Source organism: Capnocytophaga sp. oral taxon 412 str. F0487, assembly GCF_000271925.1.
GTDB lineage: Bacteria > Bacteroidota > Bacteroidia > Flavobacteriales > Flavobacteriaceae > Capnocytophaga > Capnocytophaga ochracea.
In genome coordinates this window covers 1-44,183 of record NZ_AJZR01000028.1, presented here as the reverse complement: position 1 = coordinate 44,183, position 44,183 = coordinate 1, and the positions used below count along the sequence as shown (strand labels likewise).

Annotated in this window: 36 protein-coding genes and 1 tRNA gene; 20 read left to right on the top strand and 17 right to left on the bottom strand. The window is 40.5% G+C overall.

The window, feature by feature from the left end; translation table 11 throughout:
* The first annotated feature begins 772 nt into the window (after positions 1-772).
* From HMPREF1321_RS04720 to HMPREF1321_RS04700, 6 genes are all read left to right on the top strand, one after another.
* Entirely contained in the window at positions 773-4,117 is a 3,345-nt protein-coding gene (locus tag HMPREF1321_RS04720) for a SusC/RagA family TonB-linked outer membrane protein (protein ID WP_034575717.1), read from the top strand.
* A gap of 14 nt (positions 4,118-4,131) precedes the next feature.
* The gene (locus HMPREF1321_RS04715; protein ID WP_009421594.1) at positions 4,132-5,613 is read left to right on the top strand and encodes a RagB/SusD family nutrient uptake outer membrane protein; all 1,482 of its coding nucleotides are present in this window, start codon (positions 4,132-4,134) and stop codon (positions 5,611-5,613) included.
* 42 nt (positions 5,614-5,655) lie between these two features.
* Positions 5,656-6,495, top strand: a complete 840-nt coding sequence (locus HMPREF1321_RS04710) for a putative zinc-binding metallopeptidase (protein ID WP_009421606.1) — start codon at positions 5,656-5,658, stop codon at positions 6,493-6,495.
* A gap of 14 nt (positions 6,496-6,509) precedes the next feature.
* Positions 6,510-7,841, top strand: coding sequence for a DUF4302 domain-containing protein (locus HMPREF1321_RS04705; RefSeq protein ID WP_009421604.1), 1,332 nt, complete (start codon positions 6,510-6,512; stop codon positions 7,839-7,841).
* Between the two features lie 107 nt (positions 7,842-7,948).
* A complete protein-coding gene (locus HMPREF1321_RS11990) occupies positions 7,949-8,092 on the top strand; it encodes a hypothetical protein (RefSeq protein WP_009421596.1) in 144 nt (47 codons plus the stop codon).
* A gap of 7 nt (positions 8,093-8,099) precedes the next feature.
* On the top strand, positions 8,100-8,714 hold the full coding sequence (locus tag HMPREF1321_RS04700) for a hypothetical protein (protein WP_009421602.1): 615 nt from the start codon (positions 8,100-8,102) through the stop codon (positions 8,712-8,714).
* Between the two features lie 178 nt (positions 8,715-8,892).
* Here HMPREF1321_RS04700 and HMPREF1321_RS04695 read toward each other — a convergent pair whose 3' ends face one another.
* From HMPREF1321_RS04695 to HMPREF1321_RS04640, 12 genes are all read right to left on the bottom strand, one after another.
* Positions 8,893-9,324 carry a hypothetical protein gene (locus HMPREF1321_RS04695; RefSeq protein ID WP_009421573.1) on the bottom strand — a complete coding sequence of 144 codons (432 nt, stop codon included), beginning with the start codon at positions 9,322-9,324 and terminating at the stop codon, positions 8,893-8,895.
* A 56-nt stretch (positions 9,325-9,380) separates the two neighbouring features.
* Positions 9,381-10,844: a bifunctional ADP-dependent NAD(P)H-hydrate dehydratase/NAD(P)H-hydrate epimerase gene (locus tag HMPREF1321_RS04690; RefSeq protein ID WP_034575716.1), complete on the bottom strand. Its 1,464-nt coding sequence runs from the start codon at positions 10,842-10,844 to the stop codon at positions 9,381-9,383.
* A gap of 92 nt (positions 10,845-10,936) precedes the next feature.
* Complete coding sequence (locus HMPREF1321_RS04685; protein ID WP_009421607.1) at positions 10,937-11,929, bottom strand: gliding motility protein GldB; 993 nt, start codon at positions 11,927-11,929, stop codon at positions 10,937-10,939.
* Between the two features lie 263 nt (positions 11,930-12,192).
* Positions 12,193-13,659 carry a pyruvate kinase gene (pyk, locus tag HMPREF1321_RS04680; protein WP_009421609.1) on the bottom strand — a complete coding sequence of 489 codons (1,467 nt, stop codon included), beginning with the start codon at positions 13,657-13,659 and terminating at the stop codon, positions 12,193-12,195.
* A complete protein-coding gene (locus tag HMPREF1321_RS04675; RefSeq protein ID WP_009421586.1) occupies positions 13,653-14,120 on the bottom strand; it encodes an IPExxxVDY family protein in 468 nt (155 codons plus the stop codon). The genes pyk and HMPREF1321_RS04675 overlap by 7 nt, the downstream gene beginning before the upstream one ends.
* Before the next feature lie 88 nt (positions 14,121-14,208).
* Positions 14,209-14,862 carry a hypothetical protein gene (locus tag HMPREF1321_RS04670; RefSeq protein WP_009421578.1) on the bottom strand — a complete coding sequence of 218 codons (654 nt, stop codon included), beginning with the start codon at positions 14,860-14,862 and terminating at the stop codon, positions 14,209-14,211.
* Between the two features lie 17 nt (positions 14,863-14,879).
* The gene (locus HMPREF1321_RS04665) at positions 14,880-15,464 is read right to left on the bottom strand and encodes a hypothetical protein (RefSeq protein WP_009419064.1); all 585 of its coding nucleotides are present in this window, start codon (positions 15,462-15,464) and stop codon (positions 14,880-14,882) included.
* 12 nt (positions 15,465-15,476) lie between these two features.
* Positions 15,477-17,024 (bottom strand): hypothetical protein, encoded by a 1,548-nt coding sequence (locus tag HMPREF1321_RS04660; protein ID WP_009421600.1) that lies wholly within the window; start codon positions 17,022-17,024, stop codon positions 15,477-15,479.
* Between the two features lie 473 nt (positions 17,025-17,497).
* The gene (locus HMPREF1321_RS04655; protein WP_009410808.1) at positions 17,498-18,901 is read right to left on the bottom strand and encodes a peptide MFS transporter; all 1,404 of its coding nucleotides are present in this window, start codon (positions 18,899-18,901) and stop codon (positions 17,498-17,500) included.
* Between the two features lie 25 nt (positions 18,902-18,926).
* Positions 18,927-21,140, bottom strand: coding sequence for a S9 family peptidase (locus tag HMPREF1321_RS04650; RefSeq protein ID WP_009421584.1), 2,214 nt, complete (start codon positions 21,138-21,140; stop codon positions 18,927-18,929).
* A gap of 124 nt (positions 21,141-21,264) precedes the next feature.
* Positions 21,265-22,119, bottom strand: a complete 855-nt coding sequence (locus HMPREF1321_RS04645; RefSeq protein WP_009421603.1) for a prephenate dehydratase — start codon at positions 22,117-22,119, stop codon at positions 21,265-21,267.
* A 33-nt stretch (positions 22,120-22,152) separates the two neighbouring features.
* Complete coding sequence (locus HMPREF1321_RS04640; RefSeq protein ID WP_009421587.1) at positions 22,153-22,836, bottom strand: hypothetical protein; 684 nt, start codon at positions 22,834-22,836, stop codon at positions 22,153-22,155.
* 763 nt (positions 22,837-23,599) lie between these two features.
* Here HMPREF1321_RS04640 and HMPREF1321_RS12340 point away from each other — a divergent pair.
* The 5 genes from HMPREF1321_RS12340 to HMPREF1321_RS04610 all read left to right on the top strand — a co-directional run bounded on the left by HMPREF1321_RS12340 (position 23,600) and on the right by HMPREF1321_RS04610 (position 26,218).
* Entirely contained in the window at positions 23,600-23,725 is a 126-nt protein-coding gene (locus HMPREF1321_RS12340) for a hypothetical protein (RefSeq protein WP_009421598.1), read from the top strand.
* Positions 23,726-23,796: 71 nt separating this feature from the next.
* The gene (locus HMPREF1321_RS12335; protein WP_009421580.1) at positions 23,797-23,919 is read left to right on the top strand and encodes a hypothetical protein; all 123 of its coding nucleotides are present in this window, start codon (positions 23,797-23,799) and stop codon (positions 23,917-23,919) included.
* Positions 23,920-23,946: 27 nt separating this feature from the next.
* Positions 23,947-24,078 carry a hypothetical protein gene (locus HMPREF1321_RS04620; protein WP_009421581.1) on the top strand — a complete coding sequence of 44 codons (132 nt, stop codon included), beginning with the start codon at positions 23,947-23,949 and terminating at the stop codon, positions 24,076-24,078.
* Positions 24,079-24,223: 145 nt separating this feature from the next.
* Entirely contained in the window at positions 24,224-24,415 is a 192-nt protein-coding gene (locus HMPREF1321_RS04615) for a hypothetical protein (RefSeq protein WP_009419050.1), read from the top strand.
* A 255-nt stretch (positions 24,416-24,670) separates the two neighbouring features.
* Positions 24,671-26,218, top strand: coding sequence for a DUF4301 family protein (locus HMPREF1321_RS04610; RefSeq protein ID WP_009421608.1), 1,548 nt, complete (start codon positions 24,671-24,673; stop codon positions 26,216-26,218).
* Positions 26,219-26,510: 292 nt separating this feature from the next.
* Here the strand turns inward: HMPREF1321_RS04610 and fabG are convergent, their stop codons facing one another.
* The 3 genes from fabG to hutH all read right to left on the bottom strand — a co-directional run bounded on the left by fabG (position 26,511) and on the right by hutH (position 29,516).
* On the bottom strand, positions 26,511-27,245 hold the full coding sequence (gene fabG / locus HMPREF1321_RS04605) for a 3-oxoacyl-ACP reductase FabG (protein WP_009421585.1): 735 nt from the start codon (positions 27,243-27,245) through the stop codon (positions 26,511-26,513).
* A 172-nt stretch (positions 27,246-27,417) separates the two neighbouring features.
* Positions 27,418-27,777 (bottom strand): four helix bundle protein, encoded by a 360-nt coding sequence (locus tag HMPREF1321_RS04600; protein ID WP_002674823.1) that lies wholly within the window; start codon positions 27,775-27,777, stop codon positions 27,418-27,420.
* A 230-nt stretch (positions 27,778-28,007) separates the two neighbouring features.
* Positions 28,008-29,516: a histidine ammonia-lyase gene (gene hutH / locus HMPREF1321_RS04595; RefSeq protein WP_009421597.1), complete on the bottom strand. Its 1,509-nt coding sequence runs from the start codon at positions 29,514-29,516 to the stop codon at positions 28,008-28,010.
* Between the two features lie 1,004 nt (positions 29,517-30,520).
* Between hutH and HMPREF1321_RS04590 the strand changes: the two genes are divergently transcribed.
* From HMPREF1321_RS04590 to HMPREF1321_RS04555, 8 genes are all read left to right on the top strand, one after another.
* Positions 30,521-33,364 carry a triple tyrosine motif-containing protein gene (locus HMPREF1321_RS04590; RefSeq protein ID WP_009421601.1) on the top strand — a complete coding sequence of 948 codons (2,844 nt, stop codon included), beginning with the start codon at positions 30,521-30,523 and terminating at the stop codon, positions 33,362-33,364.
* A gap of 622 nt (positions 33,365-33,986) precedes the next feature.
* Positions 33,987-35,105 (top strand): peptide-methionine (R)-S-oxide reductase MsrB, encoded by a 1,119-nt coding sequence (gene msrB / locus HMPREF1321_RS04585; RefSeq protein WP_034575712.1) that lies wholly within the window; start codon positions 33,987-33,989, stop codon positions 35,103-35,105.
* A 320-nt stretch (positions 35,106-35,425) separates the two neighbouring features.
* Positions 35,426-36,547 carry an Mrp/NBP35 family ATP-binding protein gene (locus HMPREF1321_RS04580; protein WP_009421582.1) on the top strand — a complete coding sequence of 374 codons (1,122 nt, stop codon included), beginning with the start codon at positions 35,426-35,428 and terminating at the stop codon, positions 36,545-36,547.
* A gap of 60 nt (positions 36,548-36,607) precedes the next feature.
* Positions 36,608-36,847: a NifU family protein gene (locus HMPREF1321_RS04575; RefSeq protein WP_009421579.1), complete on the top strand. Its 240-nt coding sequence runs from the start codon at positions 36,608-36,610 to the stop codon at positions 36,845-36,847.
* 12 nt (positions 36,848-36,859) lie between these two features.
* A complete protein-coding gene (locus HMPREF1321_RS04570) occupies positions 36,860-37,360 on the top strand; it encodes a hypothetical protein (RefSeq protein ID WP_009421610.1) in 501 nt (166 codons plus the stop codon).
* Positions 37,361-37,372: 12 nt separating this feature from the next.
* Positions 37,373-38,089: a pyridoxine 5'-phosphate synthase gene (locus HMPREF1321_RS04565; RefSeq protein WP_009421583.1), complete on the top strand. Its 717-nt coding sequence runs from the start codon at positions 37,373-37,375 to the stop codon at positions 38,087-38,089.
* A 73-nt stretch (positions 38,090-38,162) separates the two neighbouring features.
* Positions 38,163-39,188 (top strand): class 1 fructose-bisphosphatase, encoded by a 1,026-nt coding sequence (gene fbp / locus HMPREF1321_RS04560; protein WP_009421611.1) that lies wholly within the window; start codon positions 38,163-38,165, stop codon positions 39,186-39,188.
* A gap of 97 nt (positions 39,189-39,285) precedes the next feature.
* Positions 39,286-39,358 (top strand) — tRNA-Phe (locus tag HMPREF1321_RS04555).
* A gap of 111 nt (positions 39,359-39,469) precedes the next feature.
* On the opposite strand, the gene HMPREF1321_RS04550 is transcribed toward HMPREF1321_RS04555, so the two are convergent.
* Positions 39,470-40,144: a porin family protein gene (locus tag HMPREF1321_RS04550; RefSeq protein WP_009419037.1), complete on the bottom strand. Its 675-nt coding sequence runs from the start codon at positions 40,142-40,144 to the stop codon at positions 39,470-39,472.
* Between the two features lie 131 nt (positions 40,145-40,275).
* Here HMPREF1321_RS04550 and HMPREF1321_RS04545 point away from each other — a divergent pair, with 131 nt between their 5' ends.
* Positions 40,276-41,577: a hydroxymethylglutaryl-CoA reductase, degradative gene (locus tag HMPREF1321_RS04545; protein WP_009421595.1), complete on the top strand. Its 1,302-nt coding sequence runs from the start codon at positions 40,276-40,278 to the stop codon at positions 41,575-41,577.
* A gap of 181 nt (positions 41,578-41,758) precedes the next feature.
* Here the strand turns inward: HMPREF1321_RS04545 and HMPREF1321_RS04540 are convergent, their stop codons facing one another.
* Positions 41,759-43,828 (bottom strand): GDSL-type esterase/lipase family protein, encoded by a 2,070-nt coding sequence (locus HMPREF1321_RS04540; RefSeq protein ID WP_009421599.1) that lies wholly within the window; start codon positions 43,826-43,828, stop codon positions 41,759-41,761.
* Positions 43,829-44,183 lie beyond the last annotated feature (355 nt).

Sequence of the window (44,183 nt, the reverse complement as noted above, 5' to 3'; positions counted from 1 at the left end):
TTGTTGTATTAAGCTATTAATCAATTATTTATACACCCTTTCTATACCAATCGTCCAAGATTCGTATAAGCTTCCTATAAGCTCTCTATAAGCTAACCCCACCCTCCTTACACCCTTTTTTCATCAAAACCCCTCTCAACTCTCTTCCGAACTTTTCCGTTTCCTTCCGAATGCCCCTAACAGCCCCAACGCATCGCTTTTTCATCTCAAACTTTGGCAAAGTTTAAAACTTTGCCAAAGTTGATGCTCCAAAAAATTGCCCGTGCGACTCGTACCTCTTTTCCTCATTTCCTAATTTTCTAATTCTCTTATTTCCTAATTTTCTTCCGCCCGTGCGGTTCACACCTAATTTACTAATTACTCAAATTCTCATTAGCCTAAAAACACTTCAATTTCAATAAAAGAACAATACTCTAAAATGTTAAAAAAAGTTAAATTTCACAGAAAGTTACAGTCTAATAAATAGCACTTAAAAGCGAATTATAAGCCTCTATATACTTGAAAATAAGTATTTTGCAAAATAATATGTAAAAAACTGAAAAAAACGCAATGTTTTTGGCGATTCTCTGAAAATATTGCAAAGAATTCAGCGAAATGATGAAAAAAAATAGGGTATTTTCAGAAAATGCACTTGTTTTATTCAAAAAATAGCATCAGGAAATTATACACATTTGGTTATTTAACATAGAAAAAAATTACCCATAAAATTTGCTTTTATAATTTTTTTTTCTGAACCTTTGCAAAATTAATTGAACGAAATAATATAATAGCGATGAAAGAAAAATTGATGTATGCACTGTTATGCACTGTGCTGTTCTTTGGTGTTGCCTTTGCCCAAGAACGCACCGTAACAGGGGTAGTAAAAGATGAAGCAGGCACTCCACTACCCGGTGCCTCAGTACAGGTAAAAGGTACTTCTCACGGGGTCGCCACCGATTTCGATGGCAAATACTCCATTAAAGTACCCAATGACAGCGCCGTATTAGTCTTTTCTCAGCTGGGGAGCGCCTTAGTAGAGAAAGTAGTAGGTACTGCCAAAGTGATTAACGTTGTCCTTAAAGAGAACGTAACTGAACTTAAAGGGGTAGTCGTTACTGGTTACCAAGAGTTCGACCGTTCTAAGTTTACGGGTAATGCTCAAACCCTCAAAGCCGACAATATCAAAATGGACGGCGTAGTCGATGTAGGTCGTATGATCGAAGGTCGTGCCGCAGGGGTAAACGTGCAGAACATCTCTGGTACTTTTGGTACTTCACCTAAAATTACCATTCGCGGGGGCTCATCTATCTTCGGCGATACCAAACCGCTATGGGTAGTAGATGGTGCTGTACAAGAAGAGGTAGTACCGCTAACCTTCGAACAGCTCGCCTCTGGTGATGCTTCTACTTTGGTGAGTTCGGCTATCTCTGGTATCAATGCGAACGATATTGAGAGTATCGAAATCCTCAAAGACGCCTCAGCTCTTTCTCTCTATGGAGCACGTGCTCTAAACGGTGCCGTGATTATCACTACCAAAAGTGGTAAGAAAAACGTAAAAACACAGATAAACTACCAATTAGAAGAGTCCGTACGTATGATTCCTAACTATAATCAGTACGACATTATGAACTCTCAAGAAACAATGGACGTATATCAAGAGTTGGAACGCAAAGGCTACTTCTCGCTTTCTTCTCATACCCAAGCGCGTTACGGTGGGGCTTACAATATAATGTATCGTGCTATCGATACCTTTAATCCCGCTACAGGCACTTTCTTACTCGAAAATACCGATGCAGCACGGGTTGCTTTCTTGCGCAAATATGAATACGCCAATACTGATTGGTTTAAAACGCTCTTCCGTCCGTCGCTCACTCAAAACCATACGGTGAGCCTTTCAGGTGGGGGTGAAAATGCAACGGTATATGGTTCAGTAGGTTTCTTTGTAGACCCCGGTTGGACAATTGCTGACCGTGTGCACCGTGTAACTGGTAACCTCAAAACCACCTATACGCTTTCACCCAGCGTAAAGATAGGGGTGCTTACACAAGGCTCTATCCGTACCCAAAAAGCTCCTGGTACCTATAGCCGTGCTACTAATGCCGTAACAGGAAGTTATGAACGTGATTTTGATATCAACCCTTTTAGCTATGCGCTTAACACCACTCGTGCTTTGCGACCTTATGGCGATGATGGTAAGTACGAGTTTTACCGTTATAACTATGCTCCTATGAATATCTTGCACGAGCTCGCCAATAACTATATGGATTTGAATGTGCTTGAGTATAAAATTCAAGGTGACTTAGAAGTAAAACTCGCCAAAGGATTGAAGTATAATTTCCTTGGCTCTGTACGCCACGTAAAGAGTTCAAACGAGCACTCTATGAGAGAAGATTCTAACGTAGCAGGGGCTTACCGCGCCAATCAGACTACTGTTGTAACCAAAGCCAATCCTTTCTTATTTACTGATCCTGCCGACCCTGATGCCCTTCCTCAAGTAGCATTGCCTAATGGAGGTATATACAAACGCACTGAAAACAACTTGCAAAGTTATTACTTCCGCAATGCCTTAGAGTACAAACGCTTGTTTAAAGACGTACACGACCTAAAAGTATTCTTAGGACAAGAGTATCGCCATACCGACCGCGACAACTCTTTCTTCAACGGATATGGCTATCAGTTTGCACGTGGAGGAACCGCCTTTACCGATTATCGCATTATTCAAAAAGCGATACAAGAAAATACTCCTTATTTTGGCAAATCATACACCAAAGAGCGTGGTATAGCTTTCTTCTTGCAAGGTACCTATACCTATGATAACCGCTATGTTTTTGCTGGTACACTGAACTATGAAGGTTCTAACCAATTAGGGCGTAGTCGCTCTGCTCGCTGGTTACCTACTTGGAATGCAAGTGCCCGTTGGAACGCTTCCAACGAGAAATTCCTCGAAGATAATAACACCATCTCAAACCTTGCTTTCCGCCTTAGCTACGGACTTATCGCTGGGTTAGGAGCTGCTAGCAACGCTTTGGCTATCTTCGAAAATAGTATTGCCAATCGTTATAACTCTGCCGATAGAGAAAGTATGATTGCTATTAAGTCCCTACAAAACAGTGAACTTACTTGGGAAAAAGTATACGAAACTAACGTAGGTATAGAACTCGGCTTGTTTAAAAACCGTATCAACTTGTCATTAGACCTTTATCAAAAGAACTCTAAAGACCTAATTGACTATGTTCGCACCTCAGGTATTGGTGGTGAAATTATCAAATTAGCCAACAATGCCACAATGGTAACAAAAGGTATTGAACTCGCTTTGGATACTAAAAACATTAAAACTGATGATTTTAGCTGGAATACAGGTATCAATTTCGCTTATTTCAACCAAGAAATTACAAGCCTTCTATACAAGCCTAATGTATTTAACTTAGTGCGCGAAGTAGGAGGAAATGTAGTAGGAGGTGCCCGCAACACTTTGTATTCTTATGATTTCAGAGGGTTAAATGATAAAGGTCTCCCTGTGTTTAACTTGCGCAATGGCAGTACCGATTATGCAGATATTGATTTCCAAAATCGTCAAGATATCCTTTCTTATCTCAAAAAAGAAGGAGCGGTAGAACCTAATCTCACCGCTGGGCTCTCCAATACTTTCAAATATAAAAATTGGGAATTCAGCTTTTTGATTACGGCTTCAGCTGGTAACAAAATACGCAAAGCAGACCAATATACTGTAGATTACAACGACCTCAGTGTATTCCCTAAGGAAATGAAAAACCGATGGGTAAGAACAGGTGACGAAAAAATAACTAATATACCTTCTATTCCTTCTAAATTCACTCTGAATGAGGTGGGAGAAGATACTTTGCGTCGCGTGTACAATGCCTACAACCATTCTACTGCCCGTGTAGTAGATGGCTCTTTCATTCGTATGAAAAGTATGAGTCTTTCTTATACTTTTGCCAAAGACGTATTAGATGCCTTGCACGTAAACAATCTTACCTTGCGCTTACAAGCCACCAATCCGTTCTTGATTTATGCCCATAAAGACCTCAACGGGCAAGACCCCGAGTTCTTCCGCACTGGTGGGGTTGCCTATCCTGTAAGTGCTCAATATACATTTACTATCAATTTAGGAATCTAAAAATGAATACACCGATGAAAAATATACTATATACCACCACAAGAATAGTAGCCATAGGATTACTATTCGCTTCTTGTGATAAATTCTTAGACGAAGTCCCTGATACTCGTACCGAAATCGATACTCCCGAAAAAGTACAAGAACTCTTGGTAAGTGCCTATCCTGATGCTTTGTATATGGATATTGCCGAAACAATGAGTGATAATGCAGGTGATAAAATAAGTCTTACCGAAACTTCTATCTTAAACACAGAACTCTACCAGTGGAAAGATAGCAAAGAAACCCGATGGGATGCTCCTACTTTCTATTGGAAGGCAGCTTGGGGTGCCATAGCCTCTGCTAACCACGCCTTAGAAGCCGTAGAAAAACTAGGTGGAGGTTCCTCTCTTAATTACCTCAAAGGAGAAGCACTCGTAGCACGCGCTTACGCCCATTTTATGTTGGGGCTGTTGTGGTGTAAGCCCTACAACCCTGCTACCGCCTCTTCCGATTTAGGATTACCTTATGTAACCGCTGCCGAGAAAGTAGTATTTGCTAAGTACACACGCTTGTCGGTAGAAGAATACTATAAGGCTATCGAAAAAGACCTCGAAGAGGGCTTACCTCTTATCGATAATACCTCGTATAGCAAGCCCAAATTCCACTTTACCAAAGAAGCTGCTCATATTTTTGCTACTCGTTTCTACTTAGTAAAAGGAGAATGGGCTAAAGTTATTGCACACGCCAATGAAGCTCTTGGTAGTAATCCTGCTGCCAAAGTACGCGATATAAACAAGATAAATACCCTTACCACTTTGCAACGTCAGGCGCAATACAGTAGTACCAGTGAGCCTTCCAACGCTTTGATTACAGGAGCCTCTTCCAAATATCAAAGAAACCTTAGTCGTAATAAATACGGGATGACGGCTACTTTATCTGTCTATTTGTCGCAAAGAAGCTTACACCCACTTAATATGCCTTGGGCATATGATTTCCAAGGAGGTAATGAGAATGTACAGAATATTCCTAAATATCAAGAATATTTTAAAGTAGACAACGTTTCAGCAGGTACAGGTTACCCCTACGGAATGGCTACTCTCTTGCTTTATGACGAAGCCCTGCTTAACCGTATGGAAGCCTATGTAATGACAGGGCAAACAGCTAAGTTTATCGAAGACCTAAAAGTGTATTTACCTTTTAAAACAGGGGAAACACTCGATGTAAGTAACATTACCGAAACAGCTCTTAATACCAAATACAACGGAAAAGGTACTGAGCTCTCTCCTGCTTATACACTTACCACTCCTCAGCGCCAAATGTTGCAATGTCTGCTCGATTTGCGCCGTATAGAATTTGTTTTCGAAGGATTGCGCTGGTTCGATATTAAACGTTTTGGTTTAAAAGTAATTCACCAAAAGGGGAACCAAACCTTAGAACTCAACAAAGGCGATTTGCGTCGTGAGTTGCAAATACCCGAAGACGCCTTGGCTGCAGGTATTACTCCTAATCCAAGATAAAAAAAACAAGTATCAATTAATAATTTAACAATTGACAATTGTATGAAAAAGATATACTTTATAGCAATGTTCACTCTCTTGTTAGTGGCTTGCAACAGAAAAGAGACACTTAGTGATAAAAGTGTGCTTAAAACCAAAGTAACAGCTCAAACTGAATTGGATACTTATATATACAACAATTTCCAAAAACCTTATAACATTATAGTTACTTACAACTGGAAAGATTCCGATTTCGAGTTTAACAAGTTTCTATATCCCCCTACCGAAAGCAAGATAAAACCTATGCTTGAAGTAGTTAAAAAGGTTTGGATAGATAGCTATTCCGAAATAGCAGGAGCTAACTTTATAAAAGAAGTGGCTCCAAGACAAATTTCATTGGTAGGAGGTTATAACGTTAATGAAAACGGTACAATTACTCTTGGTTTTGCCGATAGTGGTATGAAAATTACTCTTTTTAATGTCGACCAGCTCGACCTTACCAATCACGTTGGCACTCGCCGGTATTTTCATACCATTCAGCACGAGTATTGCCATATTATCAACCAGAAAAAACCCTATTCTACTGAGTTTGGCAAAATAACCCCCAACTATACCTCCGTTTGGGCAAACTATAGAAATGATGAAGCTAACGAGTTGGGCTTTATTACCAATTATGCTAGAGCCAATGATGTAGAAGACTTTGCCGAAATGACCTCTACAATGCTTGGGATGAGCAAAACTGCTTGGGATGCTAAAGTAGAGGCTATTACAGATACCAAGGCTAAAGAAGCTATTCGCAAGAAAGAAGAATTTGTAGTAGCCTATTTTAAAAGCGAATGGAATATAGACTTTTACGCACTACAAGCCAAAGTAGAAGAACAAATGCTTTCTGTATTACAATAAAAACCTGATGAACGATGAAAAAGATAATATTCACACTAATAGTATTGGCAACACTGGTTGCTTGCCAAAAGAACGAACCCGATAGCTTGTTCGACAAGAACCCTTCGGAACGTTTTGAAGAAAGTCAAGCCGAATTGCGTAAAGAACTTACTACTGCTCAGCAAGGCTGGAAACTTACCTATTTTACTAAAGAAGGCGTATTTGGTGGCTACCATTTTTTGATGAAGTTTACCCCCGAAGGTCTTGTAACAATGGTATCCGATTTCAATAGTAGTACAATCTCTCCTACCACCAGTAAATATGAAATACAAGAGGGACAAGGTACTATGCTTGCTTTCACCACTAAAAATTATATTCACGAATTAGCAGATGCAATGCAAGGAATACGAGGTAAAGGGTATGCAGGGGAATTCGAATTTATTTATTATGGTAAAGAGGGGAACAAACTTAAATTCAAAACCCAGCGCAAATCTACTGAGCAGTTTGTATATTTCGAACCCGCTACAGCACAAGATTGGACAGACATTACTACGCTTTCAAGTAATCTCAGTACCTTGGTTGAGAATATGTCTAATTATTATATGAAAGTAACTGCTAATGGCACTAGTACTGATTATGAAATTGGTATGCAAAACGGGCTTATAGGGGTAGCACCTCTCAACTCTAATACACCCTCATTAGCTTCGACAATGGCTACTAAAACAGGAGTAGCCTTTAAACCTGCCCTTACTATACAAGGCAAGAAGTTTACTGAACTAACCCGTGATGATAGTACCACCCCTCCTACCTATAAAGCCACCGTAGACGGGGTAACGGCAGAAGTATATTTTTCATTAACACCTCCTGATGTATTTGTTACAGATGATTATAAAGATGTTAATACAAAAATAGTAGCATTCATCTTACTTACAGATGAAATGAAAAAATATACAAATATTACAAGTACTCCTTTCTATGAAAATGTCTTAAAAGTAAATAGCACTACCGATTTCACAAGAACACAATTAGTTTTTCAAGGCACAAAATGTCTTGTAGCTTTAGGTTATAACTTTAGTGGAACAGAAGCGTATTACACAGCAACTTTTGATTATGAGTTAAGAAACAAACGTCTTTATCTCAAGAATAAAGCAGAAAATACTTTATCTGCTCAATGGCAGGCTCCTGCTAATAGTACAGTTTTACAAAGAGCACGGTCTGCTATGGATTATTTCGCAAATATAGCCTCTGATGGTTTTTATGTAACCAAACTTTCTAAAAGAATCGGACGTTATACCAATCCTGCTTATACCTTACAAAGTGCTAATACCCCAGAGAATAATATTCCTTATTATGCACAAATGAGATAAAAATAAATAAACTGTATAAAAAGTTTCAAGATTATTTTTGCATCACCACACTTTGCCAAAGTTTCACACTTTGGCAAAGTTATTTAACCTCTAAAACTCTAACCTAAATGTACAAATTTATCCTTATAGTAGCTGTACTCCTGCTCATTACCCATATTTTCTATGAGCCCTCAGTAATAGGCATTACTGCCCTATTACTGCTTATTGTACTATCTATTTGGAAAATAAAAACAGTACTAACACCTAAATAAAAAACAAATGAAAAAGTTATTATTATCCCTGTTATTATGCGCTACTGTTAGTGCTTTTAGCCAAGAAAAAGGAACCGCTAAAGATAGCATTCCGTATGCGAAATGGTCTTGTGAATTCGATGCAGGATTAGGGCTTGCTGAAATGGTGAGCAGTGATTTCCAAATGAGAGGTGATTTGCTACGCGGACAAATGCGAGTGCTCTACTCTCCTGAAAAAAACTTCCGCTTTGAAATGGGGTTTGGAGTCAGCGAGTTTTCACAAGGAAGTTTTCAGCAAAGTGAAAGTAACTACGCAATGCTCAGAGTCTCTACCCTTGATGTGCCCTTGAGATTAGCTGTGGTTACTCCTGTGAGCCCTAATATTGGTATTGTTACAGGTGCCGGACTTCATCTCAGCGCTCCTTTGTGGCGAGAATTTAAAACTCAGGATGTGAACAACAAAGGTTGGATAGGAGGTACTGCCAATCTCGGTTATCATCTTTTTGGAGGAATAGATTTATACGCTTCCGATCATAGCAAATTAGCAATTTTTGGCGAAATAGGAGGCTCTTTTTGGAACAAAGGTAACTACATTACTCGTTACCACGCTGTCATCAATTTTAGTTATATTTATACGCTTTAAAATAGCGTAAGTTCTCGCAGATGCAAGGGTCGTAAAGAGGGGAGTATAGCGATATAAAAGAGGAAATAGTATTTGGTTATATCCGACTGATATTAATCAAAAAGAGAGGGGAGACAGTTTATGTAAACTGTCTCCCCTATTGTTATATAAAATAATAGCGATGGGATTTTTCTATGGTTTAAAATACTTCTCTAAACTCTACTTCTTTATCAGTTTTGTTTACGATAAGTATTTCAGAAGACTGGGCTGTATAGCCTAAATCTTTACCTTCATCTATGGTATATTTTACCAAAATACCACCTGTAAGTGTGGTTTCTAAGGCTTTTACCACTATTTTTACTTCCTTATTGCTAGCTGGAGCCACAATAGCTAAAACGCTCTGTTTGCTGAAATCAATAGCGGTGGGGCGCGCCGTCATAGTAGTAGCACCTCCAAAGATACGGTCAAAATCAGCTTGTGAGTCGATTTTTAAAGTTTCTACTTTTGTATTCTGGAAAGTATTATTGACAAAATAGTTCTCAGCGGGAGTGTAACTCACAGCATTTTTGCTGTTGCCACAACTGGTGAGAAACGTTGCTATTACTGCCATACTTAGGATAAGTCTTTTCATTATTTGTGAGTTTTTAATGATAAACTGCTAACATATAGACAAAAACCGTGCCAAGACTATAAAAGGTCGCGTGCAATAAGGCGTTCCATACCCATTTTTTTTGCTGCACGGTCACCTTGTAAACCGTGCAAAAAAACACCTAAGCAAGCAGCTTCTACCGCACTATAACCCTGAGCTCGTAAGCCCGTAAGCATTCCGGTAAGCACATCGCCACTACCTGCCGTTGCCATTCCTGCATTTCCAGTGGAATTTATCCAATACTTTTCTCCATCGGTTATCATCGTGTAGGCTCCTTTGATGAGAAGTATTACTTTGTACTCTTTAGCAAAGGCTTTAGCTTTGGTGAGCTTGTGCAGGTCGTCGTCCCACTTACCTATAAGACGCTCTAATTCCTTGGGGTGTGGTGTGAGAATTGCATTTTTGGGAAGGTTTTTTAATTGTTCAGGATGTTGAGCGAGAATATTCAGCGCATCGGCGTCTATTACAAAAGGAATATCGGGGTACTGCTGAAAAAGACCAAAGAGTGCTGAGGCGGTTTCGGGATGCGTACCCCAACCGATACCCACACCTATGGCAGAGGGTGTAAAAGGAATCTCTGCTGTCTTATAGTGTTTTTCTTCCTCACAGGTGAGTACCATCGCCTCGGGCAGAGCAGTTTGCAGTATATTATAACCACATTGGGGAATTGCAACGGTAAGCAGACCTGCCCCTGCGCGCAATACGGCTGTTCCGCTAAGCACTACTGCCCCTATTTTACCATAACTTCCCCCGACAAGCAACGCGTGCCCATAAGTACCCTTGTGCGAAAATTTGGCTCGTCGTCGTTGTAATTGCTGTATATCGGATTCGAGATAGTAGAAATCTGGGTGAAGAGTCTTTAAAAAATGCTCGTCCAAACCTATGTTGAGTACTTCCCACTTACGGATATAGCAACCTGTGGAGGGAAAGAAGAAAGGCAATTTTGGGGCTTGAAAAGTGAGCACTTGGTGAGGGTGTACCCAAATCTCCTGGGGAGACAGAATGCGTTCGGTAGAAAGACCCGAGGGCATATCTACACTTAATATATAGCTGTTAGAGTCGTTTAAATTCCGAAATATTTGTTGTACCCATTTAGGAGCTGGACGGTTGAGTCCAATGCCAAAAACAGCATCTATCACTATCTTACCAAACGTAATATTATTTACTTGTTCGGCTCGTATTTTGGCAATCGCAATTCCTTGTGCTTTTAAGAGCTCTTTATTCTGCTGACAATCGGGCGATAGGTGTTCGCTGAAACAAAGTAGATAAATATTCACTTGCCAACCATCAGCTATGAGCATACGCGCCAAAGCGAGACCATCTCCTCCGTTGTTTCCCGTACCTGCCAATACAGTAACAGTTCGCTCTTTGGGGAGGTGTTCTTTTATCCACTCAAAGAGTTTGGTTGCGGCGCGCTCCATCAGTTGCCACGAGGTGATACCTTCAGCAGAGATAGTATGCGCATCAGCTTCGCGCATTTGTTGTGTGTTTAGAATTTTCATTTCTCCAAAGTAAAAAGATGTTAGCTAATCAAAACATTTGCTAATCTACTAATCTGCTAATTTCTAAATTAAATTGCGTGCGTAACTCGCTTTTAATTCTTATCAGGTTTATAGAGTGATTGCTTAAAGAGCTCATCGGGTTTCATTGCTAAGATTTTCAACATAGATTCCTCTTTGTGATTTTTAGCATAGGCTTGTACTATGCGTAACCCTATAAATCTACCTATTTGTCCTGGTGATTCGTTGTCTAATTCTAAGTAAAACTTATAGAAAGGCGCTGGATACAAAAAACGGGTGAGTAGTTTCTTATCTGTTTGATACAGCAATTCTTTTTCTATAAAATAACGCCATATCTCAGCTTCGTTTGCCTCAGCCCAAGCATACTTCTTCGCATCATACCGCAAAAGGTCAGCGGGTGTTTTTTTGGGTAATAACTCGCTTTCTAAATAGAGCTTCTTGCCCTCGTAAATCATATTGTCCAAGAAAGTGAGGTGTATCCCACGAGGTACGAGTTTATCGGCAAAAGCATCAGCTACATCTATCACAAGGTTTTTCTTGTCTAAATCAGCACTGATGTATTTATCCATATCTTGGTAGTATTTGTGTTGAGTTCCTAAGTAATTATCTGTACCGATAAGTAAGAGGCTATCGGCATAAATCACTCGGGTTTCATAAGCTACCCTACTGATGAGCATCACAACCTTAGGTGGCTCAAACTTGGGGAAATAGTACTTAATATGCTGAAACAAGTTCCTAATCTCTTTCTTCTCAGCAGAAAGTGTACCTACACTCTTTTCAATTTCTCCGTATAAATCGGCATAATGCAAATTCGCAAAAGCAGGAATATCAGGGAAGATAGAACCCTTTCGTATCTCACACCACTCTTCGGGAGTAACGCTCTGAGTAAAAAAATAAGGATACTGTGCACTTAACTCACCCATTTTTGCATCGGGAGTTTTCATAAAGAGCGAATCAAGGCGTATCCAACCAAAGTCCATCGGAATCGCTGCTATTTCTTTCTCTTTTTTGTCGCTACAAGCCATTGCTAATAGCAGACTTGTAAAAATAAATATTTTCTTTATCATAGTATTTGTTATTAGTCGTTAGTTTTAGCTCTTAGATTATTGTCCAAATCGGCTATTATCCCACACCAAAAAACTGCATATCTGTTCCTCTTTGGGTGCAAAGATAAAGCAAATTTATCAATTTAACAATTAGTTGTCTGCCTTCATCCTCGTATAACCAGTCCAGCTCACCCAAGTAATCGCCTGTCGTACTGCAACCAATAATAAGAAAAGTCGTTCAGCACCTTGCCAAACGACCTTTCTCAAATATTAACCCTCTAAAATTATTTCTTCTTTTTCTTCTCAAAATTCACCGCACACGAGTCGATTTCCGATACGCGCAAAGTGTTTACCATTCCCTTGCCTTGCATTGGCATCGACACGAGACTTATCATTATATCACCCATATCCACGTAGCCTTTTTCGTTGGCAATGTGGTTAATGTCTTCAATAAGCTCATCAGTAGAGACAAAGCGGTCGTAGTAGAAAGTAGTTACCCCCCACAAGAGGTTCAACTGGGTGAGGATACGCTTGTTGGCAGTAAAGATGAGAATGTGCGAATTAGGTCGGTACGACGAAATGCGGAAAGCAGCATACCCACTGTTTGTAAGCGAAGTAATCACTTTGGCATTGGTGTCGTTCGCCATCTTGGCTGCGTGAAAACAGATAGTGTTAGTTACATAGCGCAACGAACGGATAAAAGGTGTAACAAGTGGTACTTGTATCAAATTCGAATCCTCTACACTTTTGATAATGCGAGTCATTTGTTGGATTACCTGTACAGGGTATTTTCCTACCGAAGTTTCGCCTGAAAGCATCACCGCATCAGCACCGTCCATTACCGAGTTTCCTACGTCGTTTACCTCAGCACGGGTAGGTGTCAAACTCGAAATCATACTTTCCATCATTTGGGTAGCGATGATTACCGGAATGTGGTGTGATTTAGCCTTGCGCACCAATTCCTTTTGGATAAGAGGCACTTCTTCCGCTGGGATTTCTACCCCAAGGTCTCCACGAGCCACCATTATACCGTCGCAAGCCGCCATAATCTTATCGATATTCACCAAGGCTTCTGGCTTTTCTATCTTAGCGATGATAGGAATGCGGTGTCCAGCATTTTCTTCGATGAGGTCTTTTAAATCCTGAATGTCTTCGGGGTGACGCACAAACGAGAGCGCAAACCAGTCTACGTCTTGTGTGATAGCAAAAAGGGCATCACGCACGTCTTTTTCGGTAAGCGCAGGAAGCGAAACTTTGGTGTTAGGCAAGTTCACGCCCTTTTTAGATTTCAGCGGACCGCCTTGCACTACTACCGCTACTACCTCGTCTTCGCGGTTGGTGGATTCTACTTCAAAGATGAGTTTCCCATCGTCTAACAAGATGCGTTCTCCGGGGTTCACATCGGTAGGAAACTCTTTGTAGTTCATATACACACGCTCTTTGTTGCCTACGAAGGGCTCTCCGGTAACGAAAGTAACTCGGTCACCAGGGTATACCGTAGCGTCGTCTTCCATTACCCCCACTCGCAACTTAGGACCTTGTAAGTCAGCGAGGATAGCTGTATGAAAGCCGTTTTCTTCGTTGATTTGGCGAATCATTTGCACGCGGTTGCGCACATCGTCGTAATCGGCGTGCGAGAAGTTGATGCGGAATACATTTACCCCTGCAACCATCATATCTCTTATCACCTCAGGACTCTCGGTCGCTGGACCTAAGGTCGCTACAATCTTTGTTTTCTTTGTATTTAACATTCTTGAAAAATCAATTTATATTTTTTATCTAGGGTATCAATTGCTATTTCTCGTGCGGTAGTGGCAGGAACTTCACGAAGCCGATTTAAAATTTTCGGCATATCCACCCGCCCTTCAGTATCTATCTTCAAAAAGTAATCCACCTTCTTTTCGTTCTCAACCAAATATTGCACCTGTGGCAGTTCTTCAAAAAGGGTAACCACAGCGGTAGGAGCTTTTGTGTCTTGCAGTTTGTTAGCTATACAATGCCAAGTAATATCCGCAGAGGTGTCCTCCCAAGTATAATAAGAAAACTGTCCTCCCGAAGGCATCGTCAAACAAGCCTTCCCTTTTGTCTTAGCCAACTGCAAATGTAGCGTTTTATTTAAGAAATACGCCAACTGATAGTCTTCCAAATGGGTGTGAAGAGCGATAAGTTTATAATCGCAAAAAAACTCTGTCGATAGCTTCAGTTTTGCCATAACCACTCATTTCGGGTGCAAAGATACAAAACAATTCACAATTAGCAATTAACCATTGATAAATTTAACACGATAGCTTCTTCTACTATCAAAACCGCACTCCAAAGCTAAACCCTATCCCTCTATACTCCATCATCTCAGGAGTTTCACTCCAAAGGAGAGGTTCTGCTACGTCAAAACTCGTGTAAGAAGTATAAGCCGATAAAAACATACTATACTTGTTTCTCACTAAAAACGGAATGGACAGCCCCACCTTCACTTCCCCCATAGATGGTTTTACTAGGGTGCTCAAAGGCAAAAAGCCAGCTACTTGAACAAAAATATTTCCCTGATAATTCTTCACAGGGTTCAAACGGAGTATACTACCCAATTTTAATCCTGAGGCTACAGGGTTTTGAAAATGTGTAAAGCCTCCCACAGCCCCTACACTCAATATCCTAAACAAGCGGTAATTTACTGTAAAATCACTTGAGATAATAGGCTTCTCAGTTAGTAATGCCTCGTCGCCTTCATACAAATTCGTACGAGAGTTTAACCAGCTATAAGAGTATTTTGCGCCACCATTTCGAGGAAAAGTAAAACTTAATTCCCCTTGATAAAACCACCTACTTTCTTTCTCAGGCACTACTTGCGTTATAGTTTCCGTGCTTACATTTCCTATAACCGATGTGCTTTCCATATTTTCCTGTGCCGTAGCCAATCCCACAGCAAAAAAAGGTATTATATAAAGTATTTCTTTCATTCTATAATTATTAAGTTTTAAAACCGTATCCCAAAGCCAAAACCGACTCCGCGATACTCTACTAAGTCCGGTGTTTCATCAGCAAATAAGGGTTTAGCAGGGGTAAAACTTGTATAAGAAGCGTGTAGAATAACCCCGACACTGTATGATTCTTCAACAAGAAGAGGTATACTCAATCCTATCTTTGCCTCTCCTGTTGAAATTTTTACGTTATGTAAAGGAAAAAAACCAGAAAACTGAGCAAAGACATACCCAAAAGAGTCTTCAATAAGCTCATATCGTATGACACCTCCTAATTTTAAAGCTGTAGCAATAGGATTTCTGAAATGATTTATCCCTGTTAATGCTCCTATGCTAAATCTCTCAAAGAGTAAATAATTCATAGAAAAATCCGTGGAATATATTACTTTTGTTTTTAATACAATATCTTCATTTCCTTTTATATTTGCTGTCTTTGTATTAAAAGAATAAATAGATTTATCTTTATTGGGTACCGTAAGGTTTACCTCAGCTTGTGAAAACCAACGTTTGTCTTCAAGATTTTGTCCTTTTACTAAATATGGAAGTACTAAAAAAAATATTATATAAACTATTTTTCTCATAATAATCTCTTTTTATTTTTCATAAACCATTCTCACACCTCTCCAAGTACCTCCTACTCTTGCCATACCGTAAAAATCATATTTTACAGTCTTATATTCTCTTAATTCGGGAGGTTTTACTCCAAAATTGTTATACCATTTACCTCCCTTCTTGTCAACAGAACTTGTAAAGGTAAGAAGAAATCCATAGTCAGTGCTTAGATGTATTTTTTTCTTATTTGTATTCTCACCTTGGTAACGTTCTGCAAAATACATTGCTTCTATTTCATCTTCAAACTGAGGGGTTCTAACCACAGCAAACTCTTTATCTTTTGAACCTATATTTCTCAGAAAATCAAAACCCATTTTATAGAGTGTTGCAATATTTTTTTGTGACAATAAATCTGATACAAAAAGCTCTTTTTCATAGTCTATTTTATACCCAGCGACACTTGGAATATAAATTGTAAGTAATTTTTCATTATTATATTTTATAAAAGGAAGTTTTGCTTCCTCTACTTTAAAAGTTGATTTTAAATAATTATTTTGTGCGTGAAAGTAAAAATCTCCTTTGTAAGCAAGTATAATAAACTCATTTTCATCCTTAGCCGCTTGTAACTCTTTAAGAGGGGCTGTAGGCATTTTGTATGTCATATAAATATAATTAATTCCTAAAACTACTTCATTAGCCTTTGATGCCCACCATATCCTAAAGCGACGTGTTTGATTTCTTACTGAAATACCTACTGACTTATAAAATCCGTAGTTTTGATTAAAAAATTCTATTTTCACACGATGTCTTCTGTCAAAATGCTCTGTTGCGACTCTACTTTCTCCAAATATTCTATGAAGAAACCAATTTCTATCTCCTCTTGTTATAGGCAATCCATCAATAATAGGTTGTAATTCATTAGCTGGCGTTAAGTTTGCTATTCTTTTTTGCTCTTCTTTAATATTGTTTCTCTCTAATTCAGAGATAGGAGCTATAAATCTGTATACCCCGTCTGCTACTTGCTGTTTTCCAGAAGCAGTCTCCCGAAGTTTTAATAATTCCTCAGCTGAAAGTTGAGGTTGACGATCTTTTAGATAGTTTTTAAGTTTAAGAGAATCCTTTAGATGAGAAGAAAAAACTCCTCTTGTAGTAAACTTGTATAAAGTGTCTTTTACAACTATTTCATTATTTTCATCAATAAAAGAAGCTAAAAGAGGGTCAGAAATCATATTTTCTTCCTCTTTCTCCTCTTCTGTTTCATCATCAACCGTATCTGGTCTTCCTTCATAAAGTTTTATGAGTTCAGGGTCATTTTCTATATCCCCTATAGGATATTTAGGACGAAATCCTTTTAAATAAAGTTCTTTCATCTTTTTTTCTAAAAGTTCTTCATCATTTCTCAATTCCCCCATCATTTTAGATAAACTCTCTGAGGAAGAAAACTGGTAACGTCCTCCAACTACCCCATCGGTTACAAGAGTTTGTTGTGGTTCTTCGTTTTTTTGGTCTTCTACAAATGTGTCATTATCTTTCTTACAGCTAGTAATGATAAATGACAACAAAATTGTACTTAAAAAAATTCTTTTCATATAGCTTCTTCTTTTATTTCGGTGCAAAAATACAAAAATAACACACAATACCAAAAAACAATTTTCAGGACACATCTCATTGTCCTTTGTTTTATTTTCGTTTTTCTTCTCGTTTATCACCTCCTAATCCTTCTCCTTTAACTATTCACTACCAACTACTTACATACCCTTTCTATACCAATCGTCCAAGATTCGTATAAGCTTCCTATAAGCTTTCTATAAGCTAACCCCACCCTCCTTACACCCTTTTTTCATCAAAAACCCTCCCTCCCTTCTTCCGTTCTTTTCCGATATCTTTCTATCCCCTCAGCGCTCCCCAATAAAGCCTTCAATCTTGTCTTTCCTCCGTCCAACAAGTCCGAATCGTCCGATAACTCCGAATATATATAACAAAAAGGCTGTCCTAAAATAGGACAGCCTTTATTATATAACTTATACGGTTCGTACGCGCCTGTGTGGCTCACACGCTCGCACTATTTTACTCCGTGCATCATCGCTTGAAGTTTCTTGTTAAGGAGTATCATTCCTAAACCGCAGAGGATTACAAATCCTGAAACCGCAGCAAATACTACGCTTGCCCCAAGTTTCTCTACGTAAGAAGCAATCACTCCTCCTGCTGCATTGGCGAAGAAAGCAGCCATCATCCAAACACCCATCATAAGTCCTGCTAAACGCGGAGGTGAAAGTTTTGTAACCGTAGAAAGTCCTACGGGTGATAAGCACAATTCACCAATGGTATGAGTAAGGTAAGTAAGCACCAACCAAGCTAAGCTCGCTTTCACTGCTATATCTTTAGGGTCTACCCCTATGGAGCCTCCGCGCTCGTAAACAGCACCAAGCATAAAGAAGAACCCTACCCCTAAGAGTATCATTCCCATTCCCATTTTAAACGGAGTAGTGAGACGTTGTCCCATTTTAGTACCCCAGAACGATGCAAATACCGGTGCTAATAATACAATGAACAATGGGTTTACTGATTGGAACCAAGCAGTAGGAATTTCAAAGCCCATCACCGTCCTGTTGATATAGTTATCGGTATAAAGAGTAAGCGAAGAGCCCGCTTGCTCAAATCCTGCAAAAAAGAAGATGGCAAAGAAGAAATAGATAAAGATAACAGCAATGCGCTCTTTTTCTTCTTTGGTAAGTGGTTTTTGCACTTCGGCTTCCGAAAGTTCTTGTACTTTCTTCTTACCACCTTTTGGTTGCAATCCAAGGTCGCCTAAGTATTTCTGTGCAAAGAAAACAAATATCAACTCTCCTATAAGCATCCCGATAGCAGCTGCCAAGAATCCATATCTATACCCGTAAGAAAGGATTATTTCTTTTCCTTGTGCATCTACACCGTGAGTAGCAAAGATGTTATCAGTAAGGAATCCTGTAATGAGTGGTGCTAAGAAAGCCCCTAAGTTAATACCCATATAGAAAATCGAGAAAGCCGAGTCTAAACGTTTATCACCTGATTCATAGAGTCCTCCTACCAAGGCTGAAATATTCGGTTTGAAGAACCCGTTACCTATAATCAACAAAAATAGCCCTAAATATAAGCCAAAGTGAGTGTTTATAGAGAACAACGCAAACTCACCGAAGAACATTATGAGTCCCCCTAACAATACTGCCCTGCGTTGTCCTAAAAAGTTATCGGCTATCCAACCGCCAATCAGTGGAGTGAAATAGGTAAGTCCTGTGGCAAAGCCATAGATAAGACTCGCTGTAGCTTTATCGAAAGCCAAACCGCCTTCAAGCCACGTCTTGGTGAGGTATAGCATCAAAATACCACGCATTCCATAGTAACTGAAACGCTCCCACATACCTGTTAGGAACACCAAATAAAGCCCCTTAGGGTGCTTCTTTTTCGCATTTTCTACGTTTGTATCCATTTATTTAATAAATTAAAAAGTTTGTTTATAAATTTTCTATGATAAAATTCGTCATTTTTGTATATAACTGATAGCGTGTGCTACCTGTGTTGTCGTAAATACCGTGATTCTTATCGGGGTAAATTAACCAATCAAAATCTTTTTGCAAACTCACCAAGGTATTGATGAGCACCATTGCATTTTGCACGTGTACATTGTCGTCGGCACTACCGTGAATGAGCAGGTATTTACCTTTGAGTTTGGCAGCGTGAAACAACGGTGAATTTTCGTCGTAACCTTTTGCGTTCTCTTGGGGGGTGCGCATAAAACGCTCGGTGTAAATAGTGTCGTAAAAACGCCAATTGGTAACAGGGGCTACTGCTATCGCCATTTTAAATATATCGCCTTTTTGAAACAGACAGTTAGACGACATAAACCCACCAAAACTCCAACCCCAAATACCTATTCTGCTCTTGTCTATATAAAGATAATCGCCTACAAGCTGAGCAACATCGGCTTGGTCTTCTACTTCGTATTTACCCAGTTGCTGATAGGTACATTTCTTAAAATCTGCTCCTTTGTAACCTGTGCCCCTTCCGTCTACACATAGCACTATATATCCTTTTTGGGTGAGCATTGCGTGCCAAAAGTCATTCATCTCCCACCATTGGTCGGCTACTTCTTGTGAACCTGGCCCTGAGTATTGGTACATCAAGAGCGGATATTGCTTTTTAGGGTCAAAATCTTTAGGTTTAAGCATATAAGCATTGAAAGTACCCTTAGCAGTTTTCAGTTCCATAAACTCTTTTTCGGGCAAATTATAAGCTTTCAATCGTTGGGCGTATTCGGCATTGGTAACAATTTCTTTGAGTTGCTTACCACTTTTGGTATCGTTTAGCGTATAGCGTGGAGGCGTAGTGGCATTGGCAAAAGCGTGAATATACATTGTATAATCGCCACTGAATGTGCCTTTGTTTGTTCCTGCCTCAGTAGAAAGCGCGCGAGGGGCTTTGCCTTTGAGGTTTACCGCATAGAGTCCTCGGCGAGTAGAGCCCGTCTGGGTAGATTGGTAGAACAGCTGTTGGGTTTTAGGGTCGTAACCATAGCAATCGGTTACTTCCCAGTTACCACGCGTGAGCTGGTGTACTAATTTCCCTTTGGCATTGCAGTAGTAAAAATGGTTATTTCCATCTTTCTCCGATTGGTAAATAAAACTATTATCGGGTAAAAATAGTATCTCCTTGTTGATGCTTATATAAGTCGTGCTGGTTTCCTTCACTAAGGAAGTCGTTGCCTTCGTCTGGCTATTCACTTGCAAGAGTTGCCAATCGTTTTGGTGGCGATTGAGAGTTTGTACCGTCAGCTTATGAGGGTCGTTTGTCCATTGCAAACGTGGGATATAATAGGCTTTCAAGGGTATTTCAGCCACCGATTTATCAGCCACAGTATAGATATGCAAACTCACCGCCGAATTAGCTTCCCCTGCTTTGGGATATTTGAAAGTATAAGGCGTAGGATAGAGGTCGTAACCGTAAATGTCCATTGAAAACTCAGGTACTTTGCGCTCATCTGAACGTATAAATGCTAATTGTGTACCATCAGCATTCCAAGCAAACAATCGCACAATCCCGAACTCTTCTTCGTACACCCAATCAGCAGTACCATTAATGATAGCGTTCTTCTGTCCGTCGGTAGTGATTTGGGTTTCCACACCCGTCGTAAGGTCGTATAAATACAAGTTGTTTTCGTATACAAAAGCCAATTGCTTACCATTAGGCGAAAAAGTGGGGACTTGTATGCGCTTGTCGCTCACTTTTTTAAGGTCGCCAGAAGCGAGGTCGTATAGGAAATAATCGGCTATAAACGAATGTCGGTAGATATCCTCTTTTCGGGTAGCGATGAGGAGCTTTTTCTCATCGGGAGAAAACTCATAGCTCTCAATCCTATTCACTCTTTCATTAGTTTCAAAGAGTGTTTGTACTTTGCTGAGCGTTGCAAAGTCGTAAAGGTTAATTTCCTGAATATGTTTATCACGGTTATATTCGAGCACTGTATATTGCGGGGTTTTCTTCAGTGCCTTCAAGTTGTACATACGTTCGGGGTAAAAAGCGTGTTGCGTCCAGATATTCTCTAAAGAAATAGACTGTGCAGATAACAAGTAAAAGCTAAGAAATAAAGCCAACAAAAGCTGGGTATGTAAGTATTGGTGCACTCTATTGCGTCTAAATACAGCCACCTTTTGTAATTCATAATTCGCCATTTCTAATTAGTCTTTTGTCATTTATCATTAACCTCTAACCTTTGATTATTAATTTCGCGGTCAATATTAGTCAATATTTTTGATATAGAAGCTATCTTTTAATCTGTTTTTTTATATTTATTTTCTATATGATTGATTTTGAATAGCTCTCACTGTTCAACCTATTTTCATATTCCCCTAATACTTTTAGCTCTTCTGTCATAATATCCAAAAGTTGTATCGCTTGTTGGTATCGGGCATAACTATCAAACACCACATCTACAAAGAATGCGTATTTCCAAGGAGTCTCTATTACAGGCAACGACTGTATTTTAGTCATATTCATATCGTAATCACGTAACACGTTCAGCACCGTTGCCAAGCTACCACTCTTGTCATATACTTGGAATTTAAGCGTCGCCTTATTGATATCTCTTTTGGGTAGGTGTGCATCAGTAGTTCTGAGTACCACAAAGCGGGTAGCATTACGCTTAATGGTTTGTATGCTTTCCGCAATAATAGGCAAGCCGTAGAGCTCAGAAGCCGATGCCGAAGCAATAGCCGCTACTCCTTTGAGTTGTTGTAAGTGTATCTGTCGTGCTGCCTCAGCTGTATCAGGAGATTCCACCAGTCGTATATCAGGATAATCGTGAAAGAAATCCTTACATTGCAACAGTGCCATATAGTGCGAATGCACCTCAGTAATATCCTCTAAGCGTTGCCCTTCTAGCGCCATCAGGTGGTGCTGTATGTTCATATAGTGCTCCCCTGTAATGTGCAGGTTATGGCGGTCTATAAGGGCATAATTAGGCAATATCGCTCCTGCAATGCTATTCTCAATAGCCATCACGCCCCACTCAGCATCGCCTTTCAGCAGTGCTTTCACTACCGCATCAAAAGTACGACATTCCAGCACCTCTATATCTTTGCCAAAGTAACTCTCAGCCGTCTGATAGTGAAACGAACCTTTGATACCCTGTATTGCTACTTTTTCACTCATTTACATATTAAAAATCACCCCTTTCGCATCTTTTTATGGCAATATCGCTCCTACTGCTATATCACAGCGGTGTCCCGGTTGTCCGTGAGGCGGATTAGGCTTCCCCGAAAAACCCGGTTCAGTAGTCCCCGTGTGCTGTTGTGCCATTTTCGGGTCGATAACTATTTGTTGTTCTACCGTTTTAGGCGTAGCTGGTGCTTGCTGTTTCACAGGCTTACTGTTCAGCGGAGCGCCCACCGGTATATCACAACGGTGCCCTGGTTGCCCGTGAGGCGGATTCAGTTTCTGTCCCTTCGTCGCCACCCCTTGCTGTGTCTGAGGTTGTGCCACCTGCACCTGTTGCACTTGTGGCATACCTCCCGAAACTACGGGCTTAGCATCGGCACTGCTCACAGGCTGTGCTTGTGTTTGCGTTTGGGCTATCACATTGCCGTCGTTAGGTAGCGGAGCCCCCACGGCTATATCACAACGGTGTCCTGGCTCTCCGTGAGGCGGATTGAGCTTTGCTCCTTGCTGTGTAGCTGGTAGCGATACGTTGTTAGAAAAATTCGCCCCACCCGCACCAAACGGATTTCTTTCGTTGCTCTTATCGCGTGCTTCCTCAGCTTTCTGAGTGTTAGCAAGAGCATCTTCGGCAACAGCTATTTCCTGTTGCCCGTTATTACAAGCCATTAAGGCAAACATTGTGGCAGTGAGTATAGTAAATCTTACATTCATAAATGGGTAAATTTTCGGCAAAGATAGAAAATAATTATCAATTAGCAACTCACCCATAAATATTTTCTCACCCCCAGCACTGTAAGTTCTTACATTCGTTATATATCCTACACAATCCCTATTTACATAGTTCTTTTTTCTACAAAAACGCTTCCTAACAGATATCCTCTCGTCATTTGTCCCTCGTCATTTCTTCCCTTTTCCGTCCCTAATTCCCCCTTTTTGAAGGTAGCCAGCAATAGCTGGGTATGTGCCCCGCGAGAGCGGAGTATGTGAGAAGGGGGAGGTTTCATTATTTTTTCCGTCACCACATTCCCCCTCTCCTTGGGAGAGGGACGGGGTGAGGATTCCTTTTCTTTCGTATCGAAACCCTCTTTTTACCATTTTTTGCATCGCTGTATTATATTATGAGTCAAATACTTATACACTCTTTCTATACCAATCGTCCAAGATTCGTATAAGCTTCCTATAAGCTCTCTATAAGCTAACCCCACCTTCCTTACACCCTTTTTTCATCAAAAACTCTCCCTCTTCTCTTCCGATTTCTTCTGTTTCCTTCCGATAGCTCAGATGTCTCACTTTTAGAGGTATACACTTTGCCAAAGTTTGAAACTTTGGCAAAGTTAATTATCAGTATTTTTGGCATTTCTGACATTATCAGTATTTCTAGCATTATTGACATTTTTAGTATTATTGGCATCATTATTTTTGTTTTATAAGTAATAATTCACTACCTTTGTACCGAATTTTAATCACATTCATTATGAAAACACGTACAAAAATCTTAATTGCAATAGTTATAGCTCTTTTGGTCGCTCTCTTAGCACAAGACATCGACAGTCTATTAAACTCCTTTTATGAGGGGTATGAAAAAGGTAAACAACGCTGATAAATTTTATAATGCCTGTATGTGATGACTCTCTCAACATTTCCCTTAATTCACATTTTAATAATAAGCATATGAAAAAATCAAAACCAAACCGAATTATAGGCGCTTTCCTAATACTAATGGCAATCGCCTATCTGTACAACAACTGGACTTCCGCCAAACAAGGCTTCCTTGAAGGATTGTTCGGACAATAGTTATTAACATTAATACTCGTTTGTAATATGAAAACAAAAAAATCAGAAACAGTATCCATACCCAAAATGATATTCTTAGCCATTCTACTATGGTGGTTCTTATATGGCGTTTTTTATGCCTTAGGAGAATTTGTAGGGAATATCCAGAAAGACTTATGAATTTTCTTACCTCAGTCCGTCGCCTTATTCTTAGTGACAAAAGACTAACTCTTGTAGCTGTTATCTTATCCTTATTTTTTATTTATAGATTAGGGAAAGCTATAGGCGAATTTTTGTATTATATCTCTCATTAAACCCTTATATTATGTGGTTAGTTATTGTATTTTTATGTATCTTTTTAGCCAGTGCTTATCGCGAGAAAAATAAAGAAAGACGTTTGGTACTTTCTATTATTTGGGCGATAGCAATACTCCTTACCATAGGCTTTCAAATAGGAAGAGACCGTGCAAAAGCCGATATAACTACAGAAGAATCTGTGATTTCAAAAACTAAATAATAAGAATACTCATATAGCTCACACCCCCGAGTTCCTTCGTCAGCGTGAGCTACAAGCTCACGCTCCATTCTCTCATTTCCTAATTTTCTAATTTCCTAATTTTCTAATTTGCCACATACTCAGCTGTCATAAGTTTTATCTTTTATCTTCCAAAAACTTTTTTTTGCTTTTTATTTGCTTTTATCTTTTTTTGTTTATATCTTTGTCCTCTAAAACAATCGTAAGTTTTAGAATGTTAAACGAAACTATTATATTATGAATGAATTAACAGAAAAAGACCGCCAATTGCTCATTAAAAAAGGGATCTCCGAAGAAATACTCGATGCCCAAATAGCGCAATTCAAACAAGGAATTCCTCCTATACAACTGTATAAAGCCGCTGTGATAGACGATGGTATTATTCCGCTCAGCAAAGAAGAAGCCGCCAAGTACGCTGCTATTTATCAAAAACGAAAGCGAGGTAACACTATCCTCAAATTCGTACCTGCCTCTGGTGCGGCTACCCGTATGTTTAAAGCTCTTTTCGCTTTCCGAGACGATTTCGAACCCGACCGTGAGTCATTTATAGCTTATGTCAATAGAACAGGTAACAAGGAAGTTAAAACCTTCTTCGAAGGTCTCGAACGCTTTGCCTTTTATCCTATCTTAAAAGCTGCTATTGATAAAAATCACCCCGACTTTTCCTCACTAAACGAAGATATCCAAAAACACATCATCGTCAATACGCTTCTCAATGAAGAAGGGTTGGGCTATGGCAATATGCCTAAGGGATTACTACCTTTCCATAAGCATTCCGAGAAAATCGCCACTCCTTTTGAAGAGCACTTCCGCGAAGCAGTACTTTATGCCTCCGATGAGGAAGAAGCCCACCTGCACTTCACCATCACCGAGCAACATACCGAAGCTTTTTATAAGGAACTCAACCATATCAAACCTATACTCGAAGAACGCTATAACATTACTTTCGATGTAACTTTCTCTTACCAAAAACCAAGTACTGATACAATTTCGGTAACCGAAGATAATGAGTTTTTCCGCGACGAAGAAGGCAATTTACTCTTCCGCCCTGCGGGTCACGGAGCGCTACTCAGCAACCTCAACGATATCGATGCCGACATCATCTTCATCAAGAATATTGATAATGTGGTAGTGAAAAAGTATACCGATGAGACCGTGTTTTACAAAGAAGCGCTCGCCGGAAAACTATGTGAAGTACAAGACGAAGTGTTTAAAATCCTACATCGTATAGATAATGATAAGATTAAGAAGAAAGAGATTAAGCATATACTCGATTTCCTCAAAGAAATCAATATCTCTGTTCCCGATTATCTCTATAAATTCCGCCGTCAATATGCTATGGAGTTTATCAAAGAGCAACTGAATCGCCCTATACGCGTATGCGGAATGGTGAAGAACGAAGGAGAACCCGGTGGAGGTCCTTTCTGGGTGAAAGATGGTGAAGGTTATAGTTTACAAATCATCGAATCTGCACAGGTGAATATGGCAGATGCCAAGCAAAAGGAAATTTTCCAGCAATCTACTCACTTTAACCCCGTAGATTTGGTTTGTGGCACGAAGAACTACAAAGGCGAGAAATTCGATCTACAACAGTACGTAGACCCTAACCAAGCCTTTATAACCTCCAAAACCTTTATGGGCAGACCGCTAAAAGCTCTCGAATTGCCAGGTTTGTGGAACGGTTCTATGGCTCACTGGATTACCCTTTTCGTAGAAGTACCTATCATCACCTTCAACCCCGTAAAAGTAGTAAACGATTTATTGAAGAAAACTCACCAAGGATAATTAACAATTAATACTATTAAAAAAGAGGTTGTTCGAAAAGTCTTAAAATCGCATTTGCGTCACTACACTTTGCCAAAGTTTTTGCCCGTGTGGCTTGCACCTTTGGCAAAGTTGATTACCTTGACAATCAATTTTCTTTAGTTACATTGTAGGGGCGATTTGCAAATCGCCCCTACAAAACAAATCTTTTTGGATATGCCCTTCTTGTGCAATATCTTTTACCTTTTACTCATATACCCAGCTGTGAGCCCTCGCTGGCTTTACCTTTTATCTTTTATCTTTTACCTTTTACCTAACTATACACTCCCCCGTTGATATTAATCACTTCTCCGGTGATATACGAAGCTTTTTTAGATACCAAAAACGATACGAGGTCGGCTACTTCTTCGGCTTCCCCAAAACGACCTACCGGTATAAGCTTCACGAGGTCTTCTTCGTTGAGCGAAGAGGTCATATCAGTGCGGATAAACCCAGGAGCAATGGCATTCACGGTGATGTGTCTTTTGGCTACTTCTTGCGCCAAGGCTTTGGTAGCCGCAATAATGGCACCTTTGGCAGCCGAGTAGTTGGTTTGCCCTGCGGTTCCCTTCACTCCCGATACCGATGAGATGTTGATAATACGTCCATAACGATGGCGTAACATCTTTTGGATAAAGAAATTAGTTACATTGTAGAAGCCGTCGAGAGTAGTGGAAATCACTTTGCTCCAATCCTCTTGGGGCATCCACATAAAAAGTCCATCGCGGTTAATACCCGCGTTGTTCACAATCACTTCTACCACGGCATCTTTATTGTCGTGTTGCCATTTGGTAAGGGCTTCGGCAGTACTTTGGTGGTCAGATACGTCAAAGCGTATAATCTCTCCTTCACGCCCTAATTTCTTGATGTGATTGAGGGTTTCAAGTGCAGCTACCTCATTGCTTTGGTAAGCAATGAGTAAATGATAATCGGTGTCTTGTGCGAGCTTTTCGCATATAGCGCGCCCTATACCTCGCGAACCACCTGTAATAATAGCATACTTTCTCATTTTATTTAGGTAAGAGGTAAGAAGTAAGAGATAAGAGGAATAGAGACTCTTATTTTACTGAATACACTCTTGTTTAATATTTGTTATTGATTTATTATTGATTGAATTTATATATTGATTTAAGTAATCTATTTTCTACCTAAAACCGTCCTACTTTTCTTACCTCTTATCTCTATCTATTTAACTTCTCTTTTGTGGTTTTTACCGTTTGTGCAAGCATTTTAATGATTTCATCACAGTCTGCGTGAATATTATTATACTCTGTAGTTGTTAAATATTGTGCTCTATAAAGGAGCTCTAACCAATAATCTGTTTCAGCAGCTTCTTTTAAGGCTATGCTTGCTTTATTCAAATAGTCAGCATCAGAGATAGCAAATTCTTGTTCTGCTAAATTAGCACCAATACTTGTTCCTGACCTCAATATCTGTTTAGATATTACATATTCTCTTTTTTGCTCTTTCAGATATTCATATAGGTGTATAATTCTTAAAGCAAAATCCTTTGATTTATTTCTTACTATACTAGTTCTCATTTTGTTTAGGTAAGAGGTAAGAAGTAAGAGATAAGAGGGGTAGGGGCTCTTATTTTACTGAATACACTCTTGTTTAATATTTATTATTGATTGAATTTATTATTGAATTTATTATTGAATTTATTATTGAATTAAGTAATCCATTTTCTGCCTAAAACCGTCCTATTTTTCTTATCTCTTATCTCTTCCCTAAAAACGCGCTACATTTCTTACCTCTTACCTCTTATCTCTTATCTTTTAAAAAAGTTGGTGGCTTCCTTCAAGTAAGTATAAAACACCAAATCTTCCTTAAAGAACGGTATAATCTCTCTTATTTCCCTATACCATTCTTTGGTAGTGCTCGAAAGCTCGTTATAACAGCCCAAGATATCGATAGCCTGCGCAATGGTGATAGCCTCAATAGCAAGCACCTGAAAAGCGTTGTCTATCACTTTATGGGTAAGGGTCGCCGCATTGGTACCCATACTCACTATATCCTGATTGTCGTTATTGTTCGGGATACTATGCACATACATCGAGGTAGAAAGAGTTTGGCACTCGGCAGTGGTAGAAGTAGCGGTAAACTGTACTCCTTGCATACCGAAGTTAAAGCCCAATTTCCCTGCGTTCACAAATGGTGGCAATAGCTCGTTGATTTTAGGGTTCAATAGGTAGTTGAGCTGTCGCTCAGCAAGCATTGTCATACGGGTAACTACCAGTTTAAGCTTGTCCATTTCAAGAGATATATAATCGCCGTGGAAGTTACCCCCGTGATATACCTGTTGGGTAGGCACATCTACTATTGGGTTGTCGTTAGCTGAGTTCAGTTCCTCTTCTACGATGCGCTCAGTATGCGCAATGGTGTCGTATACAGCCCCGAGTATCTGTGGCACACAGCGCAAGGAGTAGTATTCTTGCACCTTTTCTTTAAATACAGTTTCGTTGTGTTGCCCTTTGTAAAGGTGTTCTGCACGTTTGCGGGTGCGTTTGCTGTCGTGCAAGAAGTCGCGCATCATTCGGGCGATTTCTTTTTGCCCAGTATGTTGTTTGGCGTTGTTTAATTCAGATGAAAAATGGTCGTCATAAGTCTGTACTAGCTCGTTGATAGCCGTTGTGAACTTCACTGTCCAATCCAATAGCTTTTGTGCGTAATACACATTCACCCCTGCCAAGCCCGTCATTACCGACGTGCCGTTCATCAGCGAAAGACCCTCGCGCAAATGTATTTGTAACGGTTTGAGTCCCACTTCGGCAAATACTTCCGCCGTAGGTCTGCGGACGCCTTTGTAAAACACTTCTCCTTCGCCTATGAGCACTAAGGCGAGATGGGCTAACTGCACAAGGTCGCCACTAGCTCCCACGCCTCCGTGTTGGAAAATAAGCGGGGTAATGCGGTAGTTCAATAGGTCGCGCATCAGTTCAATAGCCTCTATATGCACCCCCGATTTGCCTAACGACAAGCTCGTAAGTCTACACAATATAGCCGCCCGCACGGTTTCTTCATCAAACACCTCCCCTAAGCCCGAACTATGACTGCGGATAAGATTGTATTGCAACTGCAATTGGTCTTCTTTTTCAATGCGATATTGCGCCATCGGTCCAAAGCCCGTATTCACGCCATAGATGATTTTGTTCTCTGCAAAGTCTTTTAAGAAAGCGTAACTCTCTTCAATGAGGGCTTTAGCTTCTTTGCTAATAGCCACTTCTTTCTTATCAAAAACGATATCTTTAAAATCGCTGTAAGTACGTAATGTTTTCATTGTTTTTAGTTATTAATATAAATCAAGTTTTGTGTTATGGTCAGCGAGCTAGCGCAGCTGAGTATGTGAGGCAATCACTCCATTAGTAATCTGGCGACAAAGATAATAACTAATTTGTAAATTAGCAAAATTTAGTACTTAGTTTTTAGTCATCAGTGATGTCCTGAGCCTCTCCGAGATTTTCTGAGAACTCCGATTAACTACACACCCTCATTTTCTAATTCTCTAATTTTCCACCTGCTCGTGTAGCTCTCACCTCGTCGTGCTACGACCCTTAGTAAAATTGATACACTGATAATCAGTCGCTTTTTCAGTATATTTTAGAGGGCAATTTGCAAATCGCCCTCTAAAAACAAGCCTATTGAGTCGTAATCTATTTTTGTTTGACTATAATATCTGTCCAATATATACAATACTGATTTACAATTGTATTTGTATTATAATCTGTCTGTAGTTTGCGAGCTGGCATAGCAGAGTATGTGTCTAAAGGCAACTTGTTGCCTATTTGTTTGATTTGTAAAGAATTGTAAGATTTCTGTAGCGTAAGCTACACTTTTGTTGCATCGAACTTACGTTAGTTATTTTATGTCCGACAAATCTAACCAGTTGCCAATGATATTAGCAGATAATAGCACTATAAACTCAACTAATCTTCGATTATAATTTGATTAATCATCATTGTAGAGCCACTGTAGAGCCACTGTAGAGCCACTGTAGAGCCACTGTAGACCCACTGTAGAGCCACTCATCGTTCACCCTACCTTTATCTTACCCCCACTCTACCTCCTGACAAACCTTGTCTTTCACCCTAATAGCCATCACTACTTTTTACTCACACCTAAATTATTTATTTTTTTAATCGATTTTTCTTTTATTCTCTCATTTCCTCATTTTCTAATTTTCTAATTTTCTAATTTTCTAATTTCCCTCATATCTTTTACCTATCCAATGCACATTATTTAATTTTTTTTCGTACCTTTGTCGCTCACTATTGTGCGATAGATATGAAGCACTTCATCATCTTACTTATCATTCTTTTGGGGCATTTCCCCACCACAACAGCTCAAAATCAGGACTTGCCCTTTGTCCCACCTATCTATAACTACTCTCAAACTCAATACAAGGCAGGCTTGCAAAATTGGCAAATAAGCCAATGCAAAACGGGCGTCCTCTACGTGGCTAATAACCAAGGGCTACTTACTTTCGACGGACAGGTATGGCAACTCCACTATCTGCCCCAGAAAAAAATAGCCCGTTCTGTTTTTGCCGATAATAACGATTCCAAACTGCGCGTCTATGTAGGCTCTTTCGAAGAGTTTGGCTACTTCCAGCGCAATGCTCAAAACCAATTGATCTACACTTCTCTAAAAGACCAACTCAAAGATTACCGCTTTCACAACGATGAAGTCTGGCGCATATTCAAGCATCAAGATAAGATTTACTTCCAAACTTTCTCCTCCTATTTTGTGTTCGACGGCAACCAAGTACGCGCTTTCAGCCCTAAACCCGCCCCTTTTGCAATGTTCTCCGACGGCAATACCCTCTATATGCAAGGCGTAAATGCCGACTTTTATACCATCGACCCTCAACATCGCCTCCATCAAAAACTCTCTACTAACAGCTTAGGAGGATTGGTAATCGCTACTATCCCCTATCAAAAAGAACTCCTTCTGGTAACCGACAAGAATGGCTTGTTCTTTTTCAACCCTCAAACCGACCAGTTGCGCAAGTTCACTACCGATATCGACGCTCTATTACCCTCCATTAGGCTGAACCGTGCGCTCATTACCGATGAAGGTAACCTCATCTTAGGAAGCCTTTCCGAAGGTCTGTATGCTATCAATGTCAGCACAGGTAAACTCCTGTGGCATATCCACAAGAAAAACGGACTGAACAATAACACCGTACTCGGGCTTTATGAAGATATCCAGCACAACCTCTGGGTAGCCTTAGACAACGGTATTGCTATGATTGAAATCCCTAGCAAACTCCGCTTCTTAAATTTAAATGGCGATGTAGAGCTCATCAGCGATATGGCTGAGCAAGGCAACTCTTATTACTTAGCCTCTAATAAAGGGGTATTTTCCCTTACTAACGGAAAACTCAACAAACTGCCCAACTTCTCAAGCCAAGTGTGGTTCGTAAAGCTGTACGACCACCAGTTATTTGTAGGACATAACAAAGGTGTCTCCGAACTCGTAGGTGACCAATTACGCCCCCTCAGCAATGTAGGCGTCGGAGGTATGGATTTAAAGAAGGGAACGATTCACGGTCAAGAGGTGCTCGTCGGCTCTTCGTATTCTGTCCTTACTATTTACAAGAGAGACAAAGCTGGCAGGTGGGAGCCCTCACATATCGTCGATGGCTTTTTCGACCTTACTTATCGCATCGAAATAGACCCTATGGGCAACATCTGGACGAATCACATCTATAAAGGCGTCTGCAAACTCTCACTTACCGAAGACCTAAAAAAGGTGAAGCACAAAGTAGTGTTCAGTAAACCTAAAACCAAAGAAGCCCTTCGCCTCCTCAAAATACGTGGAAAAGTAGTCTTTGCCGACGGCTCTCAATTCTACTACTACAACGAAGATAAAGAAGAAATTGTACCTTATACTATCCTCAATGAACAACTCCCTCAGCTCACTAAAACCCGCAATATAGTACCCGTAAACGATAATCGGTTCTGGTTTATCACTGCCACCGATTACTTTTTAGTTTCCTTTGCCGATGGTCAATACAAAATAACCGAAAAGATTGCTTTCGATGAGCTCCAACACCCCACCACCGAAGACCGCGCCTCTGTATTCGTGTCTTCCGATGGTGCTTCTTTCTTTTGTTTAGACGGTAGTATCGCCCGTTATACTGATAATGCCCCTCAAACCACCTACCCCTATAATCTCAGCCTAAAAAGCCTCCGCTCCTACGACCGCGATACCGACCAATATCTTTTGGAAGAAATTACCGCCAATCCTTCTTTCCCTTACGCCAAAAACAATTTGGTGTTCCAATTTCAGTATCCCAATTTTAGTAAAGAACATTACCAACTGTGGTACGTCTTAGAAGGATATGACAAGCGGTGGACACAAGCCGACCCCGATTTTAGCATCAGCTATCAAAATCTCCCCCCTGGTAAATACAGGCTCAAAGTAAAAGTGCTCAACGAACTAAACAAAGAGCTCTCCCTCTATTCCCTCCCGTTTCAAATCACTACCCCTTGGTATAAAAGCCTTTGGGCTTATATATTGTATTTCGTCAGCTTCATCGGGGTAAGTATCGTAGCAACAGCTATCTACTTCCGTTATAAAATGAAGAAAAAAGAGCGTTCCTTCTTGCGTGAAAGAATACGTCGCCAACGCCTGCTCGAGTCACGCGAACAAGAAGTGACTAAACTCCAAAACCAAATGCTCGCCAACCAGTTAGAGTACAAGAGTAAGGCTCTTGCCGAAGCCACTATGCTAAACATCAGGCGCGACGAGTTCCTTACCAATCTCATAGTAGAGCTGGAACAACTAATGGACAACCAGAAAGTAAGTAAAGCCAAAAGTCATCTCATTTTGCAACATATCCGCGAGAATATCTCAGAAGAAGACCAATGGGCTGTATTCCAAGAAAACTTCGATATGATTCAAAAGAACTTCTTCAAGAATCTAAAAGAGCGTTTCCCTTCACTCACCACCACCGATTTGCGCATTTGCGTACTGATAAGGCTTAATTACACAACCAAAGAAATCGCCACTATGCAAGGTGTATCTATTCGTGGGGTTGAAACCGCCCGTTACCGTATCCGCAAAAAACTCAACCTTTCCGAAACCGATAACCTATACGACTTTTTTGTAAAATTCCAGTAAAAAACACCTTTCCATCCCCTCTCCTTTATCTTTCCCGTCACTAATTCCCCCTTTTGAAGGGGGTTAGGGGGATGTTTCTATTACACTTCCCCATTTTCTCATTTCCAAATTTGCTAATTCCCTAATTATCCCTTCTCCTTTCCGTCATACTCCCTCCTAGTGCCTATGACCTAAGACCTGGCACCTATTCCTTTTTCTTTCGCCTCGAAACCCCGTTTTTACCATTTTTCGCATCACTGTATTATACTATTTATCAACCACTTATATACCCTTTCTATACCAATCGTCCAAGATTCGTATAAGCTTCCTATAAGCTCTCTATAAGCTAACCACACCCTCCTTACACCCTTTTTTCACCAAAAATCCCACCTCTCTTCTTTCGAACTTCTCCGTTTCCTTCCGAACCCTCCAACCCTCCACATTTGCTAATTTTCAAATTTGCTAATCTGCTAATTTTTCCCCGCCCGTCGTGCTACAACTGCCTGTGCGGCTCGCACCTAATTTCCTCATTCTCTCATTTCCTCATTTTCTAATTTACTAATTAATCTGGCATTATTTTTGAAGCTCTATTGCGGTAAAATAAATCATCAACAAGAACTCATCAATAAAAAAATCATTAAGAATGAAAACCTATTTTTTCTGCCTTATGGCAATAGCTTTCACAACAGGGTGTGCTAACGGCAATAGCCAAAGAACACCCTCACTTATCACTAACGACGAAAAATCAACTCATCAACAAGCAGAAATGAAAAAAACAAACAAATCAAAATCTACTGACATCTATTTTGCAGGAGGTTGCTTCTGGGGCACCGAACACTTCTTTAAACAAATTCGCGGAGTACTCGCCACCGAAGTAGGCTATGCCAATGGTAAACTCTCCAAAGCCCCCAGTTACGAACAAGTAAGTACAGGCAATACAGGTTTTGCCGAAACCGTAAAAGTAACCTACAACCCTCAACTCATCGACCTCAACCAACTGCTCGACCTCTATTTCAAAATCATCGACCCTACTTCCCTCAACAAACAAGGCAACGACCGTGGCACGCAATACCGCACAGGCATCTATTACGTAAACGAAACCGAAAAACCGCTTATCGACAAAGCTATCGCGACACTTGCCGCTCAATACAGTAAACCCATAGTAGTAGAAGTGCTCCCTTTAAAGAACTTTTATAAAGCCGAAGAATATCATCAGGCGTATTTAGATAAGAATCCGCAAGGCTATTGCCATATTTCACCAGCCTTGTTTGAAATAGCCCGCAAAGCCAATCCAGCTAAACAGAAAGGCTTTAAAAAGCCTTCCCAAGCCGACCTTCGTAAGCAACTCACCCCCGAACAATACGCCGTTACCCAAGAAAGCGCTACCGAGCGACCATTTGCCAATGCCTATTACAACGAGTTCCGCGAAGGTATTTATGTGGATATTACCACCGGCGAACCCCTCTTTATCTCTACCGATAAGTTCGAATCAAGCTGTGGCTGGCCAAGTTTCTCTAAACCTATTGATAAAAAACTCATAGAAGAAAAAACCGATAAATCTCATAATATGACTCGTACCGAAGTGCGCAGTAAGTTAGGCAACGCACATCTCGGTCACGTTTTTAACGATGGACCTAAGGATAAAGGAGGCTTGCGCTATTGTATCAACAGTGCCTCATTGCGCTTTATCCCCAAAGACGATATGGAAAAAGAAGGTTATGGCAAATATATACCCCTCTTAGAGAAAAAAACTAAAAAATAGAAAATTAATACTCTCATTCTAAGAAAGGGGAAGACTACTATTTTAGGTCTTCCCCTTTTTACTTATCATACACTTAGCCAAAGTTTTTGCCTGTGCGACTCGCACCTTTGGCAAAGTTAAAACCTTATAATCATTTCACAAGGCTCAGTGTTGATTTTATTCTGATTTTTGTTTAATTTCTATAACGCAAGCTATACTTTCTCCTATCTTTAATTTCGCTTCTTCGCCCTACAAACAATTCTTTAAATTTGCTTTTCTCATTTTAAAGTTCTACCTTTGCAAAACTTTTAACTATTAACTCTTAACCCATAACTAAAAAGATGATTATTCAAAAAAAAGACGTATTAGAAGCGCTCCGCAAGATTACCACTCCTGGTGAAGGAAAAAATATGGTAGATAGCGGTGCTGTACAAAATATAGTAGTTTTTGGTGATGAAGTGGTAGTAGATGTAGTGATAAACAACCCCAGTCTGCAAGCCAAAAAACGTACCGAAGTAGAGGTGATGAAAGCCATTCACGGCGAAGTAAACGAGAAAGCCAAAGTAGTGGTAAATGTAAAAGTAATCGCCCCCGAAGTTACTGAAATCAAAGGGAAACCTATTCCAGGTATTCAGAATATCATAGCCGTTGCCTCAGGCAAAGGAGGCGTAGGAAAGAGTACTGTTACAGCCAACTTAGCAGCAGCACTTGCCAAAATGGGCTTCAAAGTAGGTGTGCTCGATGCCGATGTATATGGTCCCTCTATCCCTATGATGTTCGATGTAGCCACCGAGCGTCCGCGTTCAGTAACCATTGAGGATAAATCGTTTATTCAGCCCATCGAAAACTACGGGGTAAAAATACTCTCAATTGGGTTCTTTACCAATGCCAATCAAGCAGTGATATGGAGAGGTCCTATGGCAGCCAAAGCCCTTAACCAGCTCATTTTCGAGGCTTATTGGGGCGAATTAGATTTTCTTCTCATCGACCTTCCCCCTGGTACAGGCGACATTCACCTAAGCATTATGCAAGCCTTACCTATCACAGGGGCAGTAGTAGTGAGCACTCCACAGCCCGTCGCCCTTGCCGATGCTCGTCGTGCGGTAGCAATGTTCGGACAAGAAAATATCAATGTGCCTGTGTTGGGCATCGTAGAAAATATGGCTTACTTTACCCCTGAGGAATTGCCAAACAACAAGTATTATATTTTTGGTAAAGAAGGAGCTAAACACTTGGCAGGAGAACTAAAAGTGCCTTTCTTAGGCGAAATACCCTTAGTACAAGCCGTTCGTGAGGCAGGCGATACTGGGCAGCCCATAGCGTTGCAAGAAGGCAGTCCGCAAGCAAAAGCCTTCCACTCCTTAGCGCAAGAAGTGGTGAAGAATGTAGTCGCTCGCAACGAAACCCTCCCACCCTCTGAGGCTATCAAGATTACCAATATGGCAGGGTGCAGTAGTAAGTAATAAGAAACCAAAAGAGTTATACTTACCCTTTTATCTTTTAACTCTTAACATCTAATATCAATGAACCCAGAAGAACTTAAACAAGAAGTAATAAAAGCTTTAGATAAGATACGTCCCTATTTGCAAAACGACGGGGGAGATATCTCTTTAGTGGATATCGAAGATGGCAAAATCGTAAAAGTGCGATTAGAAGGTACTTGCACTAACTGTTCAGTAAACCAACTCACACTTAAAAGCGGAGTGGAAATGACTATCAAAGAGTTTGTACCTCAAATAGAAAAGGTAATCAGTGTGGAATAACTAATCAGTATAATGGCAACGAATAAAGAATCGAGAAAAGAATATTGGAAACGCAAGTGGCTCAGTAAATACCGCTTGGTAGTAATGGACGACAGTACTTATGAGGAGAAAACTTCCTTCCGTTTGAGTCGTCTTAATATCTTTGTGTTTGGTTCCTTGTTCGCCTTTGTGCTCATTACGCTCACCACCTTGTTGATTATCTATTCACCTTTACGTCAGTATATCTTGGGGTATACCGCCGTAGAAAACAAACGTGAGACTTTAAATTTGCTCTTTAGGGTAGATTCCTTAGAAGGCAAAATGCAAAGTAATGATGAGTATCTCGCTTCACTGAAAAAGGTGCTTGTAGGCAATATCAAACCTCAACAAGACAAAGATACTACCAGCTTTAACATCTCCAACCCTAAATACGACCCTAAGGCTTACAGGACAACTCCTACAAAAAAAGATTCTATTCTTCGTAAAGAAGTAGAAGAGGAAGAGACACAACCTCAACCTCAAGACAGTTTATAATACAAAAAAACAATGACAAAACTAAGTGTAAACATCAATAAGATTGCGACCTTGCGCAATGCACGTGGAGGCAATATCCCCGATTTGTTACAAGTAGCCAAAGATGTACAACAGTTTGGTGCCGAAGGTATCACTATTCACCCTCGCCCCGATGAACGTCATATCCGCTACCAAGATGCCTTCGATTTGCTAAAAGTAGTAACCACCGAGTACAATATTGAGGGCAACCCTATCCCTAAGTTCATCAATTTAGTCTTACAAGTAAAACCTACCCAAGTAACTCTTGTTCCTGATGCCGAAGATGCTATTACCTCTAATGCGGGTTGGGATACGGTAAAACACAAAAGTTTCTTAACCGAAGTAGTTACCGAATTTAAGCGCAACGGCATTCGCACCTCTCTTTTTGTAGACCCAGTGGAAGTAATGGTAACGGCTGCCGCTACCACAGGAGCTGACCGTGTGGAGCTTTATACTGAAAGATATGCGCGTGAGTATGCTCGCGGTGATAAAACCCAGATAGCCCCTTATATAAAAGCAGCCTTAGAAGCACAAAAAGTAGGATTAGGACTCAATGCAGGACACGATTTGAGTCTCGACAATGTGAAGTACTTCAAAGATAATATTCCTAATTTATCGGAAGTATCCATAGGGCACGCACTTATTTGTGAAGCACTCTATTTAGGTTTAGAAAATGTAATACAACTCTACCTAAATAAATTGGCAGATTAGTAAATTTGTCAATTAGCAAATTAGGAAAAGTGCCCTTAGATTAGCCAATAATCATACATTAAATATCAACAAAATGAAAACACATCTTACCTTAGGGGAGTTCATCATTCAAAATCAGAAGGACTTCCAGCATTCAACAGGTGAGCTCTCACGTTTGCTAAGTGCTATCAAATTAGCCTCTAAGTTAGTAAACCGTGAAGTAAATAAAGCGGGGCTTGTTGAGGATATTTTAGGCGATATGGGCAAGGAGAATATCCAAGGCGAAGTACAGAAGAAATTAGACGTCTTTGCTAATGATCTCTTTATCCGTGCGCTTACACAGCGCGATGTAGTATGTGGCATAGCTTCCGAAGAAAACGAATTCTTTATACCGATTACGGCTTCTGAAAACAGTCCTAATAGCAAATATGTGGTGCTCATCGACCCACTGGACGGTTCGAGCAATGCCGACGTAAATGTAACGGTGGGCACAATCTTCTCTATCTACAAACGTATAACTCCCATAGGTACACCTGTACAATTGGAAGATTTCTTGCAAGAAGGCAAGAAGCAAGTGGCGGCAGGGTATGTGGTCTATGGGCTTTCTACTATGTTAGTCTACACTACAGGACACGGAGTAAACGGTTTTACACTCGACCCTTCTATCGGTACTTATTACCTTTCTCACCCTGATATGAGATATCCCAAAAATGGTAATATTTATTCGATTAATGAGGGAAATTATGTGCATTTCCCACAAGGAGTAAAAGATTATATCAAATATTGCCAAGCATTAGAGGACGACCGTCCTTACACCTCTCGATATATAGGTTCTTTGGTCTCCGATTTTCATCGCAATATGCTCAAAGGTGGGATTTATATTTACCCGCAAGGTACACGTACGCCACGAGGTAAATTACGCCTGCTTTATGAGTGCAATCCTATGGCTTTTCTTACTGAGCAAGCAGGAGGTAAAGCTTCAGATGGTTATGGACGTATAATGGACATCAAGCCTACAAAGCTACATCAGCGGGTGCCTTTCTTCTGTGGTTCGGAAAATATGGTGAAAAAAGTAGAGTCGTTTATGGCAAAATATCCAAAAGACAAACCTGAATATTAGTAAATTATAAAATAAAGAATAAAAAACTTGCAAAATATTTGCTCAATATTTTGCAAGTTTCGAAAATAGTATTACTTTTGCACCCGTAATGAAAGAAGGTACCTTAGCTCAGTTGGTAGAGCAAAGGACTGAAAATCCTTGTGTCCCTGGTTCGATTCCTGGAGGTACCACGAGATCTTCTTCATAGAGGAAATTTTTCATATTTTTAAGGATTAGGAATTGCAAAAGCCTCAGCATTACGCTGAGGCTTTTGTTTTTTATTTTATACTATACTTTCCTATTTAAAATATTCTGTATCCTACTGAAAGGCTAAACACTTGGTTTGAGGTACTCTCAGAACGGTTAGGGAGCACATCGCTGAAACCAATACCGTACTGAATGCCTGCTGTAAATCGTTTGATTTCTACGCCTGTGGCTAAGTTTAATCCTGCATCAAAAGGACGTAAATCATCAGAAGAACGATTACCTATGCTGAGGGAATGGCGATTGGTTACTTTATAGTCTTTTAACTTATCTTTCTTGTAGTAAGCCCATTCTTCACGACTATTGCCCCACAAAGCAGCTGCTACATAAGGACCTGCTTTCCAAACGAGTTTTACATTCCTGAGTTTAAGTTTATAGCCTACATAAAAAGGCATCTCTAAATAACCATAAGTGTAATGCAACTCGCTGATTTGTTTTTCTTTACCTTCTTTATATTTATACTCATAGGCTTGTCCTTTGGTGTTGAGCATTAAACCTGTTTCAAGAGCAAATCCGGTAGGGAAGTTCAAACTGAACAACGCCCCCGTATGAAAACCTGGGGTAAAAGTTCTATCACTATTAGAAGAATCGGCGTAATAAAGTCCTGCTATATTGCCTCCTATTTTCACTTCTAAACCTGGCTTTACTTGTGCCTGTAACATCGCTATACTGCTGAATAACATTACAGCTAAAAATAGTTTTGTTCTTTTCATTCTATATTGATTTTTGTTATTTAAAGTACAAAGATACAAAATATTTTGTAAATGAACAAACTTGCGAATATATTAATTATTATTACCTTTGCCTCCCAAACTAAAAGCTGAACTCTAATACTTAACAACTGATGAAACAGATAGACGGTTTTTCTAAACTTACCAAAGCCCAAAAGATTGCGTGGCTTTGCGATACTTATTTCCCTAATATAGAGAATGCTGCTTCTTTTTTTGAAAAGTACCACAACGCTGATACTGACCTTCAGAAACTGCACGACGAGTTTATTGAAAATACAGTCTCTAACTACTATCTGCCCTTTGCGGTAGCGCCTAACTTTCTCATCAACGGGCGCACTTATACTGTACCTATGGCTATTGAAGAGAGTTCGGTGGTGGCAGCTGCTAGCAGGGCGGCTAAATTCTGGCAAAGCCGTGGTGGTTTTCATACCGAAGTGCTTTCTACCGAAAAAACAGGGCACGTACATTTCTTCTTCTACGGTGAAAAAACTAATTTAGAAAACTTCTTCAACCACATACAACCCTTGATGCTCGCTAAAGCACAACCCATTACTGCCAATATGGAAAAACGCGGGGGCGGTATTACTTCTCTTACCTTAGTGGACAAAACCGATGCTTTGGCGCACTATTATCAGCTTTCGGCTACTTTTGAAACCTTAGACGCTATGGGTGCGAACTTCATCAATTCATGCTTAGAATCCTTTGCGCAGACGTTTAGAGAAGAAGCGGAACGAGACGCCTCTATCGGTGATAAGTATGAAATCGTAATGTCGATACTCTCGAACTATGTGCCTAACTGTTTGGTGCGCGCAAAAGTGCAATGCCCTATTGAGGAGTTGGAGATTGCCCACTTAAAAGGTGCTGAAGCTGCGAAGAAATTTGTGCAAGCTCTCGCTATTGCCAATGCTGATGTGTACCGTGCTACCACTCACAACAAAGGTATAATGAACGGTATTGACTCGGTAGTTTTGGCTACGGGTAATGATTTTCGTGCCATAGAAGCTGGTGCGCACGCTTATGCTGCTCGTAGCGGACAGTACAAGAGCTTATCGGCTGCGTGGATAGAGGGCGATACTTTCTTCTTTGCCCTTGAACTGCCTTTGGCTTTGGGCACCGTGGGCGGACTTACTACATTGCACCCTTTGGTGAAAACGGCTCTTGAAATCCTTGAAAAGCCTAACGCTCGCGAGCTAATGCAAATAGTGGCTTGTGTGGGGTTAGCACAGAACTTTTCGGCTGTAAGCTCGCTGATTAGTCTGGGAATCCAGAAGGGGCATATGAAAATGCACTTGAACAACATTTTTAACCAATTAGGGGCTACCGAAGAGGAAAAACGTGTACTTTCTTCTTATTTTAAAGATAAAACTGTAACATATAACGATGTAGCCGAAGCTCTCAAGAAAACTCGGTCGTAGGTGTGAGGTGCCTGTCGCACGGGTAGGTGGAAAATGAGGAAATGAGGTGCGAGCCGCACAGGCAAAACTTTAGCAAAGTGTAGCGATGCAAAATTTGCAAACCAGTTCTGCCTCAGAGAGGGGGAAACGCGATGCAAAAGCGACAGCTTTATATTAATCACTAATCGTTAACCTCTAACCATTATTCTTCACTTGTAAAGGTGCTGGCGGGGAGGTTGGCTTGGTTTACTAAATTGGCGTCGGTAACAGGGGTAAAAGCATAGCGCACGACTTTAGGGGTAGCGACTTGATTGCTGGTTACTTTCACTTCTTCACCTACTATTTCGGCGGTAGCAGGGTAGAAAATACCATTGCCGTCAGAAAGTTCAAAACCGCGTAAGGGCTTGCCATCGGCGGTGTGCAAGCCTTGTGCATACTGAAAAGAAACAGTGGCTACTTTCCCACTAAAAGTCGCTGAACGGAACAAGGGTCCTGAAGGGATTATATTTGTCTTGCCATAAGTATCATTCAAAGCCCATTGCGCTAAGCGTTCGCCTATGGGTTGTTTGTTCTTTGGGTGTACATCGGTGGGGTGACCGTGGTCGTAAGATACTGCCATTCCACTGTGTGGTATATCTTTCATCAATCGACGTTGACTGTCTCTAAACCAACCCCACGACGGACGGTTGATACTGGATAACTGTACGTAGTAGAAAGGCATTTGTGGATTGCCAAACTCAGTGCGCCAACTCTTCACCAATAGAGGGAATAACTTGCTATGAGCGTCCTTGTTATGCGCATTCGATTCGCCTTGATACCATATTACCCCTTTGATAGCATAATGATTTAAAGGGAGTATTCCCGCTTCGAATAAATAAGTAGGCTCATAGGGATGACGTTGGAGCTTATCCGTAGACTTTTTGATGTTCTCGGAAGCACGAGAGCGCACCCAATCCATTATAAAATCGTTTTCACGCCAATTATAAAGTATACTTGGGAAGTTGTATTCCAAAGTACGGCGGTCTATCCACGCTTCGGTAGGTGAGCCCCCCACAGCATTGCAAATGAGCCCCACAGGCATATCCAAATCTTTTTGGAGAGTACGCCCGAAGTAATAAGCTACCGCAGAAAAATGGCTTACTGTTTTAGGAGAGCACACTTGCCACTGAGCAGGGCGGTAATATTGTAAATGATTGAGCGAATCTAATACTGAGGGATTCCATTCTACGGGGTCGGTACGCCACCTTTCTTTCATATCAAACAGGCGGATATTAGGATTATCGGCTTGCGGAATATCCTTTTCGCCCGTAGAAGTTTGGTTCATATAAAACTCCATATTCGATTGCCCTGAGCAAAGCCATACTTCGCCGGCTACTACATTGGTAAAGGTGCGTTTTTCTTTACCTGCTGTGATTTGGAGCGTATAGGTTTCTTTGGCAGTAAGTGGCGATAAGGTTACTTGCCATTTGCCATTGCTATCGGCGGTAGTGGTGAGTTGCTGTTTGCCTATCTTCACAGTGATTTTAGTACCTGTATTGGCGATGCCACCCAGGGTGAGAGGTATGCCGTGTTGCAACACCATATTATCGGAATAGATAGCGGGGAGGTGCAAACCTCCGTAATCGCCTGTAATGGCACTGTAAACTACCTGTGCCAAGATAGCCGCCCCTTGAACATTAGGGTGTACCGCATCAGGGAGCATTTGAGGGAAGTGATATAGAGGCTCGTGGAAGTCGATAAGTTGGACGCCCGCTTGCTTGGCGATGCGCTCTATGGCTTGTTGTATTTCGGCGTGCCAATCGCGGGTGCCAGATTCGAATCGCTTGTGGCGATGTGCGAGTGGGGTCATACGAGCAATGAGAACACGCGCTTTGGGGTTCGCTTTTTTAAACGAAGCGATGAGAGACAGATAATCTTTTACGAAATCATCGCGGTAGTTAGGCCAGTTGCGGGGATCGGTATCGTTAATACCTAAGTGAATGACCACAATATCTCCTGCAAAGGCAAGTGCTTTTTTGTATTCTTCTTGCTGAATGTAAGACTTATGCCCTTTGCTGAGCAAAGTAGCTCCTGAATGACCGAAGTTTTCCACCTCATAGCTTTTTCCTAACTGACGTTGGAGCACCGAAGGATAGCTGTTTTGTTCGCGGTTTTCAATGCCATAGCCATAGGTAATACTATTGCCTACACACGCCACTTTAATAGGCTTTTTTTGTGCACAAGCAAAGGCGGTAAGGAGTAAGAGTGTGATAAAGAAAAGTTGCTTTTTCATTGGTTAGTATACTTAGAAAGTAAGAATGTTTTATATTAAGCTACAAAGGTAAGAAAAAAAGTGTTAGGTTGTATACAAATAACATTAGGAAATGAGGAAATTAGAAAATGAGAAAATGAGGTAAATGCCAATAATACCGATAATACCAGAAATACCACCAAAGGGAATGGACGGGTGGGAGTTTTCAGACGGGTCGGACAAGTTAGAGGAAGGGCTGGAGGATTCGGAAGGAAACGGAGGGTTTCGGAAGAGGGTTGAGATAGGTTTTGGTGAAAAAAAGGTGTAAGGAGGGTGGGGTTAGCTTATAGAGAGCTTATAGGAAGCTTATACGAATCTTGGACGATTGGTATAGAAG

What these genes read in the sequence shown, in the direction of transcription:
- HMPREF1321_RS04615 (WP_009419050.1), top strand. Translation starts at nt 24,224, where the DNA reads ATGTGGTTAGTTATTGTATTTTTATGTATCTTTTTAGCCAGTGCTTAT.
- HMPREF1321_RS04590 (WP_009421601.1), top strand. Translation starts at nt 30,521, where the DNA reads ATGAAGCACTTCATCATCTTACTTATCATTCTTTTGGGGCATTTCCCC.
- HMPREF1321_RS04660 (WP_009421600.1), bottom strand. Translation starts at nt 17,024, where the DNA reads ATGAAAAGAATTTTTTTAAGTACAATTTTGTTGTCATTTATCATTACT.
- HMPREF1321_RS04580 (WP_009421582.1), top strand. Translation starts at nt 35,426, where the DNA reads ATGATTATTCAAAAAAAAGACGTATTAGAAGCGCTCCGCAAGATTACC.
- HMPREF1321_RS04665 (WP_009419064.1), bottom strand. Translation starts at nt 15,464, where the DNA reads ATGAGAAAAATAGTTTATATAATATTTTTTTTAGTACTTCCATATTTA.
- hutH (WP_009421597.1), bottom strand. Translation starts at nt 29,516, where the DNA reads ATGAAAACATTACGTACTTACAGCGATTTTAAAGATATCGTTTTTGAT.
- fbp (WP_009421611.1), top strand. Translation starts at nt 38,163, where the DNA reads ATGAAAACACATCTTACCTTAGGGGAGTTCATCATTCAAAATCAGAAG.
- HMPREF1321_RS04545 (WP_009421595.1), top strand. Translation starts at nt 40,276, where the DNA reads ATGAAACAGATAGACGGTTTTTCTAAACTTACCAAAGCCCAAAAGATT.
- HMPREF1321_RS04715 (WP_009421594.1), top strand. Translation starts at nt 4,132, where the DNA reads ATGAAAAATATACTATATACCACCACAAGAATAGTAGCCATAGGATTA.
- fabG (WP_009421585.1), bottom strand. Translation starts at nt 27,245, where the DNA reads ATGAGAAAGTATGCTATTATTACAGGTGGTTCGCGAGGTATAGGGCGC.
- HMPREF1321_RS04655 (WP_009410808.1), bottom strand. Translation starts at nt 18,901, where the DNA reads ATGGATACAAACGTAGAAAATGCGAAAAAGAAGCACCCTAAGGGGCTT.
- HMPREF1321_RS04705 (WP_009421604.1), top strand. Translation starts at nt 6,510, where the DNA reads ATGAAAAAGATAATATTCACACTAATAGTATTGGCAACACTGGTTGCT.
- HMPREF1321_RS04685 (WP_009421607.1), bottom strand. Translation starts at nt 11,929, where the DNA reads ATGATAAAGAAAATATTTATTTTTACAAGTCTGCTATTAGCAATGGCT.
- HMPREF1321_RS04710 (WP_009421606.1), top strand. Translation starts at nt 5,656, where the DNA reads ATGAAAAAGATATACTTTATAGCAATGTTCACTCTCTTGTTAGTGGCT.
- HMPREF1321_RS04540 (WP_009421599.1), bottom strand. Translation starts at nt 43,828, where the DNA reads ATGAAAAAGCAACTTTTCTTTATCACACTCTTACTCCTTACCGCCTTT.
- HMPREF1321_RS04550 (WP_009419037.1), bottom strand. Translation starts at nt 40,144, where the DNA reads ATGAAAAGAACAAAACTATTTTTAGCTGTAATGTTATTCAGCAGTATA.
- HMPREF1321_RS04700 (WP_009421602.1), top strand. Translation starts at nt 8,100, where the DNA reads ATGAAAAAGTTATTATTATCCCTGTTATTATGCGCTACTGTTAGTGCT.
- HMPREF1321_RS11990 (WP_009421596.1), top strand. Translation starts at nt 7,949, where the DNA reads ATGTACAAATTTATCCTTATAGTAGCTGTACTCCTGCTCATTACCCAT.
- HMPREF1321_RS04675 (WP_009421586.1), bottom strand. Translation starts at nt 14,120, where the DNA reads ATGGCAAAACTGAAGCTATCGACAGAGTTTTTTTGCGATTATAAACTT.
- HMPREF1321_RS04565 (WP_009421583.1), top strand. Translation starts at nt 37,373, where the DNA reads ATGACAAAACTAAGTGTAAACATCAATAAGATTGCGACCTTGCGCAAT.
- HMPREF1321_RS04645 (WP_009421603.1), bottom strand. Translation starts at nt 22,119, where the DNA reads ATGAGTGAAAAAGTAGCAATACAGGGTATCAAAGGTTCGTTTCACTAT.
- msrB (WP_034575712.1), top strand. Translation starts at nt 33,987, where the DNA reads ATGAAAACCTATTTTTTCTGCCTTATGGCAATAGCTTTCACAACAGGG.
- HMPREF1321_RS04600 (WP_002674823.1), bottom strand. Translation starts at nt 27,777, where the DNA reads ATGAGAACTAGTATAGTAAGAAATAAATCAAAGGATTTTGCTTTAAGA.
- HMPREF1321_RS04650 (WP_009421584.1), bottom strand. Translation starts at nt 21,140, where the DNA reads ATGGCGAATTATGAATTACAAAAGGTGGCTGTATTTAGACGCAATAGA.
- HMPREF1321_RS04720 (WP_034575717.1), top strand. Translation starts at nt 773, where the DNA reads ATGAAAGAAAAATTGATGTATGCACTGTTATGCACTGTGCTGTTCTTT.
- HMPREF1321_RS04640 (WP_009421587.1), bottom strand. Translation starts at nt 22,836, where the DNA reads ATGAATGTAAGATTTACTATACTCACTGCCACAATGTTTGCCTTAATG.
- HMPREF1321_RS04610 (WP_009421608.1), top strand. Translation starts at nt 24,671, where the DNA reads ATGAATGAATTAACAGAAAAAGACCGCCAATTGCTCATTAAAAAAGGG.
- HMPREF1321_RS04620 (WP_009421581.1), top strand. Translation starts at nt 23,947, where the DNA reads ATGAAAACAAAAAAATCAGAAACAGTATCCATACCCAAAATGATATTC.
- HMPREF1321_RS04690 (WP_034575716.1), bottom strand. Translation starts at nt 10,844, where the DNA reads ATGAAAATTCTAAACACACAACAAATGCGCGAAGCTGATGCGCATACT.
- pyk (WP_009421609.1), bottom strand. Translation starts at nt 13,659, where the DNA reads ATGTTAAATACAAAGAAAACAAAGATTGTAGCGACCTTAGGTCCAGCG.
- HMPREF1321_RS04695 (WP_009421573.1), bottom strand. Translation starts at nt 9,324, where the DNA reads ATGAAAAGACTTATCCTAAGTATGGCAGTAATAGCAACGTTTCTCACC.
- HMPREF1321_RS04670 (WP_009421578.1), bottom strand. Translation starts at nt 14,862, where the DNA reads ATGAAAGAAATACTTTATATAATACCTTTTTTTGCTGTGGGATTGGCT.
- HMPREF1321_RS04570 (WP_009421610.1), top strand. Translation starts at nt 36,860, where the DNA reads ATGGCAACGAATAAAGAATCGAGAAAAGAATATTGGAAACGCAAGTGG.
- HMPREF1321_RS12340 (WP_009421598.1), top strand. Translation starts at nt 23,600, where the DNA reads ATGAAAACACGTACAAAAATCTTAATTGCAATAGTTATAGCTCTTTTG.
- HMPREF1321_RS12335 (WP_009421580.1), top strand. Translation starts at nt 23,797, where the DNA reads ATGAAAAAATCAAAACCAAACCGAATTATAGGCGCTTTCCTAATACTA.
- HMPREF1321_RS04575 (WP_009421579.1), top strand. Translation starts at nt 36,608, where the DNA reads ATGAACCCAGAAGAACTTAAACAAGAAGTAATAAAAGCTTTAGATAAG.